The 57,671-nt window shown below is 58.2% G+C and carries 24 protein-coding genes and 1 pseudogene (1 of these 25 running past the window's edge); 21 read left to right on the top strand and 4 right to left on the bottom strand.

The window, feature by feature from the left end; all coding sequences use genetic code 11:
- The 11 genes from NI000_RS31330 to NI000_RS31280 form a co-directional block, all read left to right on the top strand.
- Positions 1-668, top strand: the 3' portion of a protein-coding gene (locus NI000_RS31330; RefSeq protein ID WP_253415279.1) for an acyl-CoA dehydrogenase family protein. It extends 478 nt beyond the left edge of the window; 668 of the gene's 1,146 nt are visible here — the last part of the coding sequence; its start codon lies beyond the left edge, outside the window; the stop codon is at positions 666-668.
- 13 nt (positions 669-681) lie between these two features.
- A complete protein-coding gene (locus tag NI000_RS31325; protein WP_253415278.1) occupies positions 682-11,100 on the top strand; it encodes a non-ribosomal peptide synthetase/type I polyketide synthase in 10,419 nt (3,472 codons plus the stop codon).
- Between the two features lie 13 nt (positions 11,101-11,113).
- Positions 11,114-12,370 (top strand): ACP S-malonyltransferase, encoded by a 1,257-nt coding sequence (gene fabD, locus NI000_RS31320; protein WP_253415277.1) that lies wholly within the window; start codon positions 11,114-11,116, stop codon positions 12,368-12,370.
- A complete protein-coding gene (locus NI000_RS31315; protein ID WP_253415276.1) occupies positions 12,370-17,106 on the top strand; it encodes a beta-ketoacyl synthase N-terminal-like domain-containing protein in 4,737 nt (1,578 codons plus the stop codon). Before fabD ends, NI000_RS31315 begins: the two co-directional genes overlap by 1 nt.
- A 2-nt stretch (positions 17,107-17,108) precedes the next feature.
- Positions 17,109-21,908, top strand: coding sequence for an SDR family NAD(P)-dependent oxidoreductase (locus NI000_RS31310; RefSeq protein ID WP_253415275.1), 4,800 nt, complete (start codon positions 17,109-17,111; stop codon positions 21,906-21,908).
- A complete protein-coding gene (locus tag NI000_RS31305; RefSeq protein ID WP_253415274.1) occupies positions 21,890-28,762 on the top strand; it encodes a non-ribosomal peptide synthetase in 6,873 nt (2,290 codons plus the stop codon). Before NI000_RS31310 ends, NI000_RS31305 begins: the two co-directional genes overlap by 19 nt.
- Positions 28,763-28,781: 19 nt before the next feature.
- Positions 28,782-31,997: a non-ribosomal peptide synthetase gene (locus NI000_RS31300; RefSeq protein WP_253415273.1), complete on the top strand. Its 3,216-nt coding sequence runs from the start codon at positions 28,782-28,784 to the stop codon at positions 31,995-31,997.
- Entirely contained in the window at positions 31,994-39,127 is a 7,134-nt protein-coding gene (locus tag NI000_RS31295) for a type I polyketide synthase (protein WP_253415272.1), read from the top strand. Before NI000_RS31300 ends, NI000_RS31295 begins: the two co-directional genes overlap by 4 nt.
- Positions 39,124-39,864, top strand: a complete 741-nt coding sequence (locus tag NI000_RS31290) for a thioesterase II family protein (RefSeq protein WP_253415271.1) — start codon at positions 39,124-39,126, stop codon at positions 39,862-39,864. Before NI000_RS31295 ends, NI000_RS31290 begins: the two co-directional genes overlap by 4 nt.
- Entirely contained in the window at positions 39,861-42,971 is a 3,111-nt protein-coding gene (locus tag NI000_RS31285; protein ID WP_253415270.1) for an efflux RND transporter permease subunit, read from the top strand. Before NI000_RS31290 ends, NI000_RS31285 begins: the two co-directional genes overlap by 4 nt.
- A 175-nt stretch (positions 42,972-43,146) precedes the next feature.
- Positions 43,147-43,539 carry a hypothetical protein gene (locus tag NI000_RS31280; protein ID WP_253415269.1) on the top strand — a complete coding sequence of 131 codons (393 nt, stop codon included), beginning with the start codon at positions 43,147-43,149 and terminating at the stop codon, positions 43,537-43,539.
- Positions 43,540-43,630: 91 nt separating this feature from the next.
- On the opposite strand, the gene NI000_RS31275 is transcribed toward NI000_RS31280, so the two are convergent.
- Complete coding sequence (locus tag NI000_RS31275) at positions 43,631-44,395, bottom strand: 4'-phosphopantetheinyl transferase family protein (RefSeq protein WP_253415268.1); 765 nt, start codon at positions 44,393-44,395, stop codon at positions 43,631-43,633.
- Between the two features lie 185 nt (positions 44,396-44,580).
- On the opposite strand from NI000_RS31275, the gene NI000_RS31270 reads away from it, so the two are divergent.
- The 4 genes from NI000_RS31270 (at position 44,581) to NI000_RS31255 (ending at position 48,690) form a co-directional block, all read left to right on the top strand.
- The gene (locus NI000_RS31270) at positions 44,581-45,654 is read left to right on the top strand and encodes a LacI family DNA-binding transcriptional regulator (protein ID WP_253415267.1); all 1,074 of its coding nucleotides are present in this window, start codon (positions 44,581-44,583) and stop codon (positions 45,652-45,654) included.
- 76 nt (positions 45,655-45,730) lie between these two features.
- Positions 45,731-46,885 carry a Gfo/Idh/MocA family protein gene (locus NI000_RS31265; RefSeq protein WP_253415266.1) on the top strand — a complete coding sequence of 385 codons (1,155 nt, stop codon included), beginning with the start codon at positions 45,731-45,733 and terminating at the stop codon, positions 46,883-46,885.
- Positions 46,886-46,902: 17 nt separating this feature from the next.
- Positions 46,903-47,583 (top strand): ThuA domain-containing protein, encoded by a 681-nt coding sequence (locus NI000_RS31260; RefSeq protein WP_253415265.1) that lies wholly within the window; start codon positions 46,903-46,905, stop codon positions 47,581-47,583.
- Between the two features lie 3 nt (positions 47,584-47,586).
- On the top strand, positions 47,587-48,690 hold the full coding sequence (locus NI000_RS31255; RefSeq protein ID WP_253415264.1) for a Gfo/Idh/MocA family protein: 1,104 nt from the start codon (positions 47,587-47,589) through the stop codon (positions 48,688-48,690).
- 62 nt (positions 48,691-48,752) lie between these two features.
- Here NI000_RS31255 and sspI read toward each other — a convergent pair whose 3' ends face one another.
- Positions 48,753-48,956, bottom strand: a complete 204-nt coding sequence (gene sspI, locus NI000_RS31250; RefSeq protein ID WP_253415263.1) for a small acid-soluble spore protein SspI — start codon at positions 48,954-48,956, stop codon at positions 48,753-48,755.
- A gap of 156 nt (positions 48,957-49,112) precedes the next feature.
- Between sspI and NI000_RS31245 the strand changes: the two genes are divergently transcribed.
- Positions 49,113-49,772, top strand: coding sequence for a potassium channel family protein (locus NI000_RS31245; protein WP_253415262.1), 660 nt, complete (start codon positions 49,113-49,115; stop codon positions 49,770-49,772).
- A gap of 17 nt (positions 49,773-49,789) precedes the next feature.
- A complete protein-coding gene (locus tag NI000_RS31240) occupies positions 49,790-50,623 on the top strand; it encodes a TrmH family RNA methyltransferase (RefSeq protein WP_253415261.1) in 834 nt (277 codons plus the stop codon).
- Between the two features lie 111 nt (positions 50,624-50,734).
- Here the strand turns inward: NI000_RS31240 and NI000_RS31235 are convergent, their stop codons facing one another.
- Both NI000_RS31235 and NI000_RS31230 read right to left on the bottom strand, forming a co-directional pair.
- Positions 50,735-51,883 (bottom strand): serine hydrolase domain-containing protein, encoded by a 1,149-nt coding sequence (locus tag NI000_RS31235; protein ID WP_253415260.1) that lies wholly within the window; start codon positions 51,881-51,883, stop codon positions 50,735-50,737.
- 33 nt (positions 51,884-51,916) lie between these two features.
- On the bottom strand, positions 51,917-53,272 hold the full coding sequence (locus NI000_RS31230; RefSeq protein WP_253415259.1) for an erythromycin esterase family protein: 1,356 nt from the start codon (positions 53,270-53,272) through the stop codon (positions 51,917-51,919).
- Between the two features lie 277 nt (positions 53,273-53,549).
- Between NI000_RS31230 and NI000_RS31225 the strand changes: the two are divergent.
- The 4 genes and pseudogenes from NI000_RS31225 to NI000_RS31210 form a co-directional block, all read left to right on the top strand.
- A pseudogene (locus tag NI000_RS31225) lies at positions 53,550-53,714 on the top strand (hypothetical protein); the annotation flags it as partial.
- 225 nt (positions 53,715-53,939) lie between these two features.
- Entirely contained in the window at positions 53,940-54,209 is a 270-nt protein-coding gene (locus tag NI000_RS31220; RefSeq protein WP_010500021.1) for an erythromycin esterase family protein, read from the top strand.
- Between the two features lie 352 nt (positions 54,210-54,561).
- On the top strand, positions 54,562-55,137 hold the full coding sequence (locus NI000_RS31215; protein WP_029191869.1) for a sensor domain-containing protein: 576 nt from the start codon (positions 54,562-54,564) through the stop codon (positions 55,135-55,137).
- Between the two features lie 45 nt (positions 55,138-55,182).
- A complete protein-coding gene (locus tag NI000_RS31210; protein WP_253415257.1) occupies positions 55,183-56,967 on the top strand; it encodes a helix-turn-helix transcriptional regulator in 1,785 nt (594 codons plus the stop codon).
- Positions 56,968-57,671: the final 704 nt, after the last annotated feature.

Here is a 57,671-nt window from a genome sequence, read left to right as displayed (position 1 = left end):
CGGATTTGTACCTTGTGATCGCTGCGGACGGGGATACGGTGAGCGCCTTTCTGGTCGAACGGACCGCGCCGGGCTTGTCGGTGAAGCCGATGTCAGGGCTGCTCGGCAACCGGGCTTCGCATCTGGCCGAGGTGTTCTTCGACAACGTGGAGGTTCCGGCCGAAAATGTGCTGGGCCGCTTGGGAACCGGCTTCAGCTTCGTGGCGAATACGGCGCTATTTTACGGACGGTACAGCATCGCGTGGGCGGGCGTCGCGATCGGGCAGGCGGCCTTGGAGGAAATGGTCGGCTATGCGTGCGAGCGGGAGCAGTTCGGACAGAAGATCGGAGAGTTCCAGCTGGTTAAAGGAATGATCGCCGATGCGGTGACTCAGATTCATGCAGCCCGGGCCTTGTGCGAGCGAAGCGGCCGGCTGCGGATGTCGGGGGACGATGACGCCGTGATGGAAGTGAATATGGCCAAATATTTTTGCTCCAAAATGGCTCTGCAGGTCACCGCTGATGCGGTGCAAGTATTCGGCGGCAACGGCTGCTGGAACGAATATCCCGTAGAGCGTCTTTTCCGCGAATCGAAGATTCTTGAAGTGATTGAAGGCACCTCGCAAGTGCAGCAGGTGATGATTGCCAACCACGGAATGCGCAGATATCGTCGGCATAAAGTCGTGTAATGGGGAGGCTCCTATGAAACCATATTCCACGTTGATCGAAGCCCTCCGGGACAATGCCCGGGAAACATGCGGGATCCATTTTCTCAATAGCTCGCAGGAGAAAGATTTTCTTTCCTACGCCGAGCTTCTGACGGAGGCAAGCCGCTGCCTCGCCGCTTATCAGGCGGCCGGGCTGAAGACCGGAGATGAGCTGGTGCTTCAATTCGAATCCTCGCGGACCTTCGCGATCGGATACTGGGCCTGCCTGCTTGGCGGCATCGTGCCTATTCCGCTCTCCGTAGGCGACAACCATGACGATGCGCTGAAGGTGTTTGCCGTATGGCAGGTGCTGCGGCATCCTTGGATGGCTACGGATACGGAGAAGCTGAAGGGCAAGCTGGAAGCTTATGCAAGCGATCCGGATCAGGTGCGGGCGTTCGGGGAAATCGCTTCGCGTCTTATTTATCCAGATCAACTCGATATCGGCGGCCGTGAGTGCGACTATCCCGAGATCGGCCCCCAAACGATCGCCTTCATTCAGTTCTCGTCCGGCTCCACCGGATTTCCCAAAGGCGTCGTGCTCACTCACGAAAATCTTCTGAGCAATATTTACGATACGATCAACTATCTGGAGCTTGGCGAAAACGACTCCTTCCTGAGCTGGAAGCCGATCACGCACGACTTCGGCATGATTGCATTCCACCTGACCCCTGTCGTTGCGGGCGTGGACCAATACAGAATACCGACGAACACCTTCGTCTGGAATCCGGTGTTCTGGCTATCGGCGGTGCACAAGTACCGGCCGACGGTTCTCGGCTCTCCGAACTTCGGCTACCGTCATTTTCTCAAACGGTTCAAACGGGAAACGGCGCAGGCCGAAGGCTGGGACCTCAGCTGCGTCAAGGTGATCATGAACGGCGCCGAGCCGATTTCGGCTGCGCTGTGCGACGAATTTACCCAGACGCTCCGCGAGTGGGGATTGCCGCCGTCCGCGGTCAGGCCGGGTTACGGACTGGCCGAAGGGACGCTCATTGTGTCGCTCAGTCCGACGACGGAGGAAGAAATTGTAACCTACACCGTCGACCGGACGCACATTGCGGCAGGACAGACGATCGTTTGCGTCGAGCCCGATTCGCCGAACGCCATCGATTTTGTCGACTGCGGGATTCCGTTTGCCCAAACGGAGGTTCGAATTACGGACGGCAGCGGGAATTCGCTGGGCGAAGACGTCGTCGGCCATATCGAAATCCGGGGCAGCAGCGTCACTTCGGGCTATTACCGGAACGAGGAGGTAAGCCGCCAGCTGATTGCGGAGGACGGATGGCTCGACACGCAGGATCTCGGGTTTATGCACGACGGACGGCTGGTGATCGTGGGCCGGGTTAAAGAGATGATCATCATCGGCGGCGTCAACTATTTTCCGCACGATATCGAAAAGGCGATCCTGCGCAGCGTCGGGGAAGACAAGCTGAACCAGTACGTCGCTTGCGGCGCCTACAATCCGGACACGGGCACCGAGGATCTTGTGATCTTCGTTTATTACAAAAAGCAAGCGGATGAATTCGTGCCGGTGATTGAAACCGTGCGCCAGCTCGTGCTCGATACCATGGGCTTGCACGTCGCGCATGTTCTGCCTGTGAAACAAATTCCGAAAACGACCAGCGGTAAAATTCAACGTTTCAAGCTGGTGCAGGACTTGAAACAAGGCAAGTTTGACGAGCTGATCCGGCGCTTCGGAACGGCTGGGCAGCCAACCGATGAAGCGAAAGCGGAGGGAGATGCAGCCGCCACGGAAGCCGCCGGGACAGTTGGCGCGTCAGCTGTGGCCCGTCCCGACGACACATTGACGGCGCTGGTACGTGAAGAGGTGGAGCGTCTGCTGGGACGAAGCGGGATCGATGCAAACGCAGGCTTCTTCGATATCGGCCTCAGCTCGGTTAAGCTTATGCTGCTTCAGGAACGGCTTGAGAAACGGCTCGGGCTGAGGCTGTCCAGCACTGCGGCCTTGGACTATCCGAGCATCCGGTCGATGGCGGAGCTTCTGGCCCAATCCGGGCCGCTGCCGGCACAGGCGGACGAACGATCCGGCGAAAAGGCAGCCGAGGAGCGGGACGGCAGCGGCGTGATCGCCGTGGTCGGTATGGCCTGCCGCTTCCCGGGAGGCGCGGATTCGGCGGATGCCTACTGGCGGCTTCTGACCGAAGGGATCGACCCTGTCGGCGATATCCCGGACAGCCGGTGGGACGGCGATCCGAGGGCAGACGCCGAGCTAACGACCCGAATGGGCGGATACTTGGAGCATGTGGATCAATTCGATCCTTTGTTTTTTGAAATTTCCCAGAAGGAAGCGGAAGCACTGGACCCTCAGCAGCGCTTGCTGCTTGAGCTAACCTGGGAAGCGTTCGAGGACGCCGGTTGGGACCCGAAGTCGCTGTCCGGCAGCCGGACGGGCGTGTTCGTCGGGATCGCCGCCAGCGACTATGCGCAGGTTGGGCGGGACATGGGATTGACTCCCGGTCCGTACACGTTCATGGGAACGATGCTCAACAGCGCAGCAGGCCGTATCTCATATACCTACGGTCTGCGGGGACCATGCATGGCGATCGACACGGCGTGCTCGTCTTCGCTCGTTGCCGTACACCAGGGGGTGCTACAGCTTCGCTCAGGCAGCTGTGATACGGCGGTTGCCGCAGGCGTTAATCTGATTTTGCGGGCGGAGGCGCACGAGAGCTTCTCGAAGCTTCAGGCGCTCGCCTCCTCGGGCCGCTGCCGCAGCTTCGACGAGTCGGCCGACGGCTACATCCGCAGCGAAGGCGGCGCGGTCGTCGTGCTCAAGCGGCTCGAGGACGCGCAGCGGGACGGCGACCGGATTTGGGGCTTGATCCGGGGTGCAGCCGTGAACCACAACGGCCGCAGCGGAGGGCTGACCGTTCCGAGCGGCATTGCCCAGCAGCAGGTCATTAAGCAGGCACTGGCCGATGCCGGATTGGAGCCCGACGACATCGATTACGTCGAAGCGCACGGCTCGGGCACGAAGCTCGGAGACCCGCAGGAAGCGAACGCTTTGGGCGACGTATTCCGCAACAGGACTCGTCCGCTGGTTGTGGGCAGCGTTAAATCGAATCTCGGCCATCTGGAGACGGCTGCAGGCATGGCCAGCCTGTGCAAAGTATTGCTGTCCATGCGTCACGGCAGCATCCCGGGAAATCTGCATTTCCGCAAAGGCAATCCGCTGATCGAATGGGATAAGCTTTCTCTGGAGGTGAACGAGAGGCCAAGAGCATGGGAGCTGCGCGGAGGCGCGCGCCGGGCCGGGATCAGCTCGTTCGGCATCAGCGGAACGAACGCGCATATCGTCGTGGAAGGAGCGCCTTCCGCGGAAAGCGCCTCTGCGCTGGCTGAGGAGCCTTCCCGGGACTTCCACTTGTTCACGCTGTCGGCCCGCACGGAAGCTTCGATGCGGCAATATGTCCGCAGCATGGTCGAATGGAACAGCGCTCCTACGGCGGGGGCGTCCGAGCTGTGCCGGACGTTGAATCTGACCCGGGCCTCGCTGGGGCGGCGGCTGGCCGTCGTCGTGGACGGCGTCGAGACGCTGGCGAAGAAGCTGGTCAAGCTGGCCGATCCGTCTCAGCCTGTCGGCATCGAGGCTTCGGCCGACTTCGGGCCTGTCACCTTCCTGTTTACGGGCCAAGGCTCGCAGTACCGCAATATGGCCCGCACGTTGTACGAGCAGGCCCCGGCATTCCGGGCGAAGCTGGACGAATTGGATGAACGGTTCCGTCCGTGCATCGGGCTGTCGTTGACACAATTAATATACGGGGCGGAAACGGACGACTTGAAGCGTCCGCTGTACGCGCAGCCATTGATTTTTTCCATCGAGCTCGCGTTGGCTCATTATTGGGAAATGCTCGGCGTGACGCCGGACGTGCTCATCGGCCACAGCATCGGCGAATATGCCGCAGCATGCCTGGCCGGCGTCATGGAGCTTGAGGATGCCGTTGCTATGGTGGCGTCCCGCGCCGAAGTGATGGAGCGCACCCCGGCGACCGGGCGCATGATCGGCATGCTGGCCGACGAGGCCAAGGTCCGGGAGCTGATCCGGGATTATGCCGATGTCTCCATAGCCGCCATCAACGCGCCGGAAAATATTACGGTGTCCGGCGGCAAGGACAGTATCGACGAGCTTGTCAGGCGGGCACGGAAAGCGCGCGTATTCGTCGAGGAACTGGCGGTATCTCATCCGTTCCATTCCGTGCTGATGAAGGACGGGGCGAAGAAGCTCAAGGCGCAGTACGCGGGCATTGTCTTCAAACCGGCATCCCGGCGGTTCATTTCTACCGTAACGGGCGCCTTCATACCTGAAGGAGCCGTGCTTGATGCGTCATACTGGGCCGATCATTTGGTCGAGCCGGTCCGTTTCGCCGAGGCGCTGCATACGGCGATTCGGGCGGGAAGCCGCCGCTTCCTTGAGATCGGTGCAACGGCTACGTTAAGCGGTCTGGCCGCTCAAAACGTAACCGGCGACGGCCTGCTGTTCCTGCCGAGCTTACGGGAAAACGTGCCGGATTGGAGGCAGCTGCTGGATAGTTTGGGCCAGCTGTGGGAAACCGGCTGCCCGGTGAACTGGCAGGCGCTGCATCAAGGCGGTGCGGACCGGATTCCGAATTTGCCGCATACGCCTTACGATCGCAAGCGGGTGTGGTTAGCAAGCCACGAGCCGGCGCGGAGAGAGCAGGGGGGCGCTTACGCCGCCCCGGACACCGGGAAGCTGGCGCTCGCGGAGGTGTCCGCCGCCGCCGAGGTTGTCCCGCAGAATGCCGTCGTCAGCGATATTGCGGACGCTCTGCGCGGAATGATCGAGCAAGTCACCGGCGTCGCTGCAGGCGACATTACCGATACGCTCCATCTGTTCTCTCTCGGACTCGATTCCTTGATGCTCGTACAGCTGGGAAGAGCGGTGCTCAATCAATTCGGTGTGGATATTCCGATCAAACGATTCTTCTCCGAGCTGCATACGGTGGAGAAGCTGGCAGCCTACATCGCGGAGAACGGAACGTTCGTCCGCAGCGTACCTGCTGCGGTGGCGGCAGAGCCGCAGCCGATTTCCGCATCGGCGGTCCATACGGCTCAGGCGGCTTTGATTCCGTCTACAACCGCAGCCGTATCCGCACCGGCCGGCATTCAGGAGATTATTAACCGGCAGCTGGCCATTATGGAAGAGCAATTGCGGCTGATCGGCTCCGTTCCGGCGGAGAAAGCAAGCGAAGCCCCGGTCCGGACTGCGCCCGCGCGTCAAGTCAGGACCGCGCCGGCGCCAGCTCCCGCCGTTCCCGCGCCAAGCCCCGCCGACGGTGACGCGGACGAAAGTTTAAACGAGCGCCAGCTGCGTTTTATCCATGATTTAATCACTCGGTGGACAGCCCGCACGAAGAGCTCGAAGGACTACTCGTCCCGGCATAAGGAAGCGCTGGCGGACTGGATCGTCACGTTGAATTTCAGCCGCAGCATCAAGGAAATGGTCTATCCGTTAGTATCGGCGCGCTCGGAAGGCGCCCGCTTCTGGGATGTGGACGGCAACGAATATTTGGATACTGCCATGGGGTACGGCGTCGCCTTCTTCGGCCACAAGCCCGGCTTTGTCGTCGAGGCGGTGCAGGAGCAGTTGAACCGGGGCTTCGAGCTGGGCCCGCAGACCAATCTTGTCGGCGAGGTCACGGAGCTGATCCGCACGATTACGGGCGTGGAGCGGGTGGCTTTCTGCAACACGGGGACCGAAGCGGTGATGGTCGCTCTTCGTCTCGCCCGGGCCGTTAGCGGGCGCAGCAAGATCGTCCGGTTCATCACCTCCTTCCACGGCAGCTTTGACGGCGTTCTCGCCGATGCGGAGGGCGACGGCAGCAAGCCGATGGCCGTCGGCATTCCCCAATCCATGGTCGATGAGACGGTCGTACTGCGCTATGGAAGCAAGGAGTCGCTGGAGCAGATCCGGCGCCTCGGACCCGAGCTTGCGGCGGTGCTTGTGGAGCCGGTTCAGAGCCGCAATCCGGGTCTGCAGCCCCGCGAATATTTGCACGAGCTGAGGACGCTATGCTCGCAGCTCGGAATCGCGCTTGTTTTCGATGAAATGGTGACGGGCTTCCGGATTCATCCGGGGGGAGCGCAGGCTCACTTCGGCGTGAAGGCCGATATCGTCACGTATGGAAAGCTGATTGGCGGAGGTATGCCCATCGGCATCGTGGCCGGCGATGCGCGTTATCTGGACGCAGTCGACGGCGGAAAATGGTCCTATGGAGACGACTCGCTGCCTAACGTGCAGACGACGTTCTTCGCCGGCACCTTCTGCAAGCATCCGCTCACGATGGCGGCTTGCCGGGCTGTACTGACCCGTATTCGGGACGAGGGACAATATTGGATCGATACGGTAAATGCGCGGACCAGCCGGTTCGTCGAACGGGCCAACGCTTATTTTGCCGAAGCCGGTGTGCCGCTCAAAACGCTCAGCTTCGGCTCGATGTACCGCTTTGAGACGACCGTGGCCAGCGATATGGCGATGCTGTCCATGGAGCTTAATCTGTTTTTCCGTTTGATGATGGAAGCGGGGGTCTATGTATGGGAGCGCCGCACCTGCTTCTTCTCGACCGCCCATACGGACGAGGATGCCGAGAAAATATTGTCTGCGCTGCGCTACGGCGTAGAGACGCTTCGGTCGGGGGGCTTCTCCTTCCGCGCTGCCGGCGCCCCGACTCCCCCGGATAAGCCCAAGCCGCGTGCCTTCGGCTTATCCTCGGAGGAGCGCCGAGTCTATATTATGTCCAATCTGAAGGGCGGAGCCGAAGCCTATCAGGTACGGGGTGTACTGAGCCTGGACGGCGAGCCGGACCTCGGAAAGCTGAAGGATGCGTTCCGGACGATTGCGGCGAGACACGAGATGCTGCGAAGCTCGTTTCACATTGAAGGCACGGAAGTGGTACACCGGATCGCGGACAGCGTGGAGCCTGAATTTTTGTACGCCGATCTGCGGGCCGGAGTCAGCGCGGAGGCGTTTGAGGCACAATGGCAACGCCCCTTCGAGCTGACTCAAGCTCCGCTTTGGCGGTGGGGTGTCTCGGTTGACGCCGAAGGGAATTATCGGCTGATTCTGAACTTCCATCACATCATTGTCGATGGAAGCGCCGTGAATGTGATGTTGAAGGAGTTGACGGATGCCGTTAACGGAATTCCTCTTGCCGAACCGACCTTGTCCTACGGCGCGTTCGTTGAGGCCGAGAAGCGGTTTCTGTCCGGCCCCGAGGCCGAGGAGCAGAGGAACTGGTGGCTGGATGTGCTTCGTCCGCTGCCCGCTCCCTTGCACCTACCGGCCGATGCGCCGAGACCGCCGATCAACGAATTTACAGGAGCGAGCCGCTTCTTCACCATCGGCAAGGAGACGGTGCAGCGGATCAAGCAGTTGGCCCGGGATTGCCGGACCACTCCCTTCACCGTCTTGCTGGCGGCTTGGTCGGTACTGCTGTCGCGAACGGCCGGGCAAACCGACCTCTGCATCGGCGTTCCTTGGGATCGCCGCAATAACGGGAATTACGAACGTACCGTAGGGATGTTCGCACAGACGCTGGCGCTTCGTCTGCATCCCGTGCCTGATCGGCCGTTTATGGCATATTTGGATAGTGTCAAGGAGATGTGCTTGGGCGCCTACAGCCATGCGGACTATCCGCTTGACGCGCTGCTCAAGGATCTTGAGGTCCCGAGAGATCTGAGCCGGAATCCGCTGTTCGATACGATGTTCATCTACGAGAACGGCGAGCAGCGGGCCTTCGAGCTCGGAGGCGTTCATGCCGAGCCGGACGAGCTGCCGACCCGCCATGCGCAGTTCGATTTGACGCTCGAATTGATCGAGCGCGACGGTACGTTGTTTTGCAGCATGAACTATGCTGTTCCGTTGTTCTCGCAGGCGCGCATCGACGATTGGATCGAACGGTTCATGCATTTGCTTGAAGAGGTGGCGGCCCATCCCTATCGGACGTTAGGCGAGCTGCGGTTTCTGCGGGAGGATGAAGAGCGCAATCTTGTGGCTCTAGGCTCGGGCCCTGTCTTAAGCGTGGAAGGCCTGACGGCGGAAGCGCTGCTGGCAGACGCTTTCCGGACGCATGCCGGCCGTCCGGCCGTCTGGTTCGGGGGCGCCGAGCTCTCCTTCGCCGAGCTGGATGCCCGCTCGCGGGCGCTGGCCGGCCTGCTGGCTGCCAAGGGGATCGGACAGGGACACATGGTCGGCATTTTGCTGCCTCGTACGCCGGATATGCTGGCCGCCATGCTCGCGGTAATGAAAACCGGCGCCGCATGGCTGCCGCTCGACCCCGCTTTTCCGGAGGAGCGCCTCCGTTATATGATCGGCAAAAGCCAAGCCCAACTGCTCCTGTGCGACAACGCCGCCCGGGAACGGCTGAAGCTGGAGATCCCGTCATTGGACCCTGCCGCCTCTGGCGATGCAGCCGCCGATGGAACGGAGCCGGTGGAAGAGGGCGTGGTCCATCCTGAAGATCTCGCGTACGTCATCTTCACGTCCGGTTCTACGGGAATGCCGAAGGGCGTGCAGATCGAGCAGGGCGCGCTGGCTAACTTCATGATCGGCATGGCGCAGGCGCTCGATTGGACCCAAGGGAATCGTACAGCCTGTATGACGACGGCATCGTTTGACATTTTTTTGCTGGAAACGTTGCTTTGCTTGTCGCAAGGGGGCTGCGTCGTGCTGGCCGGCGACGGAGAAACGGCAGCTCCAGGCGCGATCGCTCAGTTTCTGCGTGACGGCCGGGTGAACTGCCTGCAAATGACGCCGACTAGATTGCAGCTGCTGTTCAGCGACCGGAGCGCAGCGGATGTGCTCGGGCAAGTGGAGACGCTAATCGTCGGCGGCGAGCCGTTCCCTTCCCATCTGCTGTCCGCGCTGCAAAGCTATCCGTCACTGCGGATCTTCAACGTATACGGTCCGACGGAAACGTGCATCTGGTCCACTTGCAAGGAGCTGACGCGATCCGGGGAGGTCACTATCGGATTGCCGATTGCCAATACGCAGGTCTACGTGCTTGACGCGGACCGGCGTTTGCTGCCTCCCGGTGCGGAGGGCGACCTGTGGATCGGCGGGTCCGGCGTGGCCCGGGGCTATATCGGCGCTCCGGAGCTGACGGCAGAGAGGTTCGCAGAGGATCCGTGGACCGGCGGACGGATGTACGCGACAGGCGACCGCGCCATGTGGTACGCAGGCGAACTGCGATGTCTCGGTCGCGAGGACGATCAGGTGAAGGTGCGCGGATACCGGATCGAGCTCGGCGAGATCGAGGAAACGCTGCGCTCGCATCCTTCCGTCTCCCATGCCGCTGCGGCTGTAAGGGAGTTGAGCCCCGGCAATTCCGTACTGGCAGCTTATTATCAAGCCCGCGCCGGTCAAGCCGCGTCTGCGGACGAGCTCAAAGCTTGGATCGCCGGGCGGCTGCCCGATTACATGGTTCCTGCATTTCTGGTCGAGCTGGAGGCCATTCCGCAAACCGGGAACGGCAAAACCGATCGCAAGGCGCTGCCATCTCCGGTTGCCGGCGAAAGGGCGGAAGCTGCGCAATCGCCGGCAGAGACCCGGCATGAGTTGGACCCAATGCTGCTTCAGGCTTGGAAAACCGTGCTTGGCGACCGCCCGATCGGGCTGCACGACAGCTTCTTCGATATCGGCGGAAACTCCTTCAGCCTGGTGCTGCTGCATGCCGAGCTGGAAAAGATGTTTCCGGGGGTCGTCGCCGTAGCCGACTTATTCGCGTATCCGACGATCGCAAAGCTCAGGCAGCACATCGAATCGGCCGGCTCCTGCGGAGAGGACGTCATGCTCCCGTTACCGGAATCGTGGCCGGCCAAGACGAACGGGGAAGCGGGTCGCGCGCAAATGTCCGTTGCGCCGGAGCTCGCCGGACAATTAAGGAAGCTTGGCGCGATGTACGGCTTGGATCTGAACGGGACGATTCTTGCGATCTTCGCTCTTTATCTGAATAAATTGTTGCACCGGAACCGTATCCCGCTGTGGAGGCTTGGCGATGCCGAACGGGTTGCTCTTATTCGCCTGAACCTGGAGGGACGGACCGATCTGGACGAAATTTTGCGGGACGTGTCCGCTTGCGTTCCCGCCTCGCACGAGTACCAGCCGATTCGCAGCTTGAAGCCGGCGATGGCGTCGGAGACGGGCATTCGGGCGGGCTTTGGCACCGGTCCCGGATTCGACGGAAGACGTCTATGGATGTGGCTCGATCTGGTGCTGCTCGTACATGACGAGAACGAACGCCTTCGGCTTACATTCGAATACAGCCGCCGGCTCGACGGGGCCGTACTGGAATCGGAGCTCGCCCGGTTTGTCAAGCTGCTCGGTCTTGTAGCAGACAAAATCGGCGGCAGTCGCTTAGCGGTAACCACCAATTGAGAGGAGTACGGGTATGAGTAAAATCGCAGTTATGTTTCCAGGGCAGGCCTCCCAATATGTCGGGATGGGCAAAGCGTGGCACGATCGGTACGCATCCGTCCGGGAGCGTTTCGCCGAAGCTTCGGAGGCACTGGGGTTCGACCTGGCCGATCTGTGCTTCCACGGGCCTGCGGCCCAGTTGAATAAGACGGAAAATACGCAGCCGGCTCTGCTTACGCTCAGCATAGCCATGTTCGAAGCGATCTGCCGGCAGGAGGGCATCCGGCCCTCTTATTTGGCCGGGCACAGCATCGGCGAGCTGTCCGCCTTAACGGCAGCCGGCGTCATCGGCTTTGCCGATGCCGTCCGGCTTGCGCGGATCCGGGGCCAGGCGATGGCGGCTTGCGCCGAAGCTAGCGGAGGCGGCATGACAGCGGTGACGGGCATCACCGGCGCGGAGGTTGCAGCCGTGCTGGCGGACCTTGATCCGGACGGCGCGTCCGTACAGGTCGCCAACTATAATTCGCCGAAGCAAACGGTGCTGTCCGGCAGTGCCGAGGGTCTCAAGCTCGCAGGCGAGCGTATCGCAGCGCTGGGGCTGGGCGCCAAGGTGATTCCGCTGAACGTCAGCGGTCCGTTCCACAGCCGTTTCATGGCCGGGGCCGCCGAGGCGCTGCAGGAAGCGCTGGAGCCTATTCGGCTCGGAGCCATGACCGTTCCTGTCGTCTCCTGCCTGGATGGCCGGGTCTACGTCCCGGACGACGATATCAAAGCATCGCTCGTCGCCCAAGTGACCGAGCCTGTGCGCTGGACGTCTGTTTTGTCCCGTCTGTCGGAGGAGGGCGTCGGGCAGTGGCTGGAGATCGGACCGAAGGATGTGCTCAAGAAGCTGACGCTGCAAGCTTTTCCCGACGCCAAAGTGTTCGCCTACGACGACGAAGCGGACCGCGAGCAGCGGTCGCGTGCCGTGCTGGGTAAACCGAATCTGGTCGGGCTCTGCATGGGGGCTGCCGTATGCACCCGCAATTCGAACTGGGACGAGGCGGCGTACGAGCGGGGTGTCATTAAGCCGTATCAGGAGCTTCAAGTGCTGTACGAATTGGCGGAAAAGGAAGGACGCGTGCCGGCTCATGAGGAGATGAGCAGGGCGTTGAGCCTGCTCGGCGTCATTTTTGAAACGAAAGGAACGCCGGAGGAAGAGCGGAAGCAACGGTTCAAGCATGTACTCGCCGCCTCGGGTACGGAAGAGCTTTTTCCCGAATATGCAGGTCTGGTTCTGGAGGAAGTGTAATGGGCACTTCCATACTCAGGCTGGACGACTTGGACTTCGGCGAGCTGACGGAATGGCGAGATTCGGATGACAAGGTTCGGGGCGCGGAGGTCTCTGCAGCCTCCCGGGCCGTGGCCATTATCGGCATGAACGGCAAAATCGGCGCTGCGGACGATCTCGAAGCGTTCTGGGAGCTTCTGGTGAACGGAAAAGAGGGGTTGCGGTCTCTTCCGGAGCAACGTCGGAAGGATGTAGACGCTTATCTGGCTGCCAGAGGGGTTAAACTCCCGATCGCCGAAAGCCGGTATGTGGAGGAAACGTTTCTCACCGATATTGCCGGCTTCGATCCTGCCTTCTTCGGAATCTCGCAGCAGGAAGCGAACTTTATGGACCCGAACCAGCGCATGTTCCTCGAAACGGCCTGGAAGGCGTTGGAAGACGCCGGCTACGGCGGGGAGGACGTCCGGGGCTCAGATACGGGAATCTTTGTCGGCTTCTCGTCGGATTTCGGCGAAGGGTACCGCCAGATGCTTTCGGTGCTGGCGCCGAATGCGCCGGAAATATCCGTCGCAGGCAACATCAAATCGATTATTGCGAGCCGGCTTGCCTACCATCTGAACCTGCGTGGACCGGCTCTGCTCGTCGACACGGCCTGCTCCTCGGGGCTTATGGCCATATATCTGGCGTGCCAGTCGATCCGCAGCGGAGATTGCTCCATGGCTTTGGCGGGTGCGGTTAAATGCGATCTGCTTCCCCTGCTGGCGGACGATTCGGACAACGGTGTCGGAATTAAAGACATTCAGGATACATATGCGCCGGACGGACATACCCGAACGTTCGACGACGCCTGCTCGGGAACGGCCGGGGCCGAAGGCTGCATCGCTTTCGTGCTGAAATCACTCGATGCGGCGCTGCGCGACGGGGACGACATCCGTGCGGTTATCCTCGGGGGCGCTGCCAATCAGGACGGCGCTTCGAACGGGATTACCGCACCGAACTCGGAGGCGCAGGAGGAGTTGATCGCCCGAGCCTTGGCGGATGCGGGGATATCGGCGGAAAGCTTGAGCTACATCGAAGCTCACGGCACGGCCACCCGTCTCGGCGATCCTATCGAAATTAGCGGCCTACAGCGGGCCTTCAGGCATTTTACAAGCAAAAAGCAGTATTGCGCCGTCGGATCTTTGAAAACCAACATCGGACATTTGGATAACGCAGCCGGCTTGGGCGGGGTCGCGAAGGTCGTCTTGTCCATGCAGCGTGGGATGCTGCCGGCCAGCCTGAATTTTGCCGTACCGAACCGCAACATTCCGTTCGTCCAGTCCCCGCTTTATGTGAACGACCGAACCGTTCCATGGACCGCCGATGCGGACGGGAAGCTGCGGGCAGGCATCAACAGCTTCGGGCTGAGCGGAACGAACTGCCATCTGGTGCTGGAGTCGGCGCCGAAGCGTCCTTCCCGCGTCCGGACGGAGCAGGAAGGGCCGTTCCTTTTGCCTCTTAGCGCGCAAAATGTGAAGACGCTGCAGCTTCTGGCCGAAGCTTACAAAGACCGGCTTGCCGATCCCGAGTTGGATCTGGCCGACGCCGTATTTACCGCTGCACAGGGACGTATGCATCACCGGGTACGTCTGGCCGTGGTGTTCGAGACGCGCGAGCAGCTGTGCTCGGCTTTGGAGCGGTTCGCCGAATCGGGAACGGGGGCGCTGCCTCATCCTGCTTTATATTACGGAGAGCATCGTGTCGTCGCGCAGGAAAGCGGCATCCGCAAGCCGACCGACATAACGGATTCGGATCGGGAGCGGATGAGCGCGGAAGCGGTGGCCCTGCTGTCCGGCCGGCGGGAGCGGCCCTCTGCGGAGGTGCTGGCTCAATGGGCGGGACTGTACGTGGCCGGCGCACGGCTTCCGTGGGATAGCTTGACCTGGCGGATGGACGCGAGGCGGGTTCCGCTGCCGACGTATCCGTTCCAGCACGTTCGATGCTGGGCGGAACCGACATTTCCTGCCGGACGGGAGGCCCAAGCGCGGTCTCATCCTCTGCTCGATTCGTCGGCCGTCACAACCTTCGGTCACACGCTGTTCCGAAGCGAGCTCCATGCCGACGGGCAGTGGGAGCTTGCCGACCATAAGATCCAAGGCGTCTGCGTGCTGCCGGGCACATGCTTCGTAGAGATGATGGCCGTCTGCGTGCGGGATTATTTTCGCCACGAAGGGGCAGCAAGCTTGAAGGATATTGTGTTTATCCATCCTTTTGCCATGGAGGAAGGGGCGTCCAAAGAGCTTCATCTGCTCGCGGAGGATGAGGAGAACGGCACGAAACGGTTCCGTTTCGCCAGCGTTTCGGAGGACGGCGAATGGGTCGTTCACGCGGAGGCGTACTGGCAAGTCGCGGACGAGGGCCGGCAGGAAGCCGGCGAGCGACTGGACCTTCAGGTGCTGCAAAAGCGATTGACCCGGCCTATTCCGATGAGCTTGCACGACGATCTGTCGCGCGGGCTTCAGCTCGGCGACCGCTGGAACGGCTCCTTCGTCGGCGGACGAATGGACGAGGCGCTGGAGGAGTTTTTGGTGGAGCTGGCATTGCCGAAACCATACCGTTCGGAGGCTCATTTGTATCAGCTGCACCCGGCACTGATGGATACGGCCGTGAACGCCGTCAATCACTTGATGGGCGACGGGGAGCTGTATTTGCCGTTGTCCTACGGCGAGCTGACGGTGTATGAGCGGATGCCTGAACATATTTGGGTTCATCTGCGCAAAACCGACGGAGCGTACGGCGCTCCGGTGCACCGTTTCGAAATCAAGGTCGGCGACCGCGACGGGAATACCGTCCTGAACATTCGCAATTACTGCATTAAATCCGCTTCGCATGCCACGGGATTGTCCGTTGGCATGGAAATGTATGGATACGAACAAACGTTCCGTTCTTATCCGCTTCCTAACCCTAAGGAGCTTCCGGTGGGAGCGATTGTCGTCGCCGGGAAGCGCTCCGCCACGCTCGACAGGATTGTCAGGCATGCGCAGGAGCAAGGCCGCCGGGTCATCGAGGTGTTCCCGGAAGCCGGGGATTGGGAGCAGGCCCTGGCGCCCGCAGCCGCCTTGGCGAACGGGAACGAGCCGATTGTGCTCGCGATGTTCGAATGGAGCGCCGCCGCGACCCTAGGCGAAAACGCAGCCGCATGGCGGGAGGAAGCGGACGACGCGGTCCGGGAAGGCTTCGCCTTCCTGAAGGCGTGGACCGCCGCAAGGCTCAAGGCGCAAGCGGGCTTGGCGGCCTTAACCGGCAGCGGTTGGGTTGTCGGTGCGGACGACCGGAGCATTCATCCGGGGCAGGCGGCTCTCGGCGGACTATGGCGCGTAGCCGCATTGGAGTTTGAGGCGCAAAACATGCGCTGCCTCGACCGCGACGACGAGACGCCGGCGCAAGCACTGCTGGCCGAGCTAGCCGATCCCGCCCGGCCGGAATTCCTCGCCTATCGCCAAGGGCTCGCTTACGAGCCGGCGATTCAGGCAAGTCCGATCCCGGCCATGAAGGAGGTTGCCGTCGACGGAGACGATGGGCTGGTCGTCATTAGCGGAGGAACCGGGGATCTCGGCCTCGAGGTTGCCGGGCTGCTCGCCCGCAGGGGCTTCCGGCGGCTGGCGCTGCTCGGCCGACGTCCGGTTCCGGCCCGCGAGGAGTGGGAGCGGCTCATCGAGCAGTCCGAGGACGAGGAACTGCGTGGAAGACTCGCCCGATGGCTGGAGCTGGAGAGCCGGTTGGACGCGTTCAAGGTCGTGTCACTGCCTCTTGAGCGATACGATGCGGTGGCTTCGGCGTTAGCGGAGCTGCGCAGCGCTTGCGGACGCATTCGCGGGGTGTTTCACCTGGCGGGACGTGCCGGCGACGGATTCATGATCCACAAAACTGTGGAAACGTTCCGCAACGTGTACGGACCGAAGGCGGACGGCGCTTGGCATCTGCATTTGGCGACGTTAGACGACCGGCCCGAGTTCTTTATCGCTTTCTCCAGCATCTCCTCGCTGCTGCTGAATCCCGGACAGTCGGACTATACGGCGGCCAACCTGTTTCTCGATGCGCTGGCGGAGCATAGACGCCGCGCCGGGCTGCCGGCGCTCAGTCTGCAATGGCCGGCATGGCGCGAAACGGGCATTGCCCGCCGCATGGGCGCTGTCGACGAAGAGGAAGCGTTCGCGCCGGTGAATACGGCAGAAGCGCTGGAGCTGCTGGACCGGGTGCTTGGCAGCAGCGATGAGCTGCCGCCGGTGCTCATGCCCGGCAAGAAACGCCGGTCCGGCAAGCCCGCGTTCCATCAAGCGAAGACGAAGGAATCGTCTGCCGCGCCGGGAGCCGGCAATCAGGTGAAGCTGCTCGGCATCCCGGCTCCCGACGAGCTGGATCTGGCCGTATCGCAAATCTGGGCCCGCACCCTGGCGCTCGCGGAGCTGGAGGCCGACGAAGAGTTCGCCGGCTTGGGCGGCAACTCGCTGCTTACCTCGCAGATGCACCGCGAGTTCGAGAAGGGCTTCCCCGGCGCGATGGATATCGCCGATCTGTTCACCTACACGACGATACGCAAGCAGGCGGAGTATTTGAGAGCATCTACCCGCAAGGATCGGGCGCCTGCGAAGGAGCCGGTCAAGAACGGCCGGATCGACGAAGGGAATATCGACGAAATCCTTGAGCTTTTGTCACGCGGGGAAATCACGGTTGAGGAATCTTCCAGCCGCCTTACTTTGGATAAAGGAAGTGATTGATTGTGGAGCTGGTCAAGAAATATATACTATCCCAAGTCGCCAAGCAGCAGTTGTCCAAAGAAGAGGCCAAAACCCTGTTAATGGAGCTGACTTCTTCGGAAGTTACGATACATAAGGATATCGCGGTGATCGGATTGGCGGGCAGGTTTCCCAAAGCGGAAAACGCGGAAGCGTTCTGGAAGCTGCTGCGGGAAGGTATCAACTGCATTCGCGAATACCCTGCCCATCGGCTCAAGGATTTCGAAGCGATTTTGCAAAATCCGTATTATACGGAGTTCATGTTCGGCCGCGAAATTCAGCCTGCGGACATCCCTCACATCCATGTCAAGGCCGGCTATATGGACCACATCGATCATTTCGACGCGGATTTTTTCGGCATTCCCCGCTCCGAGGTGACGTACATGGACCCGAGCCAACGGATGGCGCTCGAGACCGCCTGGGAGGCGATGGAAGACGCCGGTTACGGCGGCGATACGATGATCGGCAGCCGGACCGGAGTCTATATCGGGAAGGATGGAACGAACTACTCCTACTACAGGCTGTGCTCCGCCCGCGACCCGATGCAGTTGACCGGATCGTGGGAAAGCCTGATCGCAAGCCGAATTTCGTATTTGTACGATTTCAAGGGCCCTTGCATGATCGTCGACACCGCTTGCTCGGCCGGCCTCATCAGCGTCCATATGGCGGCGCAGGCGCTGATAGCCGGCGAGTGCGACTACGCCATTGCCGGCGGCGTCAACCTGTTCACGACCGGCGAGCTGAAAGCCCGTTTCCTCGAAGGAGCGAACATGGGAAATGTCGAGTCCGACGACAGCTACATCCGCACGTTCGACGCGAAGGCGAACGGCACGGTCTGGGGCGAGGGCGTAGGTCTCGTCATGCTGAAGCCGCTGCAGCGGGCGCTGGAAGACGGGGACAACATCCGCGCGATCATTAAAGCGAGCGTCATCAATAACGACGGCTCCACGAACAGTCTGACGGCGCCGAGCCCGATCACCCAGGAGGAGGTTATTCATCAGGCCTGGGAAAAAGCGGGCATCCCGCCCGAGACGATCACGTATGTCGAAGCGCACGGCACAGGCACGGTCCTCGGCGACCCGATCGAGATCAAAGGGCTGACAAGTGCGTTCCGCCGTCATACGTCGCGCAAGCAGTTCTGCGCTATCGGCTCCCTGAAGACGAACATGGGGCATATGGTAGGAGCGTCCGGGGCCGCATCGCTCATCAAGGTGATCAAATCGATGGAGCACAAGGAGCTTGCACCGATCATCAATTTCCAAACTCCTAATCCATATATTAATTTCACGGACAGTCCGCTGTACGTGAACGACACCGCACGGCCTTGGGAGGTCGACGGCTTTCCGCGCCGCGCGGGCATCAGCTCCTTCGGCTTCAGCCGTACGAATTGCCACATGATCGTGGAGGAAGCGCCGTCTCTCGAGTCGGCGCCGGCCGGTCAGCCCCGTTACTGTCTGACGATCAGCGCCAAAAACGAACAGGCCTACCGCGACTACGTTCAAAAGTATGCGCGCCATCTGGAGGGAGACGGCTGGCATTTGGCCGATTTGTGCTACACGTCCAACGTCGGCCGCGGACACTACGAGTATCGCGCCGCGTTCGTGGCAAGCACGAAGGACGAGCTGCGCCGGCAGATAGCAGCGCTGGCCGCTCAAGAGGGCAGACCTGACGGCATCGGGCAGGTTTTCGTCGGCCACCACCACATCGTGAGCGAGAAAAGAACGCAGTTGGAGCCGGGCGAGCTTCGCATGCGGGAGCGCCAGCAGCTCAGCGAATCGGCGGCGGGCAAGCTGCGCGCCTACCTGGAGGGCGGCTCGTCGGAGCCGTCGCTGCTGGAGGAGGTTTGCCGTCTGTATGCGGAAGGCGCCGATATCGACTGGAAGCTGTTCTACGGTGGCGAGAAACGCCGTAGGGTTCCGGCTCCGGTCTATCCGATGCAGCGTACCCGGTACTGGGCCGCTCCCAAAATCACAAAGGTCCGCTCGCAAATGGCTAACGCCCTGCATCCGCTCGTGGAAGAGCAGCTTCCGGCCGGGACTGAGGGAGAGACGGTGTATGAAACGAAGTTCCGCATCGACCGGCACTGGGTGCTGTCGGATCACCGCATCAGCCAACGGGCCGTACTGCCCGGCACCACTTATCTGGAGATGGCGAGATTCGCCGCCGCCAAAGCCTTCGGCCAGGACAGCGTCGAGCTGCGGGACGTCTACTTCCTCGTTCCAATGGTAGTCGAGGAGGGAGCGGAAGTGACGGCCCGGCTGACGCTTATCAAGTCCGGATCGGCGTACTCGTTCACGGTTTCCAGCCGCAATGACGAGGGTGACTGGCTTCCCCACGTCGAGGGCAAGCTGCTGCCCCTTGAAGGCGGGCCGGAGCAAGGCCCGATGGATTTGATGCTGCTCAAAAGCCGTGCGTCCGAGGTAATCGATCCGTTCGTCGGCGAAACCGACACAGGCGTCTTCCAGTTCGGGCCGCACTGGGACACGGTGCGCGCCGTATGGCAGTTTGGCTCGGAGACGTTGGCCCGCCTGCAGCTGAACGCTCCGCTGCAGCCGGAGCTAAGCGTGTTCAAGCTGCATCCTTCGGTGCTGGATAACGCTATGAACCTGCTCAGCCAAAGCACGGGAGCGACGTTCCTGCCGTTTACGTACAAGAAGTTCCGATTGTACGCACCGATGACAAGCGAGCTGTATTCCCATATCCGCGTGCACGACAACAAAGGCGGAAGCGGCGAAACGATCACCTACGACGTCGATCTTCTGGACGGCGAAGGCCGTGTGTTGGCGCAAATTAGCGGATATACCATCAAAAAGGTGCACGACGTCGCCATGCTCGGCAGCGGCAGCGTGCCGGGCGAATGCATGCAGATGTGCTGGGTGCCCCGGGAAACGCCGGATACGGAAGCGGCTGCGTTACAGCCGGGCGCAGGCCCATGGGCACTCGTCGCTACGGCCGGCTCCCGCGCCGAGGAGCTGGCAGGCGCCATGAATGCTGCCGGCATGCGCGTGCTTTCCTTTTACTTGGAAGCCGCAACCGGGACGGAAGGGTCAGCCGTCTACACTCCGGATGAGGCCGGCCTGGACGCCTTGCTGGCCGCAGCGGAGCAGCAGGGCGCGCAAGGTATCCTATTTGCTGCTGACTATACCGCCGAAGCCGAACCGTTTGCCCGGCTCGCGCTCTCGGATGAAGCGTTTCGCGCAAGACGCGAACTCGGGGTGGACGCCTTGTTCAAGCTGTGCAAAGTGCTCTTGGCCCGCAAATCGAAATGGCCGGACGGGCTGAAGGTGCTGGTACGCCATGCGTGGGCGGTGAGTGGAGACGAGAACGGTTTGTCGCCGCTCTCGACAGCGACTGCGGCGCTGGCCCGGGTCATCGGGCAAGAATACCGGCACTTGAAGGTCGACGTCGTCGATGCGTCGGAGCATGTTCCGACGGCCGCTGTTGTAGAGGAATGCTTCGGATTCGGCGGCCCCTTTTTCCGTGCCTTCCGTCCGGCGGGCGTATTCGTGGAAGAGCTGCGCCCTCACCGGATATCCGGGATGGAGAAGCTGGCGCTGGATACGGAAGGAGTCTATGTCATTACAGGCGGTCTGGGAGGCTTGGGCTTGTCCGTTGCCGGACGTCTGGCCGACAAGGGCATGGCGAAGGTCGTGCTGCTCGGCCGGAGCCGGCTGGCTTCCCCGGAGGAATGGGAGGAGCTGGCGGCTTCCGGACAAGCCGTGTACCGCTCGTTGACGGAGCTTAAGCCGCGGCTGGCCAGCCTCGAATATGTATCGGTAGACGTTGCCGACGGTCCGTCGGTCGAGCGTCTGGGTGAAGCATTGAAGTCGCGCTACGGACGAATTGCCGGCGTGTTCCATGCGGCAGGGGTAGCCGGCGAAGGCTTCCTGATGTTCAAGGAGGAGCATCGTTTTCAGGACGTTACCAGGCCAAAGCTGGAGGGCTCCCTTCATCTGCTGCGCCTGCTTTCGGAGGGCGGCACCGGATTCCTTGCTCTCTTCTCTTCGATTGCCGCCATCACGGGCGGAGAAGGACAGGGCGATTACAGCGCCGCCAACGCCTTCCTCGATACGTTCGCGGAGGCGGGCCGGCATGCGGGAAGCCGGGTAATTTCGATCAATTGGCCGAGCTGGAAGGAAGTGGGGATGTCGGTCGACTTCGACGTCGACGAAGAGAACAACCTGTTCCGCCCGCTTGCGGTGGCTGACGCTCTCGATTGGCTTGAATGGCTGATCGTGAATCCGCAAGGGCGCATCGTCCCCGGCGCATTGAACAAAGCCGCCGCCATCGGGCTCGCCGACGAGATACCTTTCCGCCTCGCACCGGAATTCCGCGCGTCGGCCTCAAGGGCAGACATCGCTGCGGGCGGGCTGAACGCGCTGGACGTCCGCATCAAGGGCTGCGCGGATCCGACGGATACGCAGCGCATCTTGGGCGCGATTTATGCGGCTGTGCTCGGACTCGGCGAAATCGATATTTTTGCCAGCTTCCAGGATATGGGCGGCAATTCGCTGATGGCTACCCAATTGCTGAAGCTGATAGACGAGCAATTTCCGGGAACCGTCGACATCTCCGATCTGTTCTCGTACCCTTCGGTCGACGATCTGGCGGCGTTCATCGACAGCAAGCGCCCGGCGGCAGCCGCTGCGGCGAATGAGGAGCCGTCGGAAGCTTCGGTGGAACGCGAGCTGATGGAGCTTGTCGAGAAGGAGCTGGAAGGCACCGAGTTTCTGGAGCTGTTCAAGAGCGAAACGGGAGGTAAACGATGGCAGACGAAGCCATGACGATCAAAAAAGAGCTTGTCCGTTATTTGCTCGACCGGGTGAAGCGAAAAGAGCTGGACCCGGAGCAGGCCGTGGCCTTCATCAAGGAGCTGCAGAAAAGCGCAGCGGGCGAGCCTGAGCCTATCGCCGTAGTAGGCTTGTCCTGCCGCTTCCCCGGCGCTGAGGATACAGAGCAGTTCTGGAACAATCTGATCGAAGGCCGGCAATCCATCAGCTCCTTCCCTGTGAACCGGCTGGAGGATTTTAAGCGGATCAGCGACTATTCCGGGGAGCTGCGAAAGGGCGGTTTTCTCAAGTCGGTCGACTATTTCGACGCGGAGTATTTTAACATCCCTCCGCGCACGGCGATGCATATGGACCCTTATCATCGTCTGCTGCTCGAGGTGTTCGTCGAGAGCATCGAGGATGCCGGCTATCACCGGGGCCAGGTGCAGGGACGGAACATCGGTATATTCGTAGGCAACGATCACACCCATCGGATGCACGATTCCTACCTTACGTACCTGGAGGAGGAAGATTTTACGACGAGCATCGGCTCTTGGACGGGGGTGCTGGCCAGCCGGCTATCCTACTTATTGAATCTCAGAGGACCGGCTTTTGTCGTCGACAGCGGTTGTTCCTCCGCCTTGGTGGCGCTGGACGCCGCCATGAAGGCCATCCGGCAGGGCGACTGCGAAGCCGCCCTCGTCGGAGGCGTGAACATTACGTTCGACCCGGTTTTTTTTCCTAACGAAACCCAGTCCGGCGACTACACCGTCCGCGCGTTCGACCGGGATGCCAACGGCACCGTATGGAGCGAAGGCGTGGCGGCCGTCTACGTCAAGCCGCTGTCCAAGGCGGTAGCCGACCGCGACGAGGTATACGGAATCATTCGCGGCATGGCGGTGAACAACGACGGAAAATCCAACGGCTTGACCGCCCCAAGCGCCCGCGCACAGCAGGAGGTGCTGCTGAAGGCGTGGGAGCGGGCCGGCATTCACCCGGAAACGATCTCCTACATCGAAACGCACGGGACCGGCACAAGTTTGGGCGACCCGATCGAAATCAAGGGCCTGGCCGGGGCCTTCGCCAAGCATAGCGACAAGCGCCAGTTCTGCGCTATCGGCTCCATCAAGACGAATATCGGACATACGGTCGGCGTGGCCGGGCTTGCCTCCTTGATCAAGGTCATGCTGTCCCTGAAGGAGCGCATGCTTCCTCCGAGCCTTAACTTTACGATTCCGAATCCGCTGATCGATTTTGCGGGCAGTCCTGTATACGTGCAGGACCGGTTGGCGGCATGGGAGCCTGCCGGCGAAGCTCCGCTGCGCGCGGGAATCAGCTCCTTCAGCTTGTCGGGAACGAACTGCCACCTTGTCGTGGAGGAAGCGCCGCCGATACACCGTTCCGCCGAAGCGGCGACCGGGTGGATCTACCCACTGTCCGGCTATTCGCCGGAGCTGCTAGGCAAGTCCGTCCTGCGTCATCTGCAATTTTTGCGGCGGCATCCCGAGCTGCGGCTGCAGGATGCGTGCTTTACCGCGTCTGCGGGCCGCGAGCATTTGCCGGTGCGGGCTGCGGTATGGTGCCGCGATACCAGCGGACTGATCGCCGGTCTGGAGGCGCTGCACGAAGCGCTGATCGCAGCAGGGAGATCGTTCGGCGTACAAGAAGGCGACCAATATACACTCTGGCTCGCAGACGCCGCCATGCCGGGGGTCAAAGAGGAAACGCCGCAGGCGCACGCGGTACCGGCTGCCGCCGTACAAGCGCAGGTGCGCCAGCTCTCGGCCGTCGTGACGCAAGCGGACGCAGGGAGGAGGCTGGATGCCTGGAAGCAGTTGGCCGCTTTGTACGTTCAAGGGGCGGATATCGCCTTCGAGCCGCTTTTCGCGGGCAGCGACGTCCGCCGCTGCTCCTTGCCGCCTCATCTGTTCAACAACAAGCGCTATTGGGATGAAACACCTCGCATTCGGAAGCGGCAGGAGGAGGCAGGCGAGGTGGCAGAGGAAGAGCGCCCTCTGTGGGAACAAGCCTCGGCAGCCGGCTCCCGTTTGCCTGAAGGTTACGAAGCGGTCAGCGAGGCTGAGCGCTTCCTGGCTTGGGTATGGTCCGAGGCGCTCGGCTATCCGGTCATCAATCCCGGGGCGGATTTCTACAAGCTGGGAGGCGACTCCGTTAACGGGCTGAGAATCGTTCAGGTGCTGAACGAGGCGTTCACGCTGGATATTCCGATTTCGGTGCTGCTGGGAGCAGCGGATTTCTCCGAATTTGTCCGGCGCGTAGAGCGCGACTACGGCTTGTCCGAGGTATTGGCGCAGGCCAGACTGCATGCCGGCCGCCCAAGCCAGGCCGCACCGGAGCGGAAGGAGGACAAGTCGCCGATCCCGCTGACGCCCGCGCAAAACCGGATGTTCCTCACGACCCAATTGATGCCGCACTCGGTCGCATACAACGTGACCGGCGTGATGCGGCTGGAGCCGCACGAGGACGTAAACGAGGTCGAGCGTCTGATGCAGCGGTTGATCGAGCGTCACGACAGCTTGCGCACTTCCTTCCGAATGACGGATGGCGCCGCTGAGCAGGTGGTGCATCCGCGGGTGGATTTTGCGCTGGAACGGTGTGTATTGAAAACGCAAGAAGGGGTGTCCCGGATTCGGCATCTGCAGGAGGAGCTGAAACATTTCGTCCGTCCGTTCGACCTGGCCGAGGCGCCGTTGATGCGGGCAAGATGCTATCAATATGAAGACGGGGAAGCGTATCTGGCGATCGATCTTCACCATATCATTACGGACGGCAGCTCCATGGGCATGCTCTTCTCCGACTATATGGCGCTTGCCGAAGGGCAGACGCCTGCGCCTTTGCCGCTGTCGTACCGCGACGCCGTTCTGGCGTTAAGAAACCGGATGGAAGACGGTGCCATGCAGGAGCACCGGCGCTGGTGGCTGGAGCAGTTCGCAGACGGCATCCCTGTATTGAACATGCCTACGGACAAGCTGCGTCCCGGGACGAAGGACTACGTCGGCTCCCGGATTTTCCATACCTTGCCCGCCGGATTGACGGCTCAAGTCAAAACGATGGCCCAAAACGCCGGGGCTACCCTGTTTATGGTGATGATGGGCGTTTTCCATAATCTGCTGGCACGTCTTGGCGGGGACCGGGATATCGTGATCGGAACCCCGGTAGCCGGAAGACCGGGCATGGGCTTCCAGCCGTTGGTCGGCATGTTCGTCAATACGCTGCCGATCCGGACGCGGTCTGCCGACGAGGACAGCTTCATGGAATTTTTAGGCTCGCTAAAACGCATGGTCGCCCAAGCGTTCGACCATCAGGAATATCCGTTTGAAGCTTTGATCGACGATTTGAAGCCGGAGCGCCACCCCGGCCGCAATCCGCTGTTTGACGTTTATTTCGCGCTGCAAAATATCGAAATGGGCTTATCCGGACCTGCGGATCGGATGGTCCCCTTCGATTCGGGAAGCGCCAAGTTCGATTTGACGGTCGTCGTCCGGGAAACGCCGGAGGGCCTGCTGATGGAATGGGAATATGCGTCAAGCCTGTATATGCCGGAAACGATCGAACGACTGGCGCGCCGCTATGAGCGAATGCTCGCCGCCGTGGTCGACAATCCGCTGCAATCCTTAGGCGAGCTGGACTTGATGCTGGAAGGCGAGCGTTCGCGGCTTCTGACGGAATGGAACGATACCCGTACGCCGTACCCCGGCAACAAGGGGATTGTGCCGCTTTTTGAGGAGTGGGCGGGCATCCGCGGCAAGGAAGCCGCGCTTCGGATGGACGGGCAGACGCTCAGCTACGAGGAATTAAATTCGCGGGCTAACCGCATTGCCCGGGCCATTCTGAACAGCGGGACCGAAAGCGGCTCGGCCGTCGCCTTGCTGCTGCAGCGGTCCTTCGATATGATCGCAGCGATTTTGGGCGTTCTAAAAGCGGGCTGCCATTATGTGCCGCTTGACGCGGAGAATCCTTCGGCAAGGCTGCTGACCGTCATCGAGAGCAGCGGGGCGAAGCTGCTGGTGACGCACCCGGCGGCGGAATGGGAAGGCGTGGCGGCGGACATGCCGGAGCTTGCGGTCTTGGACCTGAGCAGGCTCGATCCCGGGATCCCGGATCACAATCTCGATCTTGCCTACTCGGGAAACGACCTTGCCTATGTCATGTTTACGTCGGGTTCGACCGGCATACCCAAGGGGACGCTGATTCGTCAAAAAAGCGTGATCCGGATCGTGCATAACAACAATTTCGTCACCTTCTCTCCCGAGGATGTGCTGCTGCAGCTGTCCAACTATTCCTTCGACGGATCGGTAATCGACATTTTCGGCGCCATGACGAACGGCGCTTGTCTGGTGCTGCTGCACAAGCGCGAGGTGATCGATACGGCCGCGCTGGGACGCATCATTCGGGAGAACGGCGTGACCGCCTTTTTCATTACGACCTCCCTGTTCAACGCGCTGGTGGACGCGAATCCGGAATGCCTGGATAACGTAAGAGCGGTTATGTTCGGAGGCGAGGCCGCGTCGGTCCGACACGTGCGCAAGGCGTACGAGCGCATGGGCGGCGGACGCTTAATCAACGGCTACGGGCCTACGGAAACGACGGTGTTCGCCGTAACCTATACCGTCGATCAAATGCCCGAGGAGGATAGTCTTCCGATCGGGCGCGCCTTAGGGAATACTTCCCTGTATGTGCTGGATGACAAGCTGCGTTTGCAGCCGATCGGCGTTCCCGGGGAGCTGTATATCGGGGGCGACGGCTTGGCCGCAGGCTATCTGAATCATCCCGAGCTGACCGCCGAACGATTCGTGCCGAATCTGTATCGGCCCGGCGAAATGATGTACAAAACCGGAGACCTGGTCGTATGGAGCGAGGACGGGCTGCTCCGCTATAAAGGACGCCTCGATCAGCAAGTGAAGCTGCGCGGGTTCCGGATTGAGCCGGGCGAGATCGAAGCGGCGGCGAAAAAGCAGCCGGAGGTGCGCGAAGCCCATGCGGGCATCGTCGACCCGGGCGATCAGGGCGGGCGCAATCTGTGCTTATGGATTGTTCCGAACGGCGATGCCGTGGCCTTCGACACGCATGCCTTGCGCGAGAAGCTCGCCCGCGTGCTGCCGGATTACGCAGTCCCTGCGTTCATTCTGCCGCTGGAGTCGATGCCGCTGAACAAGAACGGCAAAATCGACGTTTCACGCTTGCCTGCGCCGGTCTATACGGCACAAGGAGAAAGGCTGGAGCCGCGCAATGAACGAGAAGCGCTGCTTGCCGATATTTGGTCGCAGGTGCTTGGCATCGAACGGCCAGGCATCAACGACAACTTTTTCTCGCTGGGCGGGGACTCGATTAAAGCGATTCAGGTGACGGCGCGGCTTCAGGGCTCGGGGTATTCGCTGGAAACGGCCGAGATCTTCCAATACTTGACCATCGAGACGCTGGCGCCTCGACTCAAGACCGAGCAGGCTCCGCAGGCGGAGCAGGGAGAGGTGACGGGAGTCTGCTTGCCGGACGCGATCCAGACCTGGTTTTTGCGTACCGGCGGCCATGAACATGACTCCGTGCGTTTTAACCAAGCGATGCTGATTCGCGGGAAAGGCGGATGGAACGGCGACCGCCTGGAAGCGGCGCTCCACCGCTTGTGCCATCACCACGACGCGCTGCGGCTAACCTTGTCTGCGGATGGCGGGCTGCGCCTTAGAGCATCGTCCGATGACAATCTGTTCTATGTGACGGATCTGCCTGCCGGCTTGAGCGAAGAAGCGCTTGAGGAATATATGATCGAAGTGCAGAGCCGCATCCGCCTGCAGGGCGGCCCGCTGGTGGCGGCGGCCGCAGGGAGCGGCTCCGACGGATGGACGCTGTTTATCGCCATCCATCACATCGCCGTGGACGTGGTGTCTTGGGGCGTGCTCCTGGAGGACCTGACGGTCTGCATGGCAGACCCTGAGGCGGCGCTGCCTCCCAAGACGACGTCATTCGCGGCTTGGACGCAGGCGCTAGCCGAATGGGTCCGTACTGGCGGCGCACGGGATGAGCTGCCTTATTGGCGCAGCTTGGCCGAGGAGGCTCGGGCGCTACCGCTTCTTTTCCCGCCAGCGAAAACCGTGCGCCTGGATACGGTCAGAACGGTGCATTGGATCGGCGGGGAAGTCGGACAGGCGCTGTGCGGCGAAGCAAACCGCGCTTATCATACCGAGACGGTCCATTTGCTGCTCTGCGTCCTGAGCCGCGCGCTGGGCGAATGGAGACAAACGCCGACCGTGCTCGTCCAGCTTGAGGGACACGGCCGCGAGCGATTCGCGCCGGGCCTGGACGTAAGCCGTACGGCAGGCTGGTTTACAAGCACGTTCCCGGTCCTGCTGAACGCAGGCGGCGAACCGGCAGACGCTGTCGTTGCGGTAAAGGAAGCGGTTCGCGGCGTGCCGCGACGGGGCTTCGGCTACGGCGCTCTCCGCTGGCTGGATACTGGGCTGGAGCCGCAAGACAGGGCCATGCTGGAGAGCATTCGACCGTCGATCAGCTTCAATTATTTGGGCCTTCAGGGCGAAGCGGACGACGCGGAGGTGCGGACCGAGGCGCTGCCGGCCGAAATCACGGTCGATGAGGATTTCGCATCCGAGTGGGCGATGGATATCGTCTCGGCCCAGGTCGGCTCCGCGATACGCCTGGAAATCCGTTACCCCCGCGCCATGTTCGGCGATGGGCAATTCGCCGAACTCGGCTCCTTGCTGGACGCAGCCGCCCGCGAGGTGGCGACCTTCTGCTTAGGCAAAACCGGCGGCGAGAAAACAGCCTCCGATTTCACAGTAACTCCGCTGAAGCAAGAGGAATTGGAAAATATACTCGACGACTTGATCATCGGGTAGTCGACAAAGGAGCTGTACGATGATTCGCAAAGAAAACATCCAGGATATATACGGCTTGTCCTCCATGCAGAAAAGCATGCTGGTTCATCATGCGCTGGATGCGTCGTCTTCGGCTTATGTAGAGCAGTTTGATTTTCATATCGCCGGGGACGTCAGCCCCGGCCGCATGGAATGGGCATTGGCCAGACTCTCGGATCGGTACGACATCCTTCGAACGGTGTTTTCCTACCGGAAGACCGACCTCCCGCGGCAAGTCGTCCTGAAATCCTGGGAGCCGGCATTAACCGTCTGCGACTTCCGGGAGAACGCTTCGCCGGAGGAAGCGGTGGAAGCTTTCAAGGAATCGGATCGCGAGCGCGGCTTCGACCTGAGCCAGGACGTGCTGCTCCGCGGGGCACTGCTGCGAACGGGGGAGCGGAGATGGCGGTTTATCTTCACCTTCCATCACATTTTGATGGACGGATGGTCGCTTGGCCCGCTGTTTCAAGAATTGTTCGGCCTGTACGAGGCGGCGGTCCGGCAAGACAGCTATACGCCGACTCGCGAAGCATACCCTTACCGCGAATACATTCGCTGGCTGGAGGGCCAAAGCGAGGAGCAAGCCCTTGCCTACTGGGAGCAAGCTCTCGCCGGTTACGAGAAGCCGATAGCGATCCCCGCCTTCGGCGGAGGCGGTCCTTACCGCCATGCCACTCACAGCTTCAAGCTATCCAAGTCGCTTGTAGAGCGGCTTAACGGACTCGCCCGGTCGCGGCAATTGACGGTGAACACTTTGTTTCAGAGCGCTTGGGGCCTTCTTTTGCAAAAATACAACTACACCCGCGACGCCGTATTCGGCAGCGTCGTATCCGGCCGTCCTCCCCAACTGCCTGGGGTGGAATCGATGGTCGGTCTGTTCATCAATACCCAGCCGCTGCGGGTACGCGCCGAACAAGGGGAAAGCTTCGCCTCGCTGTGCGCCAACGTGCAGAAGGCAAGCTTCGCGTCCGTGCCTTACGAATATTGCCCGTTATTCGACATACAAAGTCGCAGCCGATTGAAAAACAAGCTGCTGGACCACGTCGTCGCCTTCGAGAATTACCCGCTTGCCGAGCGTCTGCGGGATCTGGCCTCGCAATCGGGCGAATCCTTGACGTTCGAGGACGTGCAAGTTTTCGAGCGCACGAATTACGATTTTCACGTTGTCGTCAATCCGGGCGAGACGTTCGCCGTGCATTTCTCCTTCAACGAGGCGGTGTACGCGAAGCAAACGATGGAAGGGCTGGAGCGCAGCCTGACGACTTTGCTCGAAGCTGCCTGCGAACGGCCTGACGCTTCCGTAGACGAACTGAGCCTGTGCTCGCGTGAGGATCGGACGGTCGTGGTCGACAGCTTCAACGCCACCCGCCGGCCATATCCGGCCGATTCCACCGTCGACGGCGCATTCCGGGAAGTCGCCGCCCGCCGGGGAGAGGAAACCGCTTTGCTGTGGCGCGATACGAGCTACACCTATGACCGATTGAACGCATGGTCCGACCGGCTGGCGGCGAAGCTGCAGGCGCAGGGAGTGAGACCGGGCTCGGTCGTCGGGCTCATGACCACCCGTTGTCCCGAAATGGTTGCAGGGATGCTGGGCATTCTGAAGGCCGGGTCTAGTTATGTGCCGCTGGACCTGTTGAACTCGCCGGAGCGGCTCGCCTTTATGATGGAGGACGCCGGCATCGAGGTGCTGTACACCCGGTCGGATTTGGCGGCCAAGGCTCCGTCCGGCTCGAACGTGCTCCTTCTGGAGGAGTCCGGCCATCCGGGCGAGGCGCAGCCGGCTGCCTCTGTTCACGACGCCAGGGGCACCGCCTACCTGATGTATACCTCCGGCTCGACCGGTCGGCCCAAGGGCTGTCTCGTGACGCACCGCAATATTCTTCGCCTTGTGTTCGGACCGGATTTTATCGATTTCGGCCCGCACCAGGTTATTCTTCAGACCGGCTCCCCGGCTTTCGACGCGAGCACGTTCGAAATTTGGGGCGCGCTGCTGCACGGCGGCATTCTGGCGCTTGCCGACGAAGAGCACATTCTCGACCCCGGCCGTCTGAAGGCGCTGCTTGAGCGCCAGTCCGTCAGCAGCATGTGGCTGACCGCTGCCTTGTTCAACAAGCTTTGTGATCAGGACCCGGCCATGTTCCGGTCGCTCAAGAACTTGATTGTCGGCGGCGACGTACTATCCGTCCGCCATATTCGCCGGGCGATGGAGGCTAACCCGGGGCTGCGGATCGTCAACGGCTACGGCCCGACGGAGAATACGACCTTCTCGACGACTCACGTCGTGACGGAGGCCGATCTGGAATCCGGACGAATTCCGGTCGGCCGTCCGCTGGCCAATTCGACCGCCTATATCGTCGATCATGGACTTCAGCCGGTGCCTGTCGGGGCGCTTGGCGAGCTGTGCGTCGGTGGCGACGGCATCGCCTCTGGCTATCACAACCGTCCGGAGCTGACGGAAGAGTGCTTCCTGGACGATCCGTTCGTGCCCGGCGGACGACTGTACCGGACCGGTGATCTTGCCCGCTGGCTGCCGGACGGAACGATCGATTTTGTCGGGAGAACCGACTTTCAGGTAAAAATTCGCGGGTACCGCGTCGAACTGGGCGAGATCGAACGTACGATGTCGCTCCTGCCCGGCATCAAAGAGGTAACGGTGCAGGTAAGGGAAATTGGTGAGGACAAGCAGCTTTGCGCATACTTCACCTCCGAGGAAGAGCCGGATCAAGGGGCATGGAAAACGGTGCTGTCCTCCAAGCTTCCCGGCTACATGGTCCCGGCCTTTTTCACCCGGCTGGACGCCATGCCGCTCACCGTCAACGGCAAGGTGGACCGGCAGGCGCTGCCCGCGCCGGCGCCGATCGTCTCCTCGGCCGCTCCCCGCCACTTGAGCGGCGTCGAGAAGACGATCGCCGACATCTTCTCGTCGGTGCTGGGCGTGGAGGTGGTAGACACGGGCGACAACTTTTTTGAAATCGGGGTTAACTCCCTGAACTTGATTACGATCAACAACCGGCTGAAGCAAGCCTTCGACCGGGACATACCGCTTACGGTTTTGTTCGAGCATACCAGCATCGCCCGTCTGGCCGATTATTTGAAGGTACGGGAACCCCTCGGAACCCGCGGCGACGAGGAGCAGGACCGGGAGCTGGCAAGCGCCCGCAGCAAGCTGCTGAAAACCGGTTCCCTTATTCGAAAACTGGAGGATAGAGCATGAAGGTAAAGACGAACTACACGGGGCTCGAAATTGCCGTCGTCGGCATGTCGGGTCGTTTTCCGGGGGCCGATGACGTAGCTTCGTTTTGGAGCAACCTGACCGAAGGGGTCGAATCGATTTCGTTCTTTACGGATGAAGAGCTGCTCGCATCGGGTGTCGAGCCGGAGCTGCTGGCCAAGCCGAATTACGTTCGTGCCAAGGGCGTCTTCCCGCGACTTGAATATTTTGATGCCGAGTTCTTCAACTATACGCCGCGGGACGCCGCGATGATGGACCCGCAGGTCCGCGCGCTGCACGAGGAGGTGTACCACGCGCTGGAGGACGCGGGCTACGCATCGGAGCAGTACCGCGGCAGCATCGGCCTGTTCGTCGGCGCTTCCGGCAACTTCGTGTGGGAGCTCGAAACGATGAAGTCGACCGTCGACAGCGGCGGTCTGCAATTCGCCACCCTCCAATTGAACGACAAAGATTTCGCCGCTACGCGAATCGCCTACAGTCTTAATCTTCAAGGCCCTTGCGTTACCGTGCACTGCGCCTGCTCTACTTCGCTCTATGCCGTCGATATGGCTTGCCGCCACATTTTGACCGGCGCCTGCTCCATTGCGGTGGCCGGCGGCAGCGGGCTGACCCTGCCTCACCGCAAGGGCTACCTGTTCGAGGACGGCATGATCAATTCGCCTGACGGCCACTGCCGCCCGTTCGACCGGGACGCCAAAGGGACCGTCGAAGGCAACGGTACGGGCGTGGTCGTGCTGAAAAGCCTTGAGGACGCCATCCGCGACCGCGACCGCATCTACGCTGTCATTCGCGGCACCGGGGTGAACAACGACGGGAACCGCAAGGTCGGCTTTACGGCGCCGAGCGTTGAAGGCCAGGCGGAGGTCATCCGCCGTGCGCTGATGCTGTCGGATGTGCCGCCGGAAACGGTCAGCTACATCGAGGCGCACGGCACCGGCACGATTCTGGGGGACCCGATCGAGGTTGCCGGGTTGAAGAAGGCGTTCCAGTCCGTCCGTCCCGGTTCCTGCGGCATCGGCTCGCTGAAGTCGAACATCGGGCATTTGGACGTGGCCGCAGGCATCTCGTCGTTCATCAAGACCGTTCTTGCGCTCGACAACCGGATCATTCCGGCGAGCTTGAATTTTGAAGCGGTCAACCCGAATATCGATCTGGACAACAGCCCCTTCCGGATCGTATCCGAGACGGAGAACTGGCAGCGAAAGCCTGCACCTGACGAAGCGGATGCGTACCTTCCTTTGCGGGCAGGCGTCAGCTCCTTCGGCATCGGGGGTACGAACGTGCACGTGGTGCTTGAGGAGGCGCCCGAGCGGGAGCCGTCCGGAGCCGGTCGGGAGTGGAATGTGCTGTGCTTGTCTGCCCGCACCGATACCGCTCTGCGCCGCATGCAGGAAGCCTATATCGCGCATCTGGAGCGCCATCGCGGGAAGCTGGAGCCCGCCGATCTGGCGTGGAGCGCGCAGACCGGCAAAAGAAGCCTGCCGGAGCGCTTCTCCATCGCCTACCGCGGGCTGGACGACCTGGCTGAGGGCTTGAAGGCCGCGCTGGATGGCGTGCGTCCTCCGCGGGCACGCCGCACGACGGCTCCGTCCGCCAAGCCGGCCGTCTATTTTCTGTTCCCCGGACAAGGGTCGCAGTATCCGGGGATGGCCCGGGACCTGTACCGGACCGAGCCGGCGTTCCGCCGGGAGCTGGAGGCTTGCCTGAGGCTGGCCGAAGCGGAAGGCATGGGGGCGCTGCGCCGCGTGCTGTTGGAGCCTGAGGCGGGCGACGAAGAGACCATTCTGGAAACGGACATGGCGCAGCTGTCCTTGTTTGCAGTCGAGTACGCGCTGGCACGGCTGCTGATGTCATGGGGTATTCAGCCCAGCGGCATGATCGGACACAGCCTCGGCGAATATACGGCCGCTTGTCTGGCGGGAGTATTCTCGCTTGAGGACGGAATCCGCCTCGTGACCGCGCGAGGCCGTCTGATGAAATCGATGCCCCGCGGCTCCATGCTTGCCGTGAACGCATCCGCCGAAGCGGCAGGTCCGTACTTGACCGACGCGCTGTCTGTGGCCGCCATGAACAGCCCGAGTCAGTGCACCTTGTCCGGAAACGACGAGGCAATCGCCGAGGCGGAGAGCCGATTGGCGGCCGCGGGAATCCGAACGCGCAAGGTACGCACGTCCCATGCGTTTCATTCGGCCCTCATGGACGGCGCGTTGGCGCCTTTCGGCGAGCTGTGCGCCGGCATGAAACTGCAGGAGCCGGGGCTCCCGTACGTATCGAATCTGACCGGGGACTGGATCAAGCCCGAGGAAGCCGTCGATCCTTCGTATTACCCGCGGCATCTGCGGGGAAGCGTCCGATTCGAGCAAGGGCTGGCCGCGATCCTGGCCGATTCCCAGGCTTTGCTGTTGGAGGTCGGTCCCGGCCGCGTCCTGTCGACATTCGCGCGGCAGGCGCCAAGCGGGAATCCGCTCGGCGTCGTCGGAACGCTCCGCAATGCGCAGGAGGAGGAGCCGGACGATGCGTTTCTCGCGGAAAGGCTCGGCGAGCTGTGGAGTCTCGGCATTGCGCCGGATTGGAAGGCTTATTATCAGGGACAAGCGCGGAATCGTGTGACGCTTCCTTTATATCGATTTGACGAGACGGTATTCCCGCTCGGCAGGGGCGACTATAGCGAGCTGATGGCAGGTAATCAAGAAACGGCCGCAGCGGCTGCGGCACCTGCACCAATGCCGGCTGTGGCCGAGCGCGCGGGGCGCGCAGGCCGAATCGTGTGGGAATCCGCCTTCCTGCCGCCGGTCTCCCGTTCGGATCAGCCGAGAGCTTGTCTTGTGATGGCCGACGATGCCGTTTCGATTCGCCGTCTGCTCCAGAAGATGCCGAGATGGCGGAGTCTGCTGGTGGAAAGCGGGGCGAGCTATCATTTTAAAGGTACGCTTGGCTCCACCGTGCGCCCGGGGAGCGCGATCGATCTGTACCGTCTGATCCGTGATTTGCAGCATCAGGCGCTGCTTCCCGATACGATCGTGCTTGCCCGTTCGACGGGCAGCCGCACCGAAGCGGAGCTGAGGCTTCTGGTCCATGTATTGAAGTCCGAGCTGCGCGAAGCGCTGCCGGAGGTTGTCGTGCTCAGCCCCGTATCTCCGATCTCCAAAGCCGAGGGACTTGTGGCGCTCGTACGGAGCCTCCGCACGGAAATTCCCCGTCTGAGTCTTCGTCTGGTGGATGCCGGCGTACCGCTGTCGGGCAAGAGCGGAGCCGTGCGATGGGCGGGGATTCTCGAGCGGGAGCTCGGGTCCAGCGCTCATCCGTACCCTGCCGTCTGCTATTCGGGCGAGCAGCGCCTGGTGCCCAGGTTCAGGGATTTTCATGAGGCGGCGTGGAGCGGCGCGTCCCGATTCCAGGGCCGACATCTCATCGTATTGAGTCCGGAAGACCGCCTGCCGGCTCCGCTGGCGGCCGCCTTCGTGCAAGAGGGCGCACGCGTCAGCATTCTGCCTTACCGTCTGCAAGCGAATTCCTTTGATAAGGAGACGGTCCGGGCTCTGCTGCAGGAATTGAATGCGGAGCAGGAGCGGTATACTGGCCGCTTCGGCATAGAGGACTTGTCCGTTCCCCATCGGCTCATGGACGAGTACGCGGCACGTCTGTCCTACGATTTTGTACAGGAGCTGTTTTTACTGCCGCCGGGACGCTTGTTCGATACCGACGAATTTATGGAAGGCCTCGCTATCGTCGGCTCGCTGGGGAAATACGGGCATTATTTCCTCCATATGTTTGTCGAGGACGGTATTCTGGAGGCTAGGGGAGAGGGCCGTTACCAGGTAACCGACAAAGCGGGAGCTCTGCGCCATCCGGCGGACATCCGCGCCGACATCGGGCGGGCGACCCCTCTGTTCTCCGGTCAGCTGAACCTTCTGGAGCATTGCGTTCGCGGCTTCCGTCCCGCCTTGAAAGGAGAGGTCCCGGCGCTGGCCGTTCTATATCCGGGCGGCAATAACCAGATGATTTTGGACGCCTACAACGGCTCGGTGCAGGAGAAGGAAGACGAGTTGATTAAGGAAATGTTCTCCACGATGCTCACGCGCATCGCCGGCCGGAAGAAGCGAATCCGGATTTTGGAGGCGGGCGGCGGTTATGGGGCTATTCTGCGGCGCATTGCGCCATCGCTGAAAGATATGGAGATCGAGTACTATTTCACCGATGTAGGCAGCTCGTTCGTGGATTCGTTCCGGAAGTTCGCTTTGGAAGAGGATCTGCAGTTCATGCATTTCGGAGTGCTCGATATTACCCGCGATCCGGGGGAGCAGGGCTTCGAGCCGGCCTCCTTCGATCTGGTGTTCGCCTATAACGTCGTTCACGCCACGCACCGCTTGTCGGTCAGCCTCGGCAATATGCAGCGGCTGCTGAAGCCAGGCGGCCTGCTGTGCGTCCTCGAACGGACCCGGGTACGCCGCTATGTGGATCTGATCTGGGGCTTGGCCGATGGCTGGTGGCATTTCGACGAAGCCGAGCGGAAGCTGTCTCCGCTCGTATCCGTCGAAGAATGGCAAGGTCACTTCTCGGCGCTCGGTCTGGAGGAGGTTGCGGCCTACCCGGACAAGACCGGGCTGCGCGAACGGTTGGACGTAGGCATCATCATCGGCCAACGCGCAGCGGCCAAGCCGCCGGCCGATGCGAAGGCGTCCCCGGCTTGGCCGGAGGGAGTCCGCCGGCTTCGGACCGTAGCCGCGGCCGATGCATCCGCTCTGGAGCTTGCATTGGATGCCGCTTTGGCGGATCGGACGGATGTGGAAGATATTATGCTGTGGGACATTGCCGAGCCGGCTAAATTCCGCCGAGACTCGTTCGTTCCTGCCGTCGCCGAAGCGGCCAAGGCTGCGATTGCCGCCAATCGCGTAGCGGTGCGGGCAAGTGCCAGACAGAGCAAGCCGGCGATGATTATGTCCGCTCTCCCGGAGCCGGGAGACTGGGGACCCGATCTGACCGCTTGGGTGGCCGGGCATGAGGAGCTGGACGCCTCCGCCAATGTATACCGGATTTACCTGCCCCGGGAAGGCGTGCTTCGCACGGAGAGTGTTGTCCCGGTGCTGGAGACGATGCTGGAGTCCGGTGTGCGCCGCACGGCCATCGATGCCGGACATCATCCGTTGTTCGAGCCGGCGCTGCCCGCTGCGGTTTCCTCGGAGGAGAGCAAGGCTTCCAGACTGGAAGGGTTGGAAGCGACGATTGGCGAAGTCTGGAGCCGATTGCTCGGACGCGAGGAGATCGATCCGGATGCCGACTTTTTCGCGATCGGTGGCGATTCCTTCAAGCTGATCCAGATGACGATGGATTTGGAGCGCGAAGGCAGTAAGGTGCTCATGAACGAGGTGTACAAATATCCGACGATCCGCTCGTTAGCCCGCTATCTGGAGGAGGAGAGCAAGAAGGAGAACAAGGATATCGCGGAAGCGGCCGATCTTGTCGCGATCCTGGCGGATACGGCCGATCTTGGCTGCCATTATCGCATTGCGCAAGATGCGGAACGGAAAGAATCGCTGAATCTGCTGTTCGTGGACGAGTTGACGGCTGAAGGCGCGGACACGCTCCGCAAGCAGCTCCGGCAGCTTCGGGTGCCTGGCGAATTGCTGCCGCATTACATCCTGCCCTCATCCTTGTTCGAGTCGATGCCGGACGCCGTGACGCTGGAGGACCTGCATCGGCTCGGCGTGCTGAGCGATTCGGAACAATCGGTGCTGGAAAGCTTCGATAGCCGGATCGACGAAGCCCGGCGGCGGTTTAACGAAGCGATCCTGAATCAGCCTGTCGTCAGCCGCTACGGCTTGAGCAACGCGCAGCGGATGCATTTCCGCAGCGAGACTCGGCTGCAGATGTATTTGATCGAGTTTAACGATCTGGTCGACGAGCAGGTGCTGGAGCAGGCGTTCTGCGACGTCGTCGGCAGCCATGGCTTGCTGCGCAGTTGTCTGTACCGGACGATGTGGGAGTACCGCTGGAAGGAGCATGCGCCGCCCCAGCAGACGCCGCTTCCGCGGCTCGATCTATCCGGCTTGCCCGGGGAGTCGCAGTCCCGCGTCATGACGGAGCTCATTAAGCACGAGTGGAAGGCCGATTTCAAAAAGGCGGGCACGCCGATGTACCATGTCGTGCTCATCAAATATAACGAACGGCGCTACGACTTATTTTTCCAAATCGACCACTCCATCTTCGACGTCACGTCAGGCCAAATTATGCGCAGGCACATTTTGCAGCGGTACCGGGACTTGCAGAAGGGCGTTCGAAAGGCGATGGAGGCGTCCAGCAGCTATCAGGAATATCTTGAGCAGATTCGCCGCGGTCCGATCGGCATCGATGCAGACGGTCTGATCGCCGCCTTGGAGATTGACAAGTTCAACGGCTATTTGCGGCTGGCGCAGGAGAGAATGAAGGCCCGTCCGCAGGGAAGGATTCAGCAGGTGCGCTGCAAAATCGACCTGACGCCGTTCCAGTTCGACCACAACGACGACAACGGCACGTTCGAGCTGGTGCTGCAAATCTACATCCTTGTCGTATCGCGGCTGCTGGAAATCGACGGCGTTCCTTTCCTGCTGCTGTTCCAGAACCGAAGGTATCAAAGCAAAAGCTTCAACGACGTAGTCGGGCTCATCGTCGACGGCATTCCGATGGTGGTTCCGGTCGACCGGGCCGAACCGTCCCGCATGACGGACGTCATCCGGCAGCGCATGGAGCTTATCAACAAGCACAATATCAACTTCTTCAACCTGATATGGAACCTCCCTTCGCTGATGAACTGGTGGAAGCTGTTCTCCAAGATCAAGAGCGGCAAATCCTCCTTCTTCACTCCGCTGCTGATGAACTACGCCGGAAGCGCGGAAGCGGAGTATGGGAAGATCTGGGATTTCAGTCTGGAGCTGTTGGAGCAGGAAAATCAGGAGAAGCTCGATTACGCCGATTTCTACGGAGTGGCGAAGGTCGTCGGCCAAGAGCTTGATTTTCTGATTCTGTGCAAGTTCGAGCCGGACATAGAACGCGTACGTCAAATCGTGGAGGAGGAGACGGCGCATCTGCTCAAGGTTCGTATGGAGAAGAAAGAAACGGAGGCGGGGATGGGGTGAACAGGATCGACTTATATTGTATTCCATACGCAGGCGGATCGGGCCATGCCATATACGGCAAGTGGGCGGAGGAGCTGGACCCGCAGATCCATCTCCACCCTCTGGAATTGGCCGGGCACGGCCGGAGAATGGGGCAGGCGCTGGATGCCGGCGTCGCCACTGCGGTGGCGGACATGCTCCGCACGCTCCGTCCCAGGGTTGCTTTCCGTCCTTACGCTATCTACGGTCACAGCATGGGCACCGTCCTGGCCTATGAATTGGCGGCAGCCATCCGCGAGGCGGGTCTGCCCGAGCCCGTTGCTCTGTTTCTGTCGGGACGTCTGCCTCCGCATTACGTTTATGTAAATAACGAAATGCATCTTTTGCCGGACGAGGTCTTTATCGATAAAATCAAACGGCTGGGCGGAACGCCGCCCGAGCTGTTCGAATCGAAGGAACTGGTCAGGCTGTTCCTGCCCATTCTGCGCAACGATTACCGCATCATCGAGGAATACCAATGCAAGCTGCCTCCGGTACGGTTCGACGCGAATGTGGTCTTTCTGTACAGCGACGACGATCCGCTCGTGACGAAGCCTTACATTTATGAGTGGCAGCAATATACGGCGAGCGACTTCGAGGTGCACGAGTTCCGGGGCGGGCATTTCTTTCTGAACGAGCACTGGCGGGACATTTGCCAAGCGATCAACCGTAAGCTGTCGATCGTGCAGGAGCAGCCTGTGCGCGAGGTAAGCCCATGAGCGGTTGGACGAATTTTTCCATGAAGTACGTTTCGGCGGTATTCATCATCCTGGTGCTGCTGGTCGGCGGCGGCACCTATGCGGGAACGTCGCTCAAGATGGAGAGCCTGCCAAACATTTCGTTTCCGATTGTCGTTGTGCAGACGCGGTACCCGGCGCCGCCCAAGGACGTGCTGGATCAAGTTACGAAGCCGATCGAGAAGGAGCTAGCGAACGTGGAAGGCCTCAAAGGCATGACCTCCACCTCCAGCGATAACGTCTCCTCCATCGTGATTGAATTCGCGCAGGGCCGTAATATTAAAGAAGCGAAGCGCGACGTGGAAAGTCTGCTGCAGAACGTAAGCCTCCCGCAGGGAGCGGAACGGCCGAAGGCGATGACGACGGGCTTCGCGAACGACCCGGTCTACTACATGGCGATCTACGGCGAGAACGGGATGAGTCAGGCGGAGCTGGACCGGGAGTACGAGGATACGATCCTTCCCGCCTTCAACGCGCTCAAGGGCATCGATCACGTCGCTTCGATCGGCAATCATCAGGCGCAGCTCAACATCAAGCTGGATGCAAAAGCGCTGCTCGCCTCCGGCCTGACGCCCCAAGAGGTCGGCCAGAGCATCAAGGATGCACTCAAATCGAGCCCGGCGGGCAATGTGAAAATCAACGGCCAAAGCAAGATGGTCCGCGTGAGCGGCGACATCAATTCCGTCTACAATCTGGAGAAGCTGAACGTAACGACGCCGAAGGGCGATGTGCTGCCGCTCGGCAGACTGGCGACCGTCGAATCCGTCAGCGAATCGAAATTCATAGCGAGGCTTGACGGAAGACCGACGATCGCCGTTCACCTGTATAAGGCGAAAAACGCGAATGCAGTCCAGTTCGCAGAAGGAGCCGACAAGCTGATGGAGGGCTGGCAAAAGACGCTGCCGAACGTCAAGTTTCATACGGTGTACAATGCGGCCGTCGACATCAAGCTGTCCATCGAAGGCATGCTGAAGGAGGGCGCCATCGGCGCCTTGCTCGCTTCGGTCATGATTCTCTTCTTCCTGCGCAATGTGCGTATGACGCTGATTGTGCTCGTGTCGATCCCGTTATCGATTTTCATCACGCTGCTTGTCATGGCCCCGCTCGGCATTACGCTTAACATTATGACGCTGGGCGGCATCGCCATCTCCATCGGGCGCGTGGTCGACGATAGCATCGTCGTCATCGAGAACATCTACTCCCAACTCGTGCAGCGTCAGGAACGGAACGAGGACGTCATCAAGTACGCCACGAAACAGGTTGCTACGGCGATCACTTCCTCCACCATAACGACGGTCGGCGTGTTCGGGCCGATCGCGCTTGTGACCGATACCCTGGGGGAAATTTTCCGGCCGTTCGCGATCACGATTGTCGTCGCTCTGCTGGCTTCGCTGCTCGTGTCCGTGACGGTCATTCCGATGCTTGCCAAGCTGACGGTGCTCAAGCAGAAGCACATCGGCTCCGCCCATCACGGCACGGGACGGATGTCGGAGTGGTACCGGAGCTCGCTCGCATGGTCGCTCAGAAACCGGATCAAAACGCTGATTCTTACCGTTATGATCTTCGTCGTCTCGATTGTCACGACCGTGCCGTTTCTCGGGGCCAGCTTCATGCCGGAAAGCGCAGCGGACAAGCTCATCATGATCGATGTGAAAATGCCGCCGGAGACATCCTTCGAAACGCTCGACATCCAGATGAAGCAGATTGAGACCGCGATGTCCGAGGCGAAAAACGCCGACGGCGGGAAGACGTTCACCTACGTCGAAGCGCTGATCGGGTATTATTTGAACGCCGACGAGCGGACCGCGAACCGCGCGATGTTCTTCCTAAGAGCCGAAGAAGCGACCGACGCCAAGGCTGCCGTGAAGGAATGGAAGGAGAGAATCGCTTACGAGCTTCCGCAAAAATCTGTCGTGGACGGCACGGTGCTCGCCTTCGGTCCGCCAACGACAGGTCAGGATTTCGTATACAACCTGAAGGGCGAGGACCAAATCTATCTGGAGAAAGCGGCTGAGGAGATCAAGGAAAAGCTCAAGACGTACCCGGAGCTGACAGATATCAAGGATAGTCTTGGAGAGAAGAAGGAAGAAGTCGAGATCGCGGTCGATCAGGACAAAGCCCGGAAATACGGGCTCTCCTCGGCGCAAGTTCTGGGGATGGCCGCAGGCTGGATCGGCGTCGACAATCTCGGCGAATTCCGTTTCAACAATGAGATTTTCAAGACGACAATCGAGCTGAACGAGAAGGACAAGGACGCGATTGACAAAATCGGGCGGTTTATCCTGAAAACGCCGGCTGGGCCCGATATCGCGCTTCAAGATGTGGCGAAGGTGCGGCTGATCGATGCGCCTGCATCGATTCAGAGAGATATGCAGAAGCAGACGGTGACGATTACGGCGAAGGTCGATGTGAAGGACAAGGCAGGCGTCATTTCGAAGGTAACGAAGGATTTGAGCGCCATTGCGCTGCCACCCGGCGTTATCCACGAAGTAAAGGGCATTTCGGAGGATATCGAAGAAAGCTTCATGCAGCTGTTCCTGGCGATGGTCGCTTCCATCCTCATCGTCTATCTCATCATGGTCATCTCTTTCGGGAACGCAAGCGCTCCGTTCGCGATCCTGTTCTCGCTTCCGCTTGCTTTGATCGGCGGCTTCTATGGCTTGCTGGTGACAAAGGAAACGATCAATGTCACGTCGTTGATCGGATTTCTGATGCTGATCGGGATCGTAGTGACGAACGCGATCGTGCTGATCGACCGCGTACAGCAGCTTCGCGGGGAAGGGCACGAGATTCGCGAAGCGCTGCTGGAGGCCGGTGCGACGCGACTTAGGCCGATCATCATGACCGCAGGAGCGACGATGCTCGCGCTCTTGCCTCTGGGGCTCGGCTTCTCCAAAGGAGCGATCATGTCCAAGGGACTTGCCGTCGTCGTCATCGGCGGGCTGGCCACTTCGACGCTCCTTACGCTGGTCGTTGTGCCGGTGGTGTACGACATCATCGAGTCGTTGAAGCTAAGAATGAGCCGTCCGTTCCGCAAGAAAGAAACGGCGACGCTTCAAGCGAAGGGAACGACTTCGGTTCCCCGATAAGCGAAGCTTGCAAGCTGCGCCCTTTCGCTTCCGCAAGGAAGAAGGAAGGGCGCTGGTTCTGTCTCTTGTTTCCAAGGATAAGACAATAGAGCGCTTGGCTTCTGGTTATTTTGAAAAAATGACATCAAATGTGTAATAATGGAAGAGACAAATCAGAGAGGATGTGAATGAAGAGATGCGCGCCAAGCAAGCGAAGCGAATCGTCGGCATCGTTCTGATCCTCATGAGTATCGTGCATGTCATTTACGGTGAAGTTATGCTTGTCCGTGAATTAAAATCGCTGTCGGCCGACGGGTTCCTTATCGGCTCCTACCGAGTGATGTCCTTGCAGGGCGGTATTTTGCTCGCCGCAGTCGGCATCGTGGAATGGCTGTCGGCCGAACGGATTATTGAGCTATTTGGCTTCGCCGCCTATATTCCGCTTGGGGTCGTGATGATTAACCTGCTGTCGTTTGTCCTTGTCGTCGCGGCTGTCCACCGAGAATTGATGCAGTATACCTTACCGCAATGTATAATTTTTGTCGTCATTATTGCGCTTCAGGCCTGGAGTCTCCGGAAAGCTTATTGACGGGCCCCTTGCTTGCCGAATTGCTTACAAAAAAAGAACAGGGATCGGCTGACCGAATTGCAGTTAGCGATCCCTTTCGTATAGATTCCGGTCACGGAACATCGACAGCACACAATGCACCGAAAAGCCGCTGAATCTCCGGGATGTTCACTTTGAATTCGGTTCTTTTCGGATGCGTGATCGAGCACATATAGCGGCCGACGCGGAACGATACGGTGCTATATTGGGCGAAGTTCGTGTAGCTGGTGACGATGCAGTCTTGCCTGATATCCATATAATTGATTTCATATACGGGGAGCGGGGTCATGAGTCCGGTCTTCAAAATTTTCGACAAGGATTCCTTGGAGGTCCACAGCATCGTAAGCGCGGCCTCGTATTCGAGAGCGGTATCCGCGATCATTTGCTTCTCGGGCGCTGTAATCTGCGATTCGATGGCACTGACGTTGGCACCGTCGATTTTCTCCAAGTCGATGCCTAATGGGTGGGCCTCCGGAAAAGCAACGGCAGCCGCGATATGATCGCAATGCGTAATGGAGATCTGAAGAGGCTCGGTTCGCGGAAGCATGATGACCGGCTGCTGGAATACCCCCTGCTGCACCCATATTTGCCCAAGCTGCGGTTCCGCCATATGAGCGTAAGCGGAGATCGCCTGCTTCGCGCAGTAGCGGCCGAGCACAAAGCTATGCTTCCTTTTATATTGAAGCTTCCGGTAGTAAGCCAGCTCTTGCTCATGCAGGATGCTCAATGCTTCCGTATCTTCATATGGGTATGTACGGCTGCCAAGGCACAGCTGCGCCTTGAAGCGGTTGTCAGGCCTTACTAATGCCAGTTCCTCCAAGTACAATAAAGTGTCCAATGATCCCTCTCCCCTCGTTTTCGTTCGTTGATGAACGTCGGTATGTATATCATCGTTTCCCATAATTCGCCAGCTGTCAATAGGTGAAAATGTTTACTTTTTATTGAAGTGAACTCCGGTATTCAGGATTGACATACAAAGTCGGAGCATGAGATAATGAACGCGCGTACATTACTGTGAAGGAGGTGGCTGCAATCGTAACCCGAAAGGAAGTTGCAGAGCTGGCGGGAGTATCCGAAGCGACGGTTTCCCGCGTATTCAACGACGTCGGTCCGATGAAGGAGCAGACCCGGCTGCGGGTGCTTCAGGCCGCCAAAACATTAAATTATCATCCAAACGCGATTGCCCAAAGCTTCGCCCGCCGCAGAAGCGGCAACTTGGGTGTCGTGCTGCCTTATGTGCCGAAAGTGCATATTTTCTCGACTTACTATTTCTCTGAAGTGCTTAGCGGAATCGGGGAGCAGGTGAAGGCTTCAGGCTACGATATGCTGCTGAAATTCCGCGCTCCCGGAGAAGAAAGCGATTACAGCAGTATTTTTCGTTCACAGAAGGTGGATGCCTGCGTGATCCTCGGAGCGACGGATACGCCCTCGGAACGGGCGGAGCTGAAAAAATTGGAAGACGGCGGGTTCCCGTTTTGCCTGATCAACCAGCATATGAGCGGAGAGTGGTTTAATGAAGTGGATGCGGATCATGAGGGAGGAAGCTACCGCGCGGTACGGCATCTGCTCGACTTGGGATATCGGGACATTGCGTTTTTGAGCGGCTCGCCCGAGTTTTCCAACAGCGGCGACCGGCTGCGGGGATACATGCAGGCCATGCGCGAAGCGGGACTGCTGCCGGCGGATGCCAAGGCTCCGGGCGACCTGCCCGCGCATCTGTACTACGAAGGCAACTACAGCCGAACAAGCGGAATGAAAGCGGCCGCAGCCATGCATCCGCACCTGAACCGGATCGATGCGGTGTTCGCCTCAAACGACCGGATGGCGATCGGCTTGATGCAAGGGCTCCGCGAGTACGGGCACGTTCCCGGCCAGGATTATGCGATTGTCGGCTATGACGATTCAGAGGCTGCCCGCGTAACCGTTCCTCCCCTAACGAGCGTTGCCGTTCCGTTTTACGAGATGGGCCGACTGGCAGCGGAGCGGGTGCTGGGACGTGTCGGCGGAGGAAATGAGACGGGCGGTGCATCGGAGAGCTTCAGACTGAAGCTGGATACGAAGCTTGTCGTGCGGCAATCGTGCCGCATCCTGCGGTAACACCGTCGCGGCGTCCGATTCGATAAGGGACGGCGAAGGGTAATAAGCCACAGGCCAAAGGAGGGAGGAGCCGAAGATGAAACAAGTCCGCGTAGGGATGATCGGGTACAAATTTATGGGCAAGGCGCACAGCCATGCTTACCGGGATGTACCGATGTTTTTTCCGAAGGTGCCGAAACCTGTGATGAAGACGATCTGTGGACGCAATGCCGAAGCCGTGGCGCAAGCGGCGGAGCAATTCGGATGGGAAAGCTGTACGACCGACTGGCGGGAGCTCCTGCAGCGCGAGGATATCGATCTGGTCGATATTAATGCGCCGAGCAATGTGCATAAGGAAATCGTGCTGGCCGCCGCCGCTGCGGGCAAGCACGTGTTCTGCGAGAAGCCGCTGGCTTTGACGTTGGCCGAATCCCGTGAAATGCTCAGGGCCGTGGAAGCGGCCGGCGTCAAGCATATGGTCGGCTTCAATTACCGCTTCGTTCCCGCGGTTCGGCTGGCGAAAAAGCTGATCGACGAAGGCCGTTTGGGGCAAATTTATCACTTCCGCGCCTGGTTTATGCAGGACTGGCTTATCGACCCGGAGGTTCCGCTCGTGTGGCGGCTGCGGAAGGAAGTGGCCGGCTCCGGCGCTCACGGCGACTTGGGCGCGCATCTGATCGACCTGGCGCATTACCTGATCGGAGATATGACGGAAGTCGTCGGAATGAACGAAACGTTCGTCAAGGAAAGGCCGTTCACGGAATCGGCGGCAGGTGCCGCAGCGAACGGACAACAAGCTCGCGGCCCCGTTACCGTCGATGACGCAACCTTGTTCCTGGCCCGGTTCGCGGAAGGGGCGCTGGGCAGCTTCGAGGCGACGAGGATCGCAGGGGGTTGCCGCTGCAGAAATGCGTTTGAAATCAATGGAAGCGAAGGCAGCGTAAAATTCGACTTCGAGCGGATGAATGAGCTGCAGGTCTTTTTTGCCGATGATCCGGACGACGTGCAGGGCTTCCGGCGCGTGCTGGCAACGGATCCGTCTCATGCGTATGCGGAAGCGTGGTGGCCTCCCGGTCATACGCTCGGTTATGAGCACACCTTAATTCACGAGACGGTCGAGCTGCTGCAGGCGATTGGAGAGGACCGGCAGCCGATCCCGAACTTCAGGGACGGCGTCAAGAGCCAGCAGGTGTTGGAAGCGGTCGATCTGTCGATCACGGAGCGCCGCTGGGTTTCTATCCAGGAAGTGTAGAAAGGGGACATCGAGGGATGAAAAAAGCATTGATCGTCTGGGGCGGCTGGTCGGGGCATCAGCCTGAGGAAATCGCCGGCCTGTTCCGGGACCTGTTGATTGACGCGGAGTTCGAAGTGGAAATGTCGGATACCCTTGAGGCGTTTGCCGATGGGGAAAAGCTGAAGTCGATGGATCTGATCGTACCGGTATGGACGATGGGGGAAGCCGATCCGTCGCTCATCCGGAACGTTTCGGCTGCCGTTCAGAATGGCACCGGTCTCGCAGGCTGTCATGGCGGGATGTGCGACACTTTCCGCACGGACGTCGAATGGCATTTTATGACAGGCGGTCAATGGGTTGCCCATCCGGGAAATAACGAGGTGGATTACGAAGTCAAGCTTATCCCGAGCTCCAACCCGCTGCTGGACGGCATCGGCGATTTCCGCGTGCGGAGCGAGCAGTATTATATGCACGTCGATCCTGCGGTCAACGTACTGGCGATAACGCGCTTCCCGCTCACGCTTGGACCTCATTCGCCGAATGGTGCCGTCGATATGCCTGTCGTCTGGACAAAATGGTGGGGAGCAGGGAGAGTATTCTATTGCTCGCTTGGTCATCAGAAGGGCATTCTGGAAATACCGCAAATAAACGAAATGATGCGGCGCGGCTTGCTGTGGGCTTCGGACGGGCGGGCGGAAGCGGCCCGGAGGACTTGACCTATGAATAAACTGAAAGCGGGCATCGTCGGCTGCGGCAAAATCAGCGGAATTTATTTACAAAATTTAACTGCGAATCCTGAGCTTGAAGTGGCGGCTTGCGCCGATTTGAACGTGGCTCGGGCCCGGGCAAGCGCCGAGGAATATGGCGTCTCGAAATCCTGCACGCCTGCCGAGCTGCTGGCCGATCCGGCTATAGATATGGTGATCAATTTGACGATTCCCGCCGCGCATGCCGAAGTATGCCTTCAAGCGCTGGAGGACGGAAAGCACGTCTACGTCGAGAAGCCGCTCGCCGTAACCCGGGAGGAAGGACGGGCCATTCTGGCCAAGGCGGCAGAGAAAGGACGGCTCGTCGGCAGCGCCCCGGATACGTTTCTCGGCGGCGGCATTCAGACCTGCATCAAGTTGATCGAAGACGGCTGGATCGGCGTGCCGGTGGCCGCCTCCGCGTTTATGATCGGACGGGGCCACGAGCACTGGCACCCCGACCCCGAATTTTACTATGCAAAGGGCGGAGGCCCGATGTTTGATATGGGGCCTTATTATTTAACTGCCCTCGTGGCGATGCTCGGACCGATTCGCCGGGTTACGGGCTCGGCCGGCATTTCGTATCCGCAGCGCACGATAACCAGCCAGCCTAAATTCGGCCAGATGATTAACGTGGAGACGCCGACTCATATTGCGGGCGTAATCGACTTCTGCAGCGGCGCGATCGGAACGATCATCACCTCGTTCGACGCGTTCGGCGGAACGGAGCTGCCGCGGATCGAGATTTACGGAAGCGAGGGGACGCTTAGCGTACCCGACCCGAACACCTTCGGGGGTCCAGTACGAATCCGACGACATGACGCCAAGGAATTCAGCGATATGCCGCTTACGCATGGCTATACGGATAACTGTCGCGGCCTTGGCGTACTGGATATGGCTGCAGCGATTCGACAAGGGCGGACCCACCGCGCGAACGGGGGGCTGGCTTATCACGTGCTGGAGGCCATGCATGGCTTCCATGATGCTTCTACGCATGGAAAGCACTATGAGATGCATAGCAGCTGTGAGCGTCCGGCGCCATTGAAAGCCGGGCCGGTCGGCGGTATTTTCGAATAACTGCAATAACATGGTGGAAAAGCGCACAGGGACCGTTCCCCGCACGCTTTTTTGCCGTTGCTTTAAGCCAAATGCTCTTTGAGCGTCGCGACCATCTGGTTCTGCGTATCTGATTCGCTGTGCTTCCAAATAATTTCGAACAATACTCCAAGGCCCGGCAGCACACGTTCTTCCGCATCCATCGAATCCGCAATAACTTCAAAGAGCTCTTCGTTGCTTTTGTCATGCATGCGCTGAATGATCGCTTGCCGCAAATTCAGGTTCATGGCAGTTCCTCGCTTTGTTGTCTTTTCCACTTGGTTAATGCGATTTCGCTTTTATTAATATGCTCCGCTTGGATAAGATTCATGCTTCGACGCGAACTTTGGTGAACTGTCGCGCTTCTTGATATAATAAAGAAATGAGAAAGGGGATGAGCACGGATGAAAAAACAATTCGCCGTCATCGGCATGGGGCGCTTCGGCTCCAGCGTAGCCAAAACGTTATCGAATCTCGGCTTTGAAGTGCTGGCGATCGACAGCAGCGAGCAGCGGGCCCAGGAAGTGTCGAATATTGTAACCCACGTCGTTCAAGCCGATTCCACCGATGAAGAAGCGCTGCGTGCGCTCGGATTGCGCAATTTCGACGTCGTCATCGTCGCAATCGGACAAGATATTCAGGCAAGTATTCTTACGACCATCATCGTCAAAGAAATCGGCGTGCCGAAGGTTGTCGTCAAGGCTCAGAACGAACTTCACGGCAAGGTGCTCTGCAAGGTCGGGGCGGATAAGGTGATTTATCCGGAGCGCGATATGGGCGTCCGGGTGGCTCATCATTTGATTTCATCCAACATTATCGATTACATAGAGCTTTCGGAAGATTACAGCATCGTCGAGGTTCAAGCGTCCGGACAAATGGTCGGCCGCAATCTGAGAGAGCTCGATATTCGCGCCAAATATGGCTGCAACGTGATGGCGATCCGAACTGGGGACAAGATGAACATCGCCCCGCACGCCGAAGATATCATAAAACATAACGATATTCTTATCATCGTAGGGACGAACGAAGATTTGAAAAATTTCGAAAAGACGTTTGCGGAATAGAGGGCCAAAGAAATCGTATGAACGATAAAAAAAGGACAGTTTCCAGTGAACCGGCCATCCTAAGCTCGGTTCAAAATCCGCGGGTAAAGCAATGGACCGAACTGCTCAGCCGCAAAGGGAGGGACAAGCAGGGACGCTTCTTGATCGAAGGCGTCCACCTTGTGCAGGAGGCGCTCCGTTCCGTTGATCTGGTGCCGGAGGCATTGGTTTACGCCGCCGATAAGAAGCAAGCGATTGCCGGGCTGTTGGAGGATGCGGCGGCTAAAGGCGCGGAATGCATCCCGGTGACGGAAGCCGTGCTGGCCAAATGCACGGACACCGAGACGCCGCAGCCCGTATTCGCGGTCGTCCCGAAGCTGCCGTGGCGCGGAAGCGATCTGCTCGCGGCCAGTGAGCCGAACGGGCTGGTCGTCGTCATCGACGGCATCCAAGACCCCGGCAATCTGGGCACGATCATCCGCAGCGCCGATGCGGTCGGCGCCTCCGGCGTACTGCTTGGCAAAGGGACCGTCGATCTGTATAACCCAAAAACGGTCCGTTCGACGATGGGGTCGCTTTTCCATCTGCCGATCGTCCAAGGCGACTTGACTGAATGGTTGCCGCAGGCGGCCGAGTCCGGTGTGCAGGTTGTCGCTACAAGCTTGCAAGGAGCGGTTAGCTGCTACGAGCACGATTTTCGCAAATCCACGTGGTTTGTCATCGGCAACGAAGGGCAAGGCGTCTCCGAAGAAGTTCGGCAGCTCGCCCGGCATCAGGTACTCATCCCGATGAAGGGACGCGCCGAATCGCTGAACGCGGCGATGGCCGCTACCGTCGTTCTGTTCGAGGCGATGCGGCAGCGGGGGCTGTGAGACAACTAATGTATCAAGTTGTGAGTCGCGGGCAGAGGAAACGGTCGGGGCCGAAATGGCAGCAAGCTGGCACCGGAATAGGAAATTTCCGGTGCCAGCTTGCTGGTGTTCTTAATGTGATGAAGAGCAAATGAGTTGCTCGGCAATGCTTTTGGAAAGAGGCAACGTATTATCAGAAGGCATCGCATTGATATTAAGGGTTTGTACATAATCCCCGCCGCGAGTTCCACCTGTGAACGTTGCGAATCCTGGAACGTTGCCGCCATGCCCCCAAATCGTAATACCATTCGTCAGCTTTATTCCAGCGATCCCCAAGCCGTATTCACCTGCTGGAGATTCAACCCCAGTTAACATCTGATCTAAAGTAGCTGGTTTTAATAGCTTGCCACTAAGTATAGCATGGAAGAATGTATTCATATCATCCGCTGTGGAGATCATAGATCCCGCAGCATCTGCCCAAGAGGGATTCATTTCGGTTCTGTCTATGAATTGACCGTCGAGTACGAAGTATCCTCGTGCATGTTCACCTGGAATAAACGAGTAGTCGTCGGGTACATAAGTGCTCGTTAGCTTAAGGGGAACTATGAAACGTTTCCTAATATGTTCCCCGTATGTTTCTCCAGTAGCCTTCTTAATAATCATCCCTGCCAGTACCGTATTCGTATTGGAATAAACCCATTTCTCTCCAGGCTTAGAGATTGCCTTCATGTTCAGTCCAGTACGAACTAATTCGTCAGCAGTAAAGGAATGTAACGGGTTTGGGAGAAATTTATCGAGAAAATCCTTGTGGTCTGAATAGTCAGGAATACCGCTTGTTTGGTTTAATAGTTGCCGAATCGTGATATGATCCCCTTCATATTCAGTACCTTTAACAACATCAGGCAGCCATTTTTCTATCGTGTCATCCAGGTTCAGTTTTTGTTCATCAACAAGCTGAAGAACGACCATTGCAGTAAACGTCTTTGTTAGACTACCGATCCGGAAAGTAAAGTTCGTCTTAACCGGGTCAGTACCGTAAATGCTTGCTTCACCGGAAGCATATGCCCATTTTGATCCTTTGTTTGAGGAAGCTACAATTATGCCCGGTATATTTTGTTGGTTAGCAGCTTCATCGATAAGTTGCTTGGCTTTGGTCTGCGAATCTTGACTGTAAGTAGTAACGAGGGGATCCGCCTGCTTTGCAATACCAGTTCCTTGTAATGGCAGTAATAGAGTCGCGGTAATCATTGTCGATACAGTGAGCATAGAAATTTTGTTCATTTCGTTTCTCCTTTTGATTATGGAATCGTCGTATTATTCATTCATTTGTGATGGAGTGACCTTATTGATATAGAAAAAGATGTCAAATGTCTTGCCGAATGCAGCGTCTACAAACAAAGGTACTTCAGGTCCCAATTTTGTTATTCCGGCAAATAGAGGACGGGTTTCATCTAACCAAGTTTTCACCGAACCGCTTGCTTTGCGCAAGTCTACAAAAAATTGATCTTGTTTGACTTGTCCGAAGGTATAGTTAATACTATTGGGGTCATCGATTTTAACCGTTCCGTAAGGACCGAATTTGCCGCTTTCATTAATACCGTTATATGAACCTGAATTGATTGAAGTCCCGATGGATACGTATTTGTCGCCGTAATGTTTAGCCAAATGTTGTCCTGACATCTCCGGATATACGAATGGAAGAATATTGGTTTTGGATATATGTCCGTTATGACCCCATACAATGGTTTTCCCCCATTGCTCTTGTGTCCACTTCGCATTTTCATACATTGCAATATCATGTCTTAAGAAGAACTCCGGCTGTTGTTCAGCTGCAAACATATAAATAAATTGCTCGATAATACGGGCGCTATGCAATGCCCATGCGTAATCTTCTTTTTGCTTGCCGGTATTAGCTTCATTTTTTTCTAGCAGCTCAATAATAGACCGGGCATTGGAAAGATGCTTTTCTTTCTCATCTTTGGGCAGTTCCGCAAAACTTTGCTCATCTTTTGTTGCGGGAATAAGCTCTTTCATTTTGCCATTTAATTGAGAAATCAAATTCGGATGATATTGTTGGATATAGTCCGAAATTTTGTTAAACACATGTTCATCTAATTTTTGTTGATCCATCCCGATTACACGTACTTTGTTGACATGTTTGGGATTGGCATTGTAGTCACGAATCCATTCCAACATCTGTGTCTCTTCTTTATTGTTAAACGTGGGGCTGAGATTTTTGCTTGGATGCCCTTCACCTGTAAGAACATAGCGATCAAGCATCAATCCGTTCCCCCAGTTCTCTTCTAAGACAAGGTTTGTAAACCCCAATTCCGTAACCATATACTGTACGATACGTTGTTTCATTGTGAAGATTTCATGCATGCCATGAGAAGCTTCGCCTAAACCAACAATAGAAGCGGATCCTATCATCTCTTTAAGTGGTTGTAAATCTTCCAAAGAAGCACGAGGCTCAGTTGTTGTTAATTTGATTGCATTCTTCTCCAGCCACTGTAATGGAGTCTGGTTGTCCTTCATGTCAGTTTCAAGTTTAGATGCAGGCGTATTGCCCGAACTGGATGGTGTTGATGGGATTTCTTCTGTGGAACAACCGGCCAAACTTATACTACATATTGTAGTAAGCGCCAGCCTCGTTAATAATTTCTTGTTCATTTTTTTCCTCCCTAGGGTTATTGTTTGACATTCGTTGCGAAGCGATTTGTCTCCCCGAGTATTGCAAAGTAATTGTCATACTGCCAAGATGCATTATGTCACAATGATGCGTATTTACTGTCATATGACGGCTCATCGCCCAATGCTTTCTGGGACCGAAGTGAGCAATTCGGCTTCACGACAGAAGCTTATTCCTTGGATGAAGCGTTCAAGCGGCGGCAGAGGAGGCGGCGAGATCGATCATTTTGTCGGATACCGGCGATAACCCGCGGCAGGCGCTAGCATGGATTTGACCCTCGTTCTGAAGCGGCTGCTAGAGTTGGGTTGGCGGGAGACGCTTGTTGCCGTCATCGTTGATGCGGCAGCGTGGGAGATGTGTTCGAAGCAGGTGAAGGCGGGCGTGTCGGACTCGGTCTCAGACGGTTCTATCCGACATCTTTGAATGGATTCGGGTCTATAATAACAATCCAGACAATGATCAAAAAGTGCGTATCATAGGCATGTGAAAACGATTAGCGAAAATGTCTATGAATCGATCATAGAGTATGTGCAACTGCATAAACCGGAACTTGTGCCACTTTTGAACGATAAGTTTAAAGACCTTATCCCCGAACGAAGGATGCGTACATTTACATGAATCTTTCGGAAGAAATGAAAAACAAATATCATGAAGACACCGAAGAAATTCGTAGGTTGCTCGAACAGAATACAATTGAACGGGGAATCCCCAGAATTCACCTGGATCGAACAGTATGCTGCCGTCATCGAACAGTTTACCAAAATGATGGGATACTTACCGGAGAAACCTAAAGACTTTTACAATCAGTATGATATTGCGATGTACGAAAATGCCAGATGGACGGAGGAGAAATTTGGGAAGTCGATCGTCTGGGCGCGCAACGGCCACACCGCGAAAACAAATCATTTCGTTGACTGAATCCAAATAACTTATCATTTGACAATCCAGGACTACATTTGTAATATGTTATTTTGGATTACGCAAGTAGTCAATTTATCCAGAGAGGAGTCAACGATCCATTGAAGCACATACCTCAAATTACCGAAGCGAAGTGGGAGATCATGAAGGTTCTTTGGGTTCGAAATTGCAAAACTTCTTTGTCCGATGACAATAATACAATCTCTTGAATGCCGATTAAACAGCCGTTTTTGTTTTCGGGATAATCCTCTCTTTGGAAAGTATCACATGACATTTTTACACTGGCGCAAATGACACAGGAAGCTGTACGATACGGGTATTACTGGAGAGGAGCGATGAACCTATGAAGAACATTGTGACAGGTTTCATCCAAAATGGTTATTTTTTATTATTGACTTTTGCTACAGGTTTGTTTTACTTTTGCTTCTATCTGGTTGCTCTATCGTTTAGTTTAAGCCTTTCTTTTACAGTCATTGGCATTCCTTTAGTCACTCATGTTTTACGAACAACTGCAACGTTTATTCAATTTGAGCGAACGCAAACAAAAATTTATACCGATGTTACGATTGCCCCATACGACAAGAAAGCGACAACGGAAGGATCGGTGTGGACTCAAGCCAAATCCGAGCTGACGGATCGTCGCAATTGGGTCGCCGTCTATTGGTTGATGCAGAAATTAGTGATTGGGCTTATCAGCCTCGTCAGTGCCGCAGCGCTCTATGTAGCTCCTTTTATGTTACTCCTGACTCCACTGCTGTATCGTTACATTGATATGAATGTTATTATTATGCGTGTAGATACTTTGGCAAAATCGCTCATTGTGATGGCGGTCGGAGCCGCATTTGCTTTGATCAGCTTCAAGCTAGCCGATCGCTTGGTGAAATCAATCGGAGGTTATACTCGCATCATGATTCGACAGTTAAGATGATAGCTATGAAAAATATCAGACGTTGAATACAGGGGTTGAAACGAATTGTTGGACATCGTTAAACGGTGGATATGGTATGACTGGATTATGTTGGCGACCCGCTTTATAAACAGCACTACGCTCATCATCACGATGATCAGTGTTCAGGAAGGTTTGACACTACCGCTTTGGATCGTTGTTTTCTGGGGAATCGCTGCCTTCTCCATTCCGTGGCTTTGCTTGCAGCTCAGTTATAAATACTACCTGTTCACGGAAATGCTGATCTATGGCGGACTGTGCATCTATTTAACTTCATTGTTCCCTGTTGCTTTCGTCTCATTTCTTGTCTCTGCGTTTCTCATCGCGGCGAATAGCGCCCACCGATCTTATCGTTGGACGGCTCCGGCCACGATCCTTATTTTCCCCGCCTTGTTCTATACGGTAGCGCAAAGCAACGATTACTTTATTACGATCAGTTATTATGGGCTTGCTTATGTGATGGGCTTCGCCTTTCATTTATTGATCGTCAATCATCGGCAAAATGAAACGATTCGTAAGCAAAACGCGGTGCTCGAGCAATATATGTCCCAGATCGAGCGCATTACGCTGACGGAAGAACGAAATAGGCTGTCGCGGGAGCTCCACGATACCGTTGGGCATGCGTATACTTCCATCATCATGGGAATGGAGACATTGCGTGCCGAGCTTGTTACCGAAACAGGCATACAAAGACTAGATTCCTTGCTTGAACTGGGCCGCAAAAGCATCGAGGAAGTGAGGGGCTATTTGCATCAAATGGGATCAGCAGAGGATTCGCTGATTCAGTCTCTGCAGCTGCTTGGAGATGAATTTCAGGAGCATGCCCAGGTCAATGTCATTTTCCGAGTGTTGGGAGAGGAGTATATGTTGTCACGGCAAGCGAAAATGGCCTTGACTCGCTGTATGCAAGAGTCGCTTACAAATGCCGTTCGTCACGGCGAGGCGACGGAAATGACCGTTTCACTACAATTCGAACAGCAATTTACGAGGCTTGAGGTGCAGGACAACGGGCGAGGGATGGAAGAGTGGCGCGAGGGGTTCGGCATTAACGCGATGAAGGAACGAGCGATGAATTTGCAGGGCCAAGTATCCGTTTTTACGAAACCGGGGGACGGGACACGGGTCACTTGTACTTTGCCCCGACAAGCGGAGACGTTGGAAGAGGAGATACGCTTGCTGATTGTCGATGACCAACCGTTTATTCGAGAAAGTTTGCGGACGCTGCTGGACAAATTCCCGGATTTGGTCATAGCTGGCTTGGCTGAGGACGGCGCGCAAGCTGTCGACTTGTGCGGACGTCTTCAGCCTCACGTGGTGCTCATGGATTTGGACATGCCGCGCAAGGGTGGAGCGGAAGCGACCACGATCATCAAGGAGCAGTGGCCTCATATCCGGGTATTGATTTTCACCACATTTCAGGATAGCGAGCAAGCGCGGGATTTACTGCGCAACGGCGCGGACGGTTTCCTGCTGAAAACGACGGAGCCGCTTGAGTTAGCCAATAAGATACGGATTATTCACCGTGGAGACACGTTGATCGAACAGGGCATGTCCCGCAAAATATTTGAAAAGCTCGATGAGAGCAGCGCATTACCGCAATCGAATACGGCCAATACCTATGATTTGACACCCAGAGAAATCGAAATATTGCAGCTTGTCGCCAAAGGTCACCGGTACAAGACGATAGCGTCCAAATTGTATTTGTCGGTCGGCACGGTCAGAAACTACGCCAGCTCAGTTAATACTAAGCTTGGCGTCAGCAACAAGGAAGAAGCTGTTATGAAAGCTTTGGAACTTGGAATCATCGCATAAACCCGGATGATAACTGCCACTGCCGAACCTGATTCCTATATCGATCTGTACGCGGCGAACGTTATTAATATTTGCAATTTCTTGTTCTTTAATTCCGGACAAGGAATTGCATTTACTCTTCGCTCTTACTCCACTGTTTTTAAGGCATAAGACGGCGCCGAGCATATGAACACCGTTCCACTTCCCTTGGTTTATGCTGCTGTTCTCCCCTAACACCTAAGCCTGCCCAAATGGAAGTCGTGATCAAGAAACTAAGAAAATGATGTTTGTCTAAGGTTATCTTATAAAAATATAAGGTTTGTCCAATCGGATATTATAAACAGTCGCACATTGATGTTAAAAAAACAGCCTAAAATGGGCTGTTTATGTCTCAAATGATCATAACTCACACTTGAATAAGAAGACTACCCAAAAGGAAGAAAATGTTTGTTGCTTAATATCAATTAACATGATATATTGTTAATCCGGCCGTTGAGAGGCGGACGTGAGTCAAGCAAATAACAGATGATCTGCTTCGATTGATTCGTACTTTCGAGACGGACTTGGAAGAAAAAAATGCTATTGACTTTCAAGTGGTTAACATGATATATTATTTCTCGCTGCTTCGGTAGCAACGTTGAGTAAGACGAATTTGTTCTTTGAAAACTGAACAACGAGTAACGTGCGAATCTCATTTTGAGATTCAATTAAGCTAGTAAACGAAT

This window comes from Paenibacillus tyrphae, assembly GCF_024158745.1.
Classification (GTDB): domain Bacteria; phylum Bacillota; class Bacilli; order Paenibacillales; family NBRC-103111; genus Paenibacillus_G; species Paenibacillus_G tyrfis_A.
Note: the sequence above shows the minus strand (reverse complement) of the source record. Positions and strands in the feature narration are given on the sequence as shown.

Bases quoted from the DNA above. Each gene is read 5' to 3' on its own strand.
- NI000_RS31255 (WP_253415264.1), top strand. From the start codon at position 47,587: ATGAATAAACTGAAAGCGGGCATCGTCGGCTGCGGCAAAATCAGCGGA.
- NI000_RS31285 (WP_253415270.1), top strand. From the start codon at position 39,861: ATGAGCGGTTGGACGAATTTTTCCATGAAGTACGTTTCGGCGGTATTC.
- NI000_RS31305 (WP_253415274.1), top strand. From the start codon at position 21,890: ATGGCAGACGAAGCCATGACGATCAAAAAAGAGCTTGTCCGTTATTTG.
- NI000_RS31325 (WP_253415278.1), top strand. From the start codon at position 682: ATGAAACCATATTCCACGTTGATCGAAGCCCTCCGGGACAATGCCCGG.
- NI000_RS31245 (WP_253415262.1), top strand. From the start codon at position 49,113: ATGAAAAAACAATTCGCCGTCATCGGCATGGGGCGCTTCGGCTCCAGC.
- NI000_RS31295 (WP_253415272.1), top strand. From the start codon at position 31,994: ATGAAGGTAAAGACGAACTACACGGGGCTCGAAATTGCCGTCGTCGGC.
- NI000_RS31235 (WP_253415260.1), bottom strand. From the start codon at position 51,883: ATGAACAAAATTTCTATGCTCACTGTATCGACAATGATTACCGCGACT.
- NI000_RS31265 (WP_253415266.1), top strand. From the start codon at position 45,731: ATGAAACAAGTCCGCGTAGGGATGATCGGGTACAAATTTATGGGCAAG.
- NI000_RS31280 (WP_253415269.1), top strand. From the start codon at position 43,147: ATGCGCGCCAAGCAAGCGAAGCGAATCGTCGGCATCGTTCTGATCCTC.
- NI000_RS31300 (WP_253415273.1), top strand. From the start codon at position 28,782: ATGATTCGCAAAGAAAACATCCAGGATATATACGGCTTGTCCTCCATG.
- NI000_RS31230 (WP_253415259.1), bottom strand. From the start codon at position 53,272: ATGAACAAGAAATTATTAACGAGGCTGGCGCTTACTACAATATGTAGT.
- NI000_RS31315 (WP_253415276.1), top strand. From the start codon at position 12,370: ATGGGCACTTCCATACTCAGGCTGGACGACTTGGACTTCGGCGAGCTG.
- NI000_RS31220 (WP_010500021.1), top strand. From the start codon at position 53,940: ATGAAGACACCGAAGAAATTCGTAGGTTGCTCGAACAGAATACAATTG.
- sspI (WP_253415263.1), bottom strand. From the start codon at position 48,956: ATGAACCTGAATTTGCGGCAAGCGATCATTCAGCGCATGCATGACAAA.
- NI000_RS31260 (WP_253415265.1), top strand. From the start codon at position 46,903: ATGAAAAAAGCATTGATCGTCTGGGGCGGCTGGTCGGGGCATCAGCCT.
- NI000_RS31240 (WP_253415261.1), top strand. From the start codon at position 49,790: ATGAACGATAAAAAAAGGACAGTTTCCAGTGAACCGGCCATCCTAAGC.
- fabD (WP_253415277.1), top strand. From the start codon at position 11,114: ATGAGTAAAATCGCAGTTATGTTTCCAGGGCAGGCCTCCCAATATGTC.